Source organism: Labrys sp. 22185 (assembly GCF_052045555.1).
GTDB lineage: Bacteria > Pseudomonadota > Alphaproteobacteria > Rhizobiales > Labraceae > Labrys > Labrys neptuniae.
Genome location: NZ_JBQEPH010000005.1, coordinates 335258 through 385399, shown reverse-complemented (window position 1 = coordinate 385399; position 50142 = coordinate 335258). Strand labels below are relative to the sequence as shown.

The 50142-nt window shown below is 62.8% G+C and carries 46 protein-coding genes and 2 pseudogenes (1 of these 48 running past the window's edge); 26 read left to right on the top strand and 22 right to left on the bottom strand.

The features are described from left to right. Nucleotides 1-66 precede the first annotated feature (66 nt). On the top strand, nucleotides 67-1080 hold the full coding sequence (locus tag ACTJKX_RS13640; protein ID WP_440725573.1) for an IS110 family transposase: 1014 nt from the start codon (nucleotides 67-69) through the stop codon (nucleotides 1078-1080). A 227-nt stretch (nucleotides 1081-1307) separates the two neighbouring features. Here ACTJKX_RS13640 and ACTJKX_RS13635 read toward each other — a convergent pair. After that, nucleotides 1308-1430 (bottom strand): annotated as a pseudogene (locus ACTJKX_RS13635) (transposase); the annotation flags it as partial. Then, entirely contained in the window at nucleotides 1372-2103 is a 732-nt protein-coding gene (locus ACTJKX_RS13630; protein WP_440725572.1) for a DEAD/DEAH box helicase family protein, read from the bottom strand. The pseudogene ACTJKX_RS13635 and the gene ACTJKX_RS13630, both read right to left, overlap by 59 nt. A gap of 741 nt (nucleotides 2104-2844) precedes the next feature. Between ACTJKX_RS13630 and ACTJKX_RS13625 the strand changes: the two genes are divergently transcribed. Beyond that, nucleotides 2845-4023, top strand: a complete 1179-nt coding sequence (locus ACTJKX_RS13625) for a hypothetical protein (protein WP_440725571.1) — start codon at nucleotides 2845-2847, stop codon at nucleotides 4021-4023. Here ACTJKX_RS13625 and ACTJKX_RS13620 read toward each other — a convergent pair. From ACTJKX_RS13620 to ACTJKX_RS13590, 7 genes are all read right to left on the bottom strand, one after another. After that, nucleotides 4020-5255, bottom strand: a complete 1236-nt coding sequence (locus ACTJKX_RS13620; protein ID WP_440725570.1) for a Druantia anti-phage system protein DruA — start codon at nucleotides 5253-5255, stop codon at nucleotides 4020-4022. The genes ACTJKX_RS13625 and ACTJKX_RS13620 overlap by 4 nt on opposite strands. After that, a complete protein-coding gene (locus ACTJKX_RS13615) occupies nucleotides 5186-5632 on the bottom strand; it encodes an ASCH domain-containing protein (protein ID WP_440725569.1) in 447 nt (148 codons plus the stop codon). The genes ACTJKX_RS13620 and ACTJKX_RS13615 overlap by 70 nt, the downstream gene beginning before the upstream one ends. Before the next feature lie 254 nt (nucleotides 5633-5886). Beyond that, nucleotides 5887-6321 carry a hypothetical protein gene (locus ACTJKX_RS13610; protein WP_440725568.1) on the bottom strand — a complete coding sequence of 145 codons (435 nt, stop codon included), beginning with the start codon at nucleotides 6319-6321 and terminating at the stop codon, nucleotides 5887-5889. Between the two features lie 8 nt (nucleotides 6322-6329). Then, complete coding sequence (locus ACTJKX_RS13605) at nucleotides 6330-7694, bottom strand: hypothetical protein (RefSeq protein ID WP_440725567.1); 1365 nt, start codon at nucleotides 7692-7694, stop codon at nucleotides 6330-6332. Nucleotides 7695-7866: 172 nt separating this feature from the next. Then, nucleotides 7867-8214, bottom strand: coding sequence for a hypothetical protein (locus ACTJKX_RS13600; RefSeq protein ID WP_440725566.1), 348 nt, complete (start codon nucleotides 8212-8214; stop codon nucleotides 7867-7869). Nucleotides 8215-8231: 17 nt separating this feature from the next. Continuing rightward, complete coding sequence (locus ACTJKX_RS13595) at nucleotides 8232-8477, bottom strand: conjugal transfer protein TraD (protein ID WP_440725565.1); 246 nt, start codon at nucleotides 8475-8477, stop codon at nucleotides 8232-8234. A gap of 1 nt (nucleotide 8478) precedes the next feature. Next, the gene (locus ACTJKX_RS13590; protein WP_440725564.1) at nucleotides 8479-8805 is read right to left on the bottom strand and encodes a conjugal transfer protein TraD; all 327 of its coding nucleotides are present in this window, start codon (nucleotides 8803-8805) and stop codon (nucleotides 8479-8481) included. A 167-nt stretch (nucleotides 8806-8972) separates the two neighbouring features. Here ACTJKX_RS13590 and traA point away from each other — a divergent pair, with 167 nt between their 5' ends. Then, on the top strand, nucleotides 8973-12017 hold the full coding sequence (gene traA, locus ACTJKX_RS13585; RefSeq protein WP_440725563.1) for a Ti-type conjugative transfer relaxase TraA: 3045 nt from the start codon (nucleotides 8973-8975) through the stop codon (nucleotides 12015-12017). Nucleotides 12018-12221: 204 nt separating this feature from the next. On the opposite strand, the gene ACTJKX_RS13580 is transcribed toward traA, so the two are convergent. Then, nucleotides 12222-13163 carry an alpha/beta hydrolase gene (locus ACTJKX_RS13580; RefSeq protein ID WP_440725562.1) on the bottom strand — a complete coding sequence of 314 codons (942 nt, stop codon included), beginning with the start codon at nucleotides 13161-13163 and terminating at the stop codon, nucleotides 12222-12224. Continuing rightward, nucleotides 13153-13647 (bottom strand): MarR family winged helix-turn-helix transcriptional regulator, encoded by a 495-nt coding sequence (locus ACTJKX_RS13575; RefSeq protein ID WP_440725561.1) that lies wholly within the window; start codon nucleotides 13645-13647, stop codon nucleotides 13153-13155. The genes ACTJKX_RS13580 and ACTJKX_RS13575 overlap by 11 nt, the downstream gene beginning before the upstream one ends. Before the next feature lie 248 nt (nucleotides 13648-13895). Here ACTJKX_RS13575 and ACTJKX_RS13570 point away from each other — a divergent pair, with 248 nt between their 5' ends. After that, a complete protein-coding gene (locus ACTJKX_RS13570; RefSeq protein WP_394315595.1) occupies nucleotides 13896-14111 on the top strand; it encodes a helix-turn-helix transcriptional regulator in 216 nt (71 codons plus the stop codon). 24 nt (nucleotides 14112-14135) lie between these two features. Here the strand turns inward: ACTJKX_RS13570 and ACTJKX_RS13565 are convergent, their stop codons facing one another. Next, on the bottom strand, nucleotides 14136-14849 hold the full coding sequence (locus ACTJKX_RS13565) for a hypothetical protein (protein WP_440725560.1): 714 nt from the start codon (nucleotides 14847-14849) through the stop codon (nucleotides 14136-14138). A 134-nt stretch (nucleotides 14850-14983) separates the two neighbouring features. Here ACTJKX_RS13565 and ACTJKX_RS13560 point away from each other — a divergent pair, with 134 nt between their 5' ends. The 3 genes and pseudogenes from ACTJKX_RS13560 to ACTJKX_RS13550 all read left to right on the top strand — a co-directional run. Then, nucleotides 14984-15220: a transcriptional regulator gene (locus tag ACTJKX_RS13560; RefSeq protein ID WP_440725559.1), complete on the top strand. Its 237-nt coding sequence runs from the start codon at nucleotides 14984-14986 to the stop codon at nucleotides 15218-15220. Between the two features lie 543 nt (nucleotides 15221-15763). Further along, nucleotides 15764-15997 (top strand): hypothetical protein, encoded by a 234-nt coding sequence (locus ACTJKX_RS13555; RefSeq protein WP_440725558.1) that lies wholly within the window; start codon nucleotides 15764-15766, stop codon nucleotides 15995-15997. 11 nt (nucleotides 15998-16008) lie between these two features. Beyond that, nucleotides 16009-17139, top strand: a pseudogene (locus ACTJKX_RS13550) (recombinase family protein); the annotation flags it as partial. Nucleotides 17140-17800: 661 nt separating this feature from the next. On the opposite strand, the gene ACTJKX_RS13545 reads toward ACTJKX_RS13550, so the two are convergent. Further along, nucleotides 17801-19330 carry a UxaA family hydrolase gene (locus ACTJKX_RS13545; RefSeq protein ID WP_440725557.1) on the bottom strand — a complete coding sequence of 510 codons (1530 nt, stop codon included), beginning with the start codon at nucleotides 19328-19330 and terminating at the stop codon, nucleotides 17801-17803. Nucleotides 19331-19489: 159 nt separating this feature from the next. Between ACTJKX_RS13545 and ACTJKX_RS13540 the strand changes: the two genes are divergently transcribed. Both ACTJKX_RS13540 and ACTJKX_RS13535 read left to right on the top strand, forming a co-directional pair. Then, nucleotides 19490-20353 carry a GntR family transcriptional regulator gene (locus ACTJKX_RS13540; RefSeq protein ID WP_440725556.1) on the top strand — a complete coding sequence of 288 codons (864 nt, stop codon included), beginning with the start codon at nucleotides 19490-19492 and terminating at the stop codon, nucleotides 20351-20353. A gap of 11 nt (nucleotides 20354-20364) precedes the next feature. After that, a complete protein-coding gene (locus tag ACTJKX_RS13535; RefSeq protein ID WP_394308226.1) occupies nucleotides 20365-21417 on the top strand; it encodes an aldo/keto reductase in 1053 nt (350 codons plus the stop codon). A gap of 97 nt (nucleotides 21418-21514) precedes the next feature. Here ACTJKX_RS13535 and ACTJKX_RS13530 read toward each other — a convergent pair whose 3' ends face one another. Then, nucleotides 21515-22384 carry an EamA family transporter gene (locus ACTJKX_RS13530; RefSeq protein ID WP_440725581.1) on the bottom strand — a complete coding sequence of 290 codons (870 nt, stop codon included), beginning with the start codon at nucleotides 22382-22384 and terminating at the stop codon, nucleotides 21515-21517. 32 nt (nucleotides 22385-22416) lie between these two features. Then, nucleotides 22417-23076 carry a nitroreductase family protein gene (locus tag ACTJKX_RS13525; RefSeq protein ID WP_440725555.1) on the bottom strand — a complete coding sequence of 220 codons (660 nt, stop codon included), beginning with the start codon at nucleotides 23074-23076 and terminating at the stop codon, nucleotides 22417-22419. Nucleotides 23077-23198: 122 nt separating this feature from the next. On the opposite strand from ACTJKX_RS13525, the gene ACTJKX_RS13520 reads away from it, so the two are divergent. Together ACTJKX_RS13520 and ACTJKX_RS13515 are read left to right on the top strand one after the other, a co-directional pair. Further along, complete coding sequence (locus ACTJKX_RS13520; RefSeq protein WP_440725554.1) at nucleotides 23199-24170, top strand: LysR substrate-binding domain-containing protein; 972 nt, start codon at nucleotides 23199-23201, stop codon at nucleotides 24168-24170. Beyond that, a complete protein-coding gene (locus tag ACTJKX_RS13515; RefSeq protein WP_367623131.1) occupies nucleotides 24167-24766 on the top strand; it encodes a hypothetical protein in 600 nt (199 codons plus the stop codon). Before ACTJKX_RS13520 ends, ACTJKX_RS13515 begins: the two co-directional genes overlap by 4 nt. A gap of 40 nt (nucleotides 24767-24806) precedes the next feature. Here ACTJKX_RS13515 and ACTJKX_RS13510 read toward each other — a convergent pair whose 3' ends face one another. Beyond that, nucleotides 24807-25397: a hydrolase gene (locus ACTJKX_RS13510; protein WP_311935304.1), complete on the bottom strand. Its 591-nt coding sequence runs from the start codon at nucleotides 25395-25397 to the stop codon at nucleotides 24807-24809. A 387-nt stretch (nucleotides 25398-25784) separates the two neighbouring features. On the opposite strand from ACTJKX_RS13510, the gene ACTJKX_RS13505 reads away from it, so the two are divergent. From ACTJKX_RS13505 to ACTJKX_RS13475, 7 genes are all read left to right on the top strand, one after another. Further along, complete coding sequence (locus ACTJKX_RS13505; protein ID WP_394308219.1) at nucleotides 25785-26555, top strand: GNAT family N-acetyltransferase; 771 nt, start codon at nucleotides 25785-25787, stop codon at nucleotides 26553-26555. A gap of 171 nt (nucleotides 26556-26726) precedes the next feature. Beyond that, nucleotides 26727-27029 (top strand): DUF2849 domain-containing protein, encoded by a 303-nt coding sequence (locus ACTJKX_RS13500; RefSeq protein ID WP_068289934.1) that lies wholly within the window; start codon nucleotides 26727-26729, stop codon nucleotides 27027-27029. After that, nucleotides 27029-28696, top strand: a complete 1668-nt coding sequence (locus ACTJKX_RS13495; RefSeq protein ID WP_311935313.1) for a nitrite/sulfite reductase — start codon at nucleotides 27029-27031, stop codon at nucleotides 28694-28696. Before ACTJKX_RS13500 ends, ACTJKX_RS13495 begins: the two co-directional genes overlap by 1 nt. Next, complete coding sequence (locus ACTJKX_RS13490; RefSeq protein ID WP_440725553.1) at nucleotides 28680-29447, top strand: phosphoadenylyl-sulfate reductase; 768 nt, start codon at nucleotides 28680-28682, stop codon at nucleotides 29445-29447. The genes ACTJKX_RS13495 and ACTJKX_RS13490 overlap by 17 nt, the downstream gene beginning before the upstream one ends. A gap of 59 nt (nucleotides 29448-29506) precedes the next feature. Beyond that, nucleotides 29507-30007, top strand: a complete 501-nt coding sequence (locus ACTJKX_RS13485; protein WP_367623134.1) for a DUF934 domain-containing protein — start codon at nucleotides 29507-29509, stop codon at nucleotides 30005-30007. A gap of 112 nt (nucleotides 30008-30119) precedes the next feature. Continuing rightward, on the top strand, nucleotides 30120-30470 hold the full coding sequence (locus ACTJKX_RS13480) for a hypothetical protein (protein ID WP_311935319.1): 351 nt from the start codon (nucleotides 30120-30122) through the stop codon (nucleotides 30468-30470). 67 nt (nucleotides 30471-30537) lie between these two features. Then, nucleotides 30538-31365 carry a class I SAM-dependent methyltransferase gene (locus tag ACTJKX_RS13475; RefSeq protein WP_440725552.1) on the top strand — a complete coding sequence of 276 codons (828 nt, stop codon included), beginning with the start codon at nucleotides 30538-30540 and terminating at the stop codon, nucleotides 31363-31365. 29 nt (nucleotides 31366-31394) lie between these two features. On the opposite strand, the gene ACTJKX_RS13470 is transcribed toward ACTJKX_RS13475, so the two are convergent. After that, a complete protein-coding gene (locus tag ACTJKX_RS13470) occupies nucleotides 31395-32312 on the bottom strand; it encodes a LysR substrate-binding domain-containing protein (RefSeq protein ID WP_394308212.1) in 918 nt (305 codons plus the stop codon). Nucleotides 32313-32469: 157 nt separating this feature from the next. Between ACTJKX_RS13470 and ACTJKX_RS13465 the strand changes: the two genes are divergently transcribed. Further along, the gene (locus ACTJKX_RS13465) at nucleotides 32470-33894 is read left to right on the top strand and encodes an MFS transporter (protein ID WP_440725551.1); all 1425 of its coding nucleotides are present in this window, start codon (nucleotides 32470-32472) and stop codon (nucleotides 33892-33894) included. Between the two features lie 32 nt (nucleotides 33895-33926). Here ACTJKX_RS13465 and ACTJKX_RS13460 read toward each other — a convergent pair whose 3' ends face one another. Beyond that, nucleotides 33927-37325 (bottom strand): YhdP family protein, encoded by a 3399-nt coding sequence (locus tag ACTJKX_RS13460; RefSeq protein ID WP_440725550.1) that lies wholly within the window; start codon nucleotides 37323-37325, stop codon nucleotides 33927-33929. A 319-nt stretch (nucleotides 37326-37644) separates the two neighbouring features. On the opposite strand from ACTJKX_RS13460, the gene ACTJKX_RS13455 reads away from it, so the two are divergent. The 5 genes from ACTJKX_RS13455 (at nucleotide 37645) to ACTJKX_RS13435 (ending at nucleotide 42973) form a co-directional block, all read left to right on the top strand. After that, entirely contained in the window at nucleotides 37645-38115 is a 471-nt protein-coding gene (locus ACTJKX_RS13455; protein WP_311935333.1) for a peroxiredoxin, read from the top strand. Between the two features lie 122 nt (nucleotides 38116-38237). Next, nucleotides 38238-40340 carry a molybdopterin-containing oxidoreductase family protein gene (locus tag ACTJKX_RS13450; RefSeq protein WP_440725549.1) on the top strand — a complete coding sequence of 701 codons (2103 nt, stop codon included), beginning with the start codon at nucleotides 38238-38240 and terminating at the stop codon, nucleotides 40338-40340. Between the two features lie 4 nt (nucleotides 40341-40344). Next, nucleotides 40345-40704, top strand: a complete 360-nt coding sequence (locus ACTJKX_RS13445) for an MmcQ/YjbR family DNA-binding protein (RefSeq protein WP_367623140.1) — start codon at nucleotides 40345-40347, stop codon at nucleotides 40702-40704. Nucleotides 40705-40909: 205 nt separating this feature from the next. Beyond that, a complete protein-coding gene (gene fae / locus ACTJKX_RS13440) occupies nucleotides 40910-41449 on the top strand; it encodes a formaldehyde-activating enzyme (protein ID WP_440725548.1) in 540 nt (179 codons plus the stop codon). 243 nt (nucleotides 41450-41692) lie between these two features. Continuing rightward, a complete protein-coding gene (locus ACTJKX_RS13435; protein ID WP_440725547.1) occupies nucleotides 41693-42973 on the top strand; it encodes a cystathionine gamma-synthase family protein in 1281 nt (426 codons plus the stop codon). Nucleotides 42974-42980: 7 nt separating this feature from the next. Here the strand turns inward: ACTJKX_RS13435 and attM are convergent, their stop codons facing one another. Then, entirely contained in the window at nucleotides 42981-43772 is a 792-nt protein-coding gene (gene attM, locus ACTJKX_RS13430) for an AttM family quorum-quenching N-acyl homoserine lactonase (protein ID WP_394308202.1), read from the bottom strand. A 117-nt stretch (nucleotides 43773-43889) separates the two neighbouring features. Between attM and ACTJKX_RS13425 the strand changes: the two genes are divergently transcribed. After that, nucleotides 43890-44747, top strand: a complete 858-nt coding sequence (locus ACTJKX_RS13425) for a LysR family transcriptional regulator (protein WP_440725546.1) — start codon at nucleotides 43890-43892, stop codon at nucleotides 44745-44747. Nucleotides 44748-44825: 78 nt separating this feature from the next. Here ACTJKX_RS13425 and ACTJKX_RS13420 read toward each other — a convergent pair whose 3' ends face one another. Together ACTJKX_RS13420 and ACTJKX_RS13415 are read right to left on the bottom strand one after the other, a co-directional pair. Next, nucleotides 44826-46313 (bottom strand): hypothetical protein, encoded by a 1488-nt coding sequence (locus tag ACTJKX_RS13420; RefSeq protein WP_394308201.1) that lies wholly within the window; start codon nucleotides 46311-46313, stop codon nucleotides 44826-44828. A 211-nt stretch (nucleotides 46314-46524) separates the two neighbouring features. Continuing rightward, the gene (locus ACTJKX_RS13415) at nucleotides 46525-47883 is read right to left on the bottom strand and encodes a hypothetical protein (RefSeq protein WP_440725545.1); all 1359 of its coding nucleotides are present in this window, start codon (nucleotides 47881-47883) and stop codon (nucleotides 46525-46527) included. Nucleotides 47884-48224: 341 nt separating this feature from the next. Between ACTJKX_RS13415 and ACTJKX_RS13410 the strand changes: the two genes are divergently transcribed. Next, on the top strand, nucleotides 48225-49805 hold the full coding sequence (locus ACTJKX_RS13410) for an alkaline phosphatase D family protein (protein ID WP_440725544.1): 1581 nt from the start codon (nucleotides 48225-48227) through the stop codon (nucleotides 49803-49805). Nucleotides 49806-50009: 204 nt separating this feature from the next. Here ACTJKX_RS13410 and ACTJKX_RS13405 read toward each other — a convergent pair whose 3' ends face one another. Then, nucleotides 50010-50142, bottom strand: partial view of a malonate--CoA ligase gene (locus tag ACTJKX_RS13405; protein ID WP_440725543.1) — the 3' end only. Its footprint extends 1385 nt past the window's final position; the window shows 133 of its 1518 coding nt (coding positions 1386-1518); the start codon falls outside the window, past its right edge; the stop codon is at nucleotides 50010-50012.

Here is a 50142-nt window from a genome sequence, read left to right as displayed (position 1 = left end):
TTAATGGGATGGACGGCTCTCCCTATTCGCCCGAGGTTGTAGGCCTCAACCAGAAGGAGATGGAACATGGATGTGGCATTCGTAGGCATCGATCTGGCGAAGAACGTCTTCCAGCTGCATGGCGAAGATGCTGAAGGCAACGTAGTCCTGCAAAGACGGGTCCGGCGCGATCGGTTGATGGCTGAAGTTCAGGCGCTCTCGCCATGCACCATCGCGATTGAAGCTTGCACTGGTGCGTTCTATTGGCAGCGTCAGTTCGAGGCGGCAGGGCATCGGGTCCGGATTATTGCTCCGCAATACGTCAAGCCGTTTGCTCAGCATCAGAAGAATGATCGCAACGATGCCGCTGCAATTTGCCGTGCCGTGAGACAACCCCATATGAGGTTCGTCCCCGGCAAGACACTTGAGCAACAGGACATCCAGGCGCTTCACCGCGGCCGACAGCGACTGGTGAACCACCGAACTGCGTTGGTCGCCCAGATGCGCGGCCTGTTGCTCGACAGGGGCATCGCATTTGCCCAATCCATCACCCGCGCTCGGCGCGAGATCCGGATCTTGCTGGAGGATGGTGCGTCAGAGATCAGCGCTGTCTTCCGGTCGATGCTGGCGCAGCTCTACGCTGTCTTTCTCTCACTCGACAAGCAGATTGCCTGGTTCGATAGAGAGATCGAGAAAATCTTCCGCTCGAGCGAGACCTGTCGCCGCCTTGCAAAAATCAGAGGGGTAGGTCCAAAAACCGCGACCGCACTTGTCGCTGCCGTTGGCAACGGAGCCGAGTTTACCAATGGCAGACATCTTGCGGCGTGGATGGGGCTCGTGCCTCGGCAGCACTCAAGCGGCAACCGGCAGCGTCTCTTCGGTATCTCCAAGCGCGGAGATCGCCATTTGCGGACCCTGCTGATCCATGGCGCACGAGCTGTAGTGCGCACATCGGCAACTCGCGATGATGCCCAGAGCACCTGGATCAGGGATCTTCAGGTTCGACGCGGCGCCGCCAAAACGATCGTTGCTGTAGCGAACAAGAACGCGCGTGTGATCTTCGCGATGTTGAACAGGGGAACGGAATACCGGGCGGCCTGACGGACGTCCGGAGAGGTGTGAACGATCAGAGAAGTGTACCGGCCGACGTGATCGGTGCGTGAGGAACCTGACTTTTATAATGGCTCTTCGAAGCCGCCCAGTTGTTGAGGCTCACGCCGTGCGGATTACCCATTTGGGCGCGCCAACATCCTGGCGACGCCGGATAGATGTTGGCACCCAAGTCCGCCGGGAAACCGCTCAAATCGCTTGCACCGGGAGAGCCGTCCATAGATGTAGAACGTCGCGTCCGAGATGCCGGCCTTGCGACATACCTCCGCGACAGGCGTTCCTTCATCTGCCTGGCGCAGGATGAAGGCGATCTGTGCCTCCGAAAACTTCGACTTCTTCATGGAACTCTCCTTCTCCCGTCATCGGGATCATAAGTGGAAAATTCCAGCTCAGAACGCTCCGAAAAGCTGGAGGCACGTCACAAATCTGGAAGGCCACGATGGTCTTGCCAGTTCCCGTCGCCATAGTGAGAAGCAGGCGCTTATTTCCGGCAAGGATAGATTCGACCGTCCGGTTGATGGCGATCTGCTGATAATAGCGGGGCGGCTTACCGCGGACGGTGTTATAGGGAGCGATCAGATGCTCCACGCGCTCGAGCGTGTCGATCCCGCTGCCGGCCTGATAGCGCTGCCAAAGGTCGTCCGGTGTGGGGAAGTCGGCGACGCGCGTTTCCGTCCCCTTGAAATAGTCGATCTCGATGATTTCGGCGCCGTTGGTGGCGTGGGCGTATTTGAGATCGAGGATTTCCGCATAGTTGCAAGCCTGCTGCACGGCATCGGTCGCGGATTTGTAGCTGACCTTGGCCTCGATTACGGCAAGCGGAAGATCCCGCGTGTAGTGCAGCAGATAGTCCACCCGCTTGGGCGGTTTGCGGACAAAGTCCTTGCCCACGGGGATAACGCGGCCGTCCGTGATGGTGCGCTGTTCGGCGATGGAATGTGGATCGTTATCCCAGCCGGCGGATTGCAGTTTGAGCACGACGAATTTTCGGCATGTGTCGGCCTCGTTCGTCATGCCCTCCCGCTCCCCCCTGTTGCTCTTCTATCTTGCGTTTTATCCAGTTTGCGATTTCCTGCCGCTGGAACCACCATGAGCCGCCGACTTTGAAACCAGGAATCTTGCCTGCCGAGGCGAGCTTTTAGGCGGTCTTCTCATTGATCTTGAGAAGTTCCGCCACCTCTCGGATCGTCAGGATTTCGTCGGTCATGCGCCCGCCGTGACTCATGGTGGGAAGTGTACAGAAGATCGGAGAAAATTAGGGAAGATAGCGGTTGGCCGCCTTCCTGAGGTCGAGCAACGGTGGCAGGGACCGGAGTCGGGTCGTGCCACCCCCAATACGCCACAATGGGAGCGTCACCTAAGACGAAACAGGCGGAACTTGACGGACGCGACTGGAAACTTGTTGTGATTGCAGCGGGTTCCGGTGAATTTTTATGCGTCATTTTGGAGGGCTATACCGTAAAGGTAGTTCTCTGTTTCACCGCTTTCAGCCCGCCAGCGAAGGATAGAGGGCAGTCGACGGTAAATGATGGGCAAATGTCCAAATTATGGTGGGAAACAGGCTGGCAACTTATGGAGGCAGAGAGGTAACGAACCTCGGTCAGTCAAGCCGCTTGGCAGCTCTGCGCCCGCTTCTCGATCCTCTCTAGCTCAGAATGCTATTCTCGATGTCGTTTTGCTCTCGACGCCACAGCTACCCCATAGTGCTCTGACCGTGTATTAAGGCTCATCCTTAGCCACATTCCGAGAGTCTGTATGTCCGCGCTCGTTGTCTTTGATACCTGCACACGATCGCAATACTATGCTGATGTACATCAGCTGTTGGCGCTGCCCGCAGGTACTATCCTGCGCTATGACTATCAGCAGAAATATTTCAGCCCCGAGGCCTTCGCCTATCTACATGGATTGAAAGAGGCGGACTGCCCTGTCGACGTCATCCTGTTCTATGGGCAGTTCAACGACTATGCGAAGGGTGCGGCCGATCCCAAGGGGAGATTGCTCGACCCAGCCAACTCCGTTCTTATCCCGACACGCTATGCAAGGCTGCGGAACGTCGCCGTAGAAGAACGCGCTGGCGGCAACGATAGTTCACGGACCATCGTCTATTTCCATATGGAGCTTTCCGGGTTTCCTGACCCCGATTCCCCGGCCATTCGGCCGCTGCTGGACATGCTGGCAGAAAGGAAGGAATTGCCCTTCGAGAAGTGGGTCGCTCTGGCGCCGGAGGGGGCCGATCTTTCGGCTTTCCGGCAGGACGGTGTACAGCTCTGGGGCAAGGTCGTTGACCGGCTCGCGGCGGTGCCGTCGCAGTTTCATGGCGACGTGTTCTGGCGTATCGACCATCTGGAAAAGGAAGGTCAGTCTGGTCGAACAACGATACGGCCGCAGCCTCGTACCAGCAATCGGTTCGGCCAACAGGACTATGCCGCCGACTATCACCTTGATCCTTTGTCCAGCTATCGGGTGACGCTGTCGAGCTTCGTGCCGGAAGCCGAAGGTAAGGACCTGCCGGACGGTACGGTGGTGACGATCAAGGCGGATGACGCCGAGCATCTCGCGATCCCTGCGCCGAAGCAGGAGTTTCGACGCAATGCATCGAGCCAGTTCAAGATTGGCGTCAAGTCGGTGGCGGACATCGCACCGCGCTATATCAAAGTCTCTCTCAAAACCGAGATTCCTGACCACAAGTTGCCCTACACGCCGGGCTCCCTCGCCGAAATCAGCCTGGTGACGTCCATTGGAGGATATCGCGTCGCAGGCCTTCTGGGTCTCGCAGTCCTCGGCGTAGTACTCGGAATCTGGGCGGCGGCCTTGTTCAAAGATGGCAACATCCCATGGGGCATGCTGGTAGGCGCAGTCGGCGTGTTGCTGGTGTTTTTCAGTGTCACTCTGTTCACGGGCCGGATCAAGCTGCCGGGGGGAGGCAAGGACTAGGTCGCCATCCTCGACAGCGGGATCGCGGACACGCTACGCAGGTCGGGATTGGCGATGTGCTGCCGCCTGCGCCATTCCGCCAGGGCGTCCCCAACCGGGATGGCGCGAACCGCAGGCGGCATGTCGATGCCCGCGCTCGTGCGTAGCGCATCGGTGCAGGCGTCCGAGACCGAGCCGAAATAGTGGGCCACGCAGTTCGCGGCCGTGGCGCGGAACGGGATTCCAATCAGCCTGCAGGCTTGACGAAACGCTCGAGCCGCAACCGTCGGGTCGGTGCCGTAGCCGGCGAAGTCCCTGACGCTAACTGTGTTGTCCGCGCGGATCACGTCGATGGCGCGCTGGAATACTATGTCGGAGAACAGGTGGGTTGGAAAGTGCAGGGACGGTCTCGCGCCATGTACCCGCGTGAACAACGCTCGCTTGCCGCCTGCTGCACGGTCGGCAAGGTTGAGCCGGTCGTATTGGGTCGCGTTGCCGCCCCATCCGCCGGTCGTGGTCATGCCCAGAACCGGCTGGCCGAAGGTTCGTTCGAGATGGTCAATGATCTCTGGGGAGAAGCAGAGCGACGCGATCAGCTTGCCCATCCCGTGTGCCGTATAGGGCGGAACGAGCATGCACACGCCGATATTGTAGATCGACTTGAGCGCCTTGTTGCGCAGATCGATCGCAGCCTGGTTCTTGCGACGTTGACCGTCGACAGTATCGAAGAGTTCGGGCCAGCAGAGGTGAGCATCGCGAGCGCCGCCGAAATACATCGGCGACTTGAGGAGGATCGCTCCCATCAGACGGCTGGGCTGTGGCGTGGCGTCGAAGATGAGGATTTTGGTATTGCGGAAGTTTCTGGTGTCGACGGACATCGACTGCCCCCAGACGACGTAGTCGAAGAGCTGCGCATCCGCGCTGTTCATACACACGACGACTTCTGGTTGGGAGTGGACGAGATTCACGTCGAATGGGTCAAAGAAGCTCTGGGGAAGTTCGGCTTCAAGCTGCGTCAGGCGCGCCTTTTGCCCGTTCAAACGGTGAGCCATCGCGGCTTCGCGCAGTTCGGCCGAGCCGGCCGACGCGACGACCGGATCCCAGACAAAAACCTTGAGACCACCGACCGAGATCAGAGCGATGTCGTCGCGACCGAAGGCTTTGAGGTTGGATGCGAGGGCGTCTACAAAAGCTGCAACTGCCGAGATGCCGCTTGCATTGCCTTGTTCGTCGATGACGATGCTTCGATACACTGAATAACCCCCTGCTTGGTCAGATCAACGAAAGTGATCGCTCCCGAGGGATGGTTGTAAGCGACTGGCTGTGAATAAAGAATGGGCCTTGAAACAATCCATGCGAATGTCTTCGAGGTCACACCGTCCACGGCAACATAGGGGGCGTGCCCTTCACGTTCGATATCGTCGCGCTCATGACTAGACAACGCTCCCGTTGCAATCAATGTGTCGAAACCAACGGGACCGACGCAGTCGTCAAGCTGACATTCGCCAATGATCAGTCCCGAGCCGGAGCGGATAAGGGCGAGCCGCCCTCGAATCTTGGTGGGTGTGCCACGGAGTTCCCACGTCTTCCGTCCCATGAGGATCTGCGAGATCCACGGCTCGCGAATCATCAGGCCCCGATCCGGAAGGGTGGGGTCAGCCTGACGTCTGTGTGGTCCAACTGATTGGTGTGAGTCGTCGGTCCGTTTCATTGCTTCAGTATGACATTGTTTGTTGGCATGACCAATCTGGCCGAGGGCAGTTTCATGCGCTAACGATACTTCGGTGGGCCGGGTGCAACTCGTCGTGGGTGCGCTCTGCGATCTTCGTGGTGTTCGATGGCGTAGATGCCGCACCGGCCGGCAATCAAAGGGTCGAGGATCGTCTAGATGAACTCCAGCGACAGCGTGTTGAGGTCACGAACATCCGGCGGGCAAAAGTGCTGAATCGCATTGCGTGCTTGGCGCAGGCGCTCGTAGCACTTAGGATTGGGAATTCTTAGGCCGGTGGTCGCCCACAGGACCTGTGGCAGCTTCTCGAAGTCGTGCGTCCGCCCGCGTGTCAACAACCGCTGAAGGTCAAGCCCGTCAGCGTTCTTGTCATCGAGGGTGACAAGGTCCTTGAAGATCAACAGCGGGTGCTCGGTGGCGATTATCGCTTTGAGGAACAGCTCTCCGGCGTGGGCGGTATTGAGCACTGACATCAACGGCCAGTGCTCACTTCCGGGGTCCATGAAGACAGCGTGATGGTTGGCCTGCGTGAGGGCCGCTCGCGCTAGGCCGAGGATACGACGGGGGATGCCGCGAAGCTCTTCGTTCATGAGCTGGGCTAGGAGTTCAGGCAGAGGACGATGAGCCGCGAGGACTGATCCCAGAGGGCCGTCAGGTGACTCGGCGAAGGCGCGAAGTCGGGCGAATGGACATAGCGGTTCATCGTGTCGATCGAAAACAGGCCGTCGGCGTTATCGAGCTTGCAGATCAGGCTCGCGTACTTCCCGTCGATCTTGTTCTTGGCTTCAAGATCGGCGCCGACCTTCTTGACCTTGCTCTTCAGCGGATCGTTCGGATGGACGGCGGTGAGGTTTGTGCGGGTGATATAGTTGTCGATCGCTAGCTCGAATAAGACTCGGAACAGCACCGAGATCGCGTTGGGGTGGTCGTCCAGGCGCAACTTAAACTGCAACTCGTCCCAAATCTGGTGATGACGCTGGACGTGGGCCTGCCAGACTACCGCATGGCTGACCTGAGGAATCAGGGTTGTGCGCTTGCTCGGCTTCGGAGCCGGAGGCGGTTGCGGGACGAACGGAGGCGCGATGGGGCCGCCCGGACTAGGACTTGGCCCAGGATTGGGACCCGGGCCAGGATTGGGTTTCGGCGGGTGGCTAGGGCCGGCGCCCGGAGGGGTTAGCGGCGGCAAGGGCAATACGCCCTCGGCCTCCAGACCGTCGAGATAAGCGACCTTGCCTTCGTTATCCCAGAGATCGCCGAGGACCACCTTACGGGTTGCTAGATCTTCCGCCACACGCCGGAAGATCGGAAGGACCAAGCTTTCATCATGGGTGAGTTGGAGCTTGCTGCGCGTCACGCTGATTCCGACGCGATTGCGCAGGCCTTCGGAGGACAAAAGCCGATTGGCCGTTGACCACGGTATTTTCCTCGCCGGCAGCGCGCCCGCGGCTTGAAGCCGCTTTTCGATCTCGTCTGCGACGTTGACCCCGCCGCCCTTGCCCGTCCGCTCGACGAAGGTCGCCGTCATCCGGTCTGTCCAAGGATTGCGCCCAACGCCGCCGCGCGTGCCCGTGTGCCGGCGCAGCAGAATGTCGTCGATCCGCTCGCGGTCAGGCTCGATCTGACATTCGAGTCTCGTGGGGAAGGTGCCGGGCCAACTCTCCTTCAGGCCTTTGAAAAAGGCTTGCAATTCCACGCTCGGCGCGCGCTTCGGCTGGGCGATCAGCTTGAGGCAGGTGACGCGCCGGTTGCCGTCGAAGACGAGGTAGGCGTCGCCGCTCGGCCAAACCAATGGCGGCTCGTAAACCTCGCCGGTCACCGCGAGGTCCTTCGCCAATGCGCGCATGGCCTTTTCGTGATTAGTGAACAACCAACCGATGGCCGCTGTTTCATTCTCAAGCTCGCCGTGGCGGTCGTTGGCGCTGTTCACGGTGAGCGCGTCGAGCGCCAGCTTCTTGTACGTCATTCTATTCCCCCAGCTGTTGACCATAGCAGTCACGGTCGAGCCGGCAAATCTGCAATGCTAGGCGTTGTTGTGTTTCGGCTAGAGTTCACCGCGCGCGGTGCTGGCAGCATCCGTGCTGGCGGTTCCTCCCTTCGAGCGGACCATTTATGGCCGGAAACGGGATCTCCGGTTTTTAGTCGCATTGATAGGCGATCAATTGCCCCTGATGGAGCAGAGCTTTTTTGCTCCTTTGAGGGGAAGCGATGTCACCTGCAAAACTCTTTCGAAATCTGTTTCTCGCCGCTAAGCCCGGGGGTGCTATCCCATGGCACACCTCGTTGGAACAGATCGCTCTCGGGCCCCGGGCTCCCCCGCGCAGATCAATCAAAAAATGTCCGCCCAGTAAAATATCCCGACGTTCGCCAGAGACATTTGGCTCGTCGTGCATCGTGATCTGCGCAAAACGGCATCCGTTCGAGCCGTGATGGATTTCGTTGTCGAGCTTGTCGCGGAGTGCAGCGGGCTTTCTGCCATCGGTCACGCGCGATCCTGCCGTGGCTATACGCTGCCGTTCGGGCTTGCTGGACGATCCATCTCGAACGCCTCTCTCCCCTTTCCGGCCCATAGTTGCCGCGCCCGTTCGCCATCCTCGCTTTTGAGCTTGCCAGCCATCCAGAGCATCGCGCCGTAGATCACGGTCCGGTCGTCGCCCGTCAGGCCCACGATTCCGGCTTTAGCGACGAGGCCGCCAAGTTCAATCAGTTGCCGGGTGCGCTTGCGGCGCTCGACCTGCCATGTCCGCATGTCATTCCGCGCCTGTGCTGCCTGATGCCGGTTGCGCGCCGCCCGATTGCGCTGGAGCGTCGCTGATGCTGCGTTCAGATGCCGAAGCAGATCGGCGCGACCGTGCTTGAAAGAACGCCGCGCCGCGCTTGGCCCATGCCTCCCTCTTGGCGGCGTCGTTGGTTTCGGCTAGCGCGACCAGTGCACCCGCCAGTTCCTCGGCGCTGAGGTTGGCGGCTCCCGTGGCGATCACCAGTTCGCCGAGCTGTTGCACTTTGCAGTTCTTGAGTTCCTTCGCCTTGTCTTCGAGGGCTTTCAGTTCGGCATCGAAGTTTCGCGGCTTGCGCATTATGTCCTCCAAAGTGTTGATGCGGCGATGATAGTTGAACCCCTTGAGAATGGCTGCAGGGTCACCGAGACTGGCTGGGACCGGATAGTCGCTCCCGAGATTTTTTCGAGGGAGGGCGCGCTTATACGTCGTTCCGACGTGCGCTTGACCGTGCCATATCCTGGTCGGTGGCGATCTATCATCTTCACGTCAAGGTTATCGGCCGCAAAGCCGGCTCTAGCGCGGTGGCTTCTGCCGCCTATCGCTCCGGTTCACGCCTGCGGGACGAGCGCCTCGACCGCAACCACGACTTCTCGGCCAAGCAGGGCGTCGTGCATTCCGAAGTCATGCTGCCGGAGCATGCCCCTGAGGCCTGGAGCGACCGCGAGCGACTGTGGAACGATGTCGAAGCGTTCGAGATCCGCAAGGATGCCCAGCTCGCCCGCGAGGTTGAGTTCGCCTTGCCGCGCGAGTTGAGCCAGGCCCAGGGCGTCGAACTCGCCCGTGATTTCGTGCAGGCCGAATTCGTCGACCGCGGCATGATCGCCGATCTCAATGTGCATTGGGATGTCGGCGAAGACGGCATGCCTAAGCCCCATGCCCATGTCATGCTGACCATGCGCTCAGTGGAAGTGAATGGCGATGAGATTGGCTTCGGCCAGAAGGTGCGGGAGTGGAACCGCACGGAGATGGTCGAGCATTGGCGCGAGCGTTGGGCCGAGTTCGCCAATGAGCGTCTGGCCGAACTCGACATCGATGCCCGCATCGATCATCGTAGCCTGGAAGACCAGGGCATCGCCTTGGAGCCGCAAAGCCAGATCGGCGCGCCCGCGCAACGCATCGAGCGTGAAGGCATCGAGGAGCTTGGTGTCGAAGATCCTGGAGCCGCCGCCGATCGTGCCGAACTGCACCGCGAGATCGCACGCGGCAATGGCGAGCGCATCATTGCCGATCCGTCTTTGGCCCTGGAGGCGATCACTCGTCAGCAATCGACCTTCACACAGCGCGACATGGCGATGTTCGCCCATCGCCACAGCGATGGTCTTGACCAGTTCAATCAGGTGATGGGCGCGATGCGCAGCGCACCCGATCTCATCGAACTCGGCCAGGACGGACGCGGCGAGGATCGCTTCACCACAAGGTCGATGATCGAAGCCGAACAGCGCCTGCACCGCGCTGGCGAACTGATGGCGGAGCGGCAACGCCATGCGATCGATGACGCCGATCGCGATGGAGCCTTGGCACGAGCAGCAGAACGCGGTCTCATCCTATCCGGCGAGCAAGCCGATGCACTGGCGCATGTCACCGAAGGGCGCGATTTCTCCCTTGTCGTGGGCTATGCCGGCACCGGCAAGAGCGCCATGCTGGGCGTGGCACGGCAGGCCTGGGCGGCGGCTGGTTATGAGGTCCGAGGCGTTGCGCTGTCCGGCATCGCCGCGGAAAACCTCGAGAGCGGATCGGGCATTGCTTCACGCACCATTGCCAGCATGGAACATGGCTGGGGACAGGGCAGGGATCTGCTCACCGCGCGCGATGTCCTGGTGATCGACGAAGCCGGCATGGTCGGCACACGCCAGCTGGAACGCGTCCTCTCCCACGCGGCCGAGGCTGGCGCCAAGGTGGTGCTGGTCGGCGATCCCCAGCAATTGCAGGCCATCGAGGCGGGCGCGGCGTTCCGCTCGCTCCATGATCGTCATGGCGGCGCCGAGATCGGTGAGGTGCGGCGCCAGCGCGAAGACTGGCAGCGGGATGCCACGCGTGACCTGGCCAACGGCTGGGTCGGCGGAGCTATCCACGCTTATAATGCCCATGATAGGGTGCATGCAGCCCAGACGCGAGAACAGGCCCGCGAGGATCTGATCGAGCGCTGGGATCGCGATCGGCAGGCGGCACCGGATGCCAGTCGGATCATTCTCACCCACACCAATGCCGAGGTGCGATCGCTCAATGAGGCAGCACGCGATCGGCTGCGCGAGGCCGGTGATCTCGGCGATGACGTGCAGCTCACGGTCGAGCGCGGCGAGCGCAGCTTCGCCAGCGGCGACCGCATCATGTTCCTGCGCAATGAACGCAGCCTGGGCGTGAAGAACGGTACGCTCGGCACAATCGAGAAAGTCAGTCAGCAATCCATGTCGGTGCGCACCGATGACGGTCGATCCGTTGCCTTCGATCTCAAGGACTATGACCGTATCGACCATGGCTATGCCGCCACCATCCACAAGGCCCAAGGCATGACGGTGGACCATACCCATGTGCTGGCAACACCAGGCCTGGATGCCCATAGTAGCTATGTCGCCTTGTCGCGTCACCGTGACCGCCTGGAACTGCATTACGGTCGCGACGATTTTGCAGATCGGGACCGCTTGGTCCGAACCCTATCGCGCGATCGATCCAAGGACATGGCATCGGACTACGAGCAACGAGATCCGGCGCAGGAGTATGCCGAGCGGCGCGGCATCCGTTTCCGCGAGCGCGTCGCCGAGATCATGCGCAAGGTGGTGCCGGAAAAACTGCGCGATCGGATCGACCAGCTTCTCGATGGGTTCCGCTCGGCCCCGGATGGGGCACCCAGCAAAGAAGCAGGGCAGGGCCTGGAACGGGAAGCAGGAAGAGCCGGGACAGAGCGGCGCGAACTTGCAGCACCCGAAAAGGAAGCCGTCGAAGATCCCGAGGAGGCACTGCGCAAAGTCCGCACGCGGGCTCTGCTGCGCCATGCCCGTGTGGTGAATGCCATCTTCGCCGAGCAGCAAATCGGCGGCAAGGCCAGCCCGGAGCAGTGGCGAGAGCTGAAGGATGCGCGCGACGCCTTCGAGAAGGTGAGGCCCCATGGTTGGCGCGATGCCGAGGCGGCCTACCTCAAGGATACGGGTCTTGCCCGCGAGGCGGCCGGCGGCAAGCTCGGCCGCGCCATTCGCGCCCTCCAGCTCGAGACCGAGATCCGTACCGACCCACAACGTGCTGCTGACCGGTTCGTCGAACGCTGGCAGAAGCTCAAGCACACGAGCCAGCTCCACTATCAGGCTGGCGACTTCGCCCACTACAACGCGACGCGCTCAGCCATGGGCGACATGGCCAGGAGCCTTGAGCGCGATCCGCAATTGGAATCCCTTCTCGCCAACCGCAAGCGGGAGCTTGGCATCGATGTCGGGTTCGACTCAGGCCGCCGCCTCGGTGTGGAGCTCGCCTTCAGTCATGGCCTCGGCAGGGGGCGGGGACTGGATATCGGTATTTAATTCGACCTAATTGGCTTGGTCGGGCCGGAACTCGTTCCTGGCTCGGAGCGACACCCAAAAGCAATGTCCGTGCAAACCTTGCCGCGAAAGTCTCCTCCAAATGGAGCGCTTTGGCGACCGAGTTTTGCGCCGGGACGGGGCGAGTGATTGCAACTTGCCGTCATCCTGCCTGAAAAATCAGAAATTCCGCGACGGGCCGCTTGGTCACGCGTTGCTCAAGCTTGCTGTCGAATTTTTATGTCCTGTGCGGCCAACGTGCTGGGTCAGAAACAGCGCGGCACGGTCAAGTGCCTGGTCGGCTTCATCCAACTGGCCATTATAGCCTTGAAAGACATGCGGCACGTCGGCGGTAACATCGAGGATGACATCGACTTCCGCGTCACGCGCTCGCTCCGCGAGACGTGTCGAGTCATCAAGCAGTAACTCGTTGGTACCGACCTGCAAGAGCAAAGGTGGAAAACCTCTGAGATCACCGAAAATGGCGGGCGAAAGCAATTCTTGCTCGGGGTCTGCGCCAGACAGATACAGGCCTCCCGAGGCACGGAAGCTTTCGCGAGTAAAGAAAGGATCGATCCCGTTCTTCGTGTCCGCGCTTTTCCCTGTGCGGGTGAAATCGAGGCCCGCTGAAAACGTCACGATAGCGCCGGGCAGCGGCAGCCCCTCGGCCCGGGCCTTGAAACAGGAGGTGACGCATAGCCCTCCGCCGGCAGAGTCACCCGCGAAGGCGATCGACGTCGGCGCAACGCCCTGATCGAGAAGGCCTCTATAGGCCGCTACGCAATCTTCGATAGCGGCCGGAAAGGGATGCTCGGGCGCCAGCCGATAATCGAGCGAGAAGGACCGCATCCCGGTCCGCACGACCAGGCTCGCGGTAAGCGGCATCCCGGTCTCGGGCGATCCCATCAGGCAGGAACCCCCGTGGAAATAGAGGATCGTGCCAGGCTGCGCGCCCTGTTCGGCCTCGACCAGCAGGGCGGAACGAGTGCCCAGGGTCGTGGAACGGCTATGCGTGCCTTTCGGCACGTGCATTGTTGCCATGAAGGCGGCGAAATCGGCCCGGATCTGCTCGATGGACCGGTCCGACGACGCGGCCACGCGAGGGCGGCCGAGTTCCGCTTTGATACGCTCACGCTGTTCACGGCTCATTTGGCGTTCTCCTTTTCTGCGGCGCTGCTCGGCTTCCGGCTTCGGCAACGCTCCGGAAATCGTCACGTAATGCGATCAATCGGCTGGCAATGCCGGCCAGCGTGTCAGGTCCGAAGCGCCGGTCCATCCGCTCCGCCACCGGCTTCCATGCGGCCGTCACGGCGTCGTAGGCGCGCCACCCATCCTGGGTCATAGTGACGATCCTGGCACGCCGGTCGCCAGGGTTTTCGACCAGTTCGAAGTATCCTTCAACGACCATCTCCGTCACGATGCGCTGAACAGACTGGCGGGTGACGCCCACCTGCCGTGCGAGGGCCGATACTGTGGCGCCGTTGGTTGCTTCGATGGCGCCCATGATTTGCCATCGTGCGCTGGAAAGACCGAATGGCTTGGAGACGACATCGCCTGCAGCCACGATGGCACCATAGAGGCGAAATGTTTCGCCAATCAGTCGATCAACCGCATGGGCATTATAGCCTGTCATTGCCTTCGCCATGTTTGACAGTAAGCTGTCAAACATGGCGAAGGCAAGAGACTTGTTACTGAATATCGAAAATGTTGGCGAAAACGGCCGCTACCCACGCAGAGCGCTGTCGCATTTGACCCAACCGATCTACCGCCGTCTCTTCGCCATGGTATGATGAGGCGGAAAATGCTCTTGCGCCTCCTCAACCGCGCGTCCTGTCTGGTCCCAACAACTGCCAGAAACAGCCAGCAGGAGGCAGCCCGCCCATGCGCGAGCCAGACCGTATCATTCGCCTGAAAACCGTGCTTTCTCGGACAGGACTCTCCCGGTCCACGATCTATCGTAAGATCGCCGAGGGTACGTTCCCGCCCCAGATCAAGATCAGCATCAACGGGGCGGGATGGCATGAACCTGAGATCAGTCGCTGGATTGCCGATCCCGTTTCGTGGCGTCCCCGCGGGGATGGCGGAGAGTCCCAGTGAAGGCGATGCGCGCGCTCTGGCAGACTATGTGCCCAGAACAGGTCGGCGCGCGCGTGCGTTTTCACGATCACTGCCCGGCATGAAGAAGTCCGGTTGCAAGGTATGAGCAATGCGGATCAGGTCACGGAGAGCCGAGCGGATCTGCGGCTGGGGAAACTCGGTGTCGTCCTCCCAGATTGCGCCCTCGTGGAAGATCATATCGAGCTTGCCCGCGACGCCGGCAAGCGAGGTGGCTGGCGTGGCGGTCAAGGCCTCGATGAGCTCTTGTTCGCGCTCGCCGGCTTCCACCTCCGCCTGCTTGGTGGCCGAGTAGCCGATCTGCGCATCGACCACGTCCCAACGCGCTTGATGCGCGGCCAACTCCGTCTTGGCCTTCGCGCACAGGTCAGCCATCTCAGGGGTTGAGCCACAAACGGCCTCGATGTCTTCCGGCGAGAAGAATTCCAGTGCCTCGCTGCTCCCCGGCAGGCGAAGTGTGGTCCGGGGGAAGCCGATTTCTCGGACCAGCTTCGTCTCGAGTATCTGCTGCTTGTGGCAGAGCGCTTCGGTCCTGAGCGCTTCGGTTTTCCACGCCTGCCACGCCAGCAGTGCCGGATCGGGGCTGTTGTGGCTGCACTGCCTTTCCGTGTCCTGCGCTTTGGCTTGTAATGGCCACGCCAGCGTGGCTAAGGCCGCGCCCGCCAGCATCTTCCTGCGGGTGACGACAGGCAAAGTCGTGCTAATCTCAGAATCAGCCATGACTCGAGCTCCATACAGCTTGATTGTGGTCAGGCTGGATGCGTGTGTCCGCACGTATCCAGCCGCTTTGCGAGCGTAACCTTATACTTCGAGATTATGATGTTCAATAAGAATCACCATTTTATGGTGATTGAATGACCCCATTGCAATGCAAGATGGCCCGCACAGCACTCGGATGGGGGGTGATTGATCTGGCACGAGAAGCGCATGTTTCGACGCAGACTATTGTGCGTTTCGAACGTGGCGATCAGTTAAAGGTCCAGACCGTAGGCAATCTGCGAAGCACGATGGAGAATGCCGGTATCGAATTCATTCCCGAGAACGGAGGCGGTGTTGGCGTGCGTTTGAAGAGACCCTCCTCAACTGAATGAACGCCGAGTGGCATGTGTTTGTCGCAACATTCCAAAATGTGCGGGCATGCCCTCCGGGCCAGGCTCTATGCCGCAGTGGCTTTCGCCGCTGCTCTACGCAACCCGTTGCCGGGTTTCCGCCCCCGTGGGGTGTGACGATCCCTTCGTGCAGTCGGCCTACGGCCGGATGGTGAGCGCATTCGCGCAACATTCCTATTTCTGGTGGGGGCCGAGGACTTCGCCCTTCTCTCCCCCAAAACAGGCTTTCGCCCACCTTCCTTCACGCCCGCTTTAAGCGGGCGTTCCGTGCAGATGGTTCCCCGCAAAGCCTGTTTTCCCCTTCCAACCCACCGCTCACGCGGCCCCGGAAAGCAGGCAGAAGCCTGCTTCGCCGATCCAAGGGAAAGGGTAGGAAAGATGGGCGAGGTTCGGTTTTGGGATTGACGACCCGCCTATGTGCCGCCGATTCTGCGCCATCAGCGCACAAGAAGGATTTGCGCCTTCACCGCCCGAATTCTGTCCCGCTTCATGCCTGTTTGGGCTCAATCGAGGACGCGCAGCGGCATGGGAGACGACACCGAAGCGAGGCCAGAGCGCTTCACACTGGCCAACGATGATAACGGCTCTCACGAGGAGCCAAACGCCGAGACATGGCGCAGGATCGATAAAGTCGCCCTGACGCTGGCCGGCATCATCGGCCGCCGCATGGCGCGAGAGGATTTTGCGGCACGCACCGCCGCAAACGACAACCGGCCCATCGTGTCCGAGGAAACGGAGGACGGGGCCGATAAGGAGTGAAAGGATCGCCCATGACCGCCCGTCCCGTGACGCGTGTCGCGCTCTATGCCCGCTATTCCTCCGACAACCAGCGGGACGCCTCCATCGAAGACCAGTTGCGCCAGTGCCGCGAACGCGCCGCCCGCGAGGGCTGGACCATCGTGGAAACCTATTCCGACCGGGCCATCTCCGGAGCATCCCTCATCCGTTCCGGCATCCAGGCGCTTCTGGCCGATGCCCAGGCCGGTCGTTTCGACATGGTGCTGTCCGAGGCGTTGGACCGCCTCAGCCGCGATCAGGAGGATGTGGCCGGCATCTTCAAGCGCCTGCGCTTTGCGGGTGTCACCATCTTCACCTTGTCAGAAGGCGAGATCAACGAGCTTCATGTCGGCCTCAAGGGCACCATGAACGCCCTGTTCCTCAAGGATCTCGCCATCAAGACCCATCGCGGCATAAGGGGCCGGGTCGAGGCCGGCAAGATCGGCGGCGGCAATGCCTATGGCTATCGTATCGTCCGTCAACTCGACACCCACGGCGAGCCGATCAGGGGCGAGCGTGCCATCAATGAAGAACAGGCCGAGATCGTGCGGCGCATCTTCAGCGAATATGTCGCCGGCAAGGGACCGCAACGCATCGCAGCCGATTTGAACCGGGAGGGCATTTCCGGCCCGACTGGCAAGCGTTGGTCCGACACCACCGTCCGGGGCAACCGGGTCATCAGTTCCGGCATCCTCAATTGTGAACTCTATATCGGCATCATTCGCTGGAACCGGCAGCGTAAGCTCAAGAACCCCGATACGGGCCGCTCTGCCTGCCGGCTCAATCCGCAAAGTGAGTGGATCCGCTCTGAGGCTCCCGAGCTTCGCATCGTGCCGCAGGAGCTATGGGATGCCGCCAAGGCCCGGCAAGACGACTTGACCTTGCTCTATCGCAACCAGATCGAAGCAAGCCGAGCCGGCACGCAACGGATGTTGGCGAAGAATGGAGGCCTCAACGCCACGCATCGCCCGCGTACGCTGCTTTCCGGTCTGTTGTTCTGCGGTAAGTGTGGTGGCTCCTATGGCCGACGCGGAGGGGATCGCTATGCCTGCACAAATCACGTGCTTGGCAATGGCTGCGACAATCCCCGCAGCGTGGACCGCAAAGCCCTGGAAACGCGCGTGCTGACCGGCCTGCGCGAGCGCATGATGACGCCTGGGATCGCAGCCGAGGCCATGCGTGCATACGCCGAAGAAACCAACCGGCTCAACCGCCAGCGCCGAGACTCGGCGGAGTCGACCCACCGTGAGCTTGCTGACATCGAGAAGGCCATCCGTGAGATCGTGCGTGTCATCGAGCAAGGCGGCTGGCACAAGGCCCTGTCCGAGCGCCTGACCGAGCTCGAGAGCCGGCAGGACGCCCTGACGGCCGCTCTCACCCAAGTCCCGGCAGATACGCCTGACGTTCTTCCGAACGTCTCCGAAGCCTACCGACGTCGGATCGAGCGGCTGACCGAGGCCCTATCCCATCCCGATGATGCTCGCGAAGCAGCCGGCGCAATTCGCGAGGTCATCGACCGCATCGTCATCACGCCCGGCAAGGGGCGCGGCGAATGCCACGTGACTTTGCAGGGCGATCTTGCCACCATCCTGGAATGGATCGGACGTGCCGGCAAACCCAGCTACAAACCCGCGACCGACGCGGCCTCGTCCCGATTGTCGGCTTCAGTAAAAACCCGGGCTTGGCCCGGGTATCCAGAGGCTACCAGATGCAAGCCTGAGGCACTGGATTGCCGGGTCGAGCCCGGCAATGACAAGCCACGTGCAATCCCGCCCGATCCGGAAATCACATCGTCGCGCCGACCTGCCAAGGCACGAACTCGTTGGAGCCGTAGCCGAGTTCTTCCGACTTCGACTTTTCGCCCGAGGCGACGGCCAGGATCTTGTCGAAGATCTCCTTGCCCTTCTCCTCGATCGAGATGCCCTCCAGCACATCGCCGCAATTGATGTCCATGTCGTCCTGCATGCGGCGATAGATGTCGGAATTGGTGGCGAGCTTGATCGACGGCGTCGGCTTGCAGCCATAGGCCGAGCCGCGGCCGGTGGTGAAGCACAAGACATTGGCGCCACCCGCAACCTGCCCGGTGGCAGACACCGGATCATAGCCGGGCGTGTCCATGAAGACGAAGCCCTTCTCCTTTACCGGCTCGGCATATTCATAGACGGCCGTCAGTGTCGTCGTGCCGCCCTTGGCTGCGGCGCCAAGCGACTTTTCCAGAATGGTGGTCAGGCCGCCGGCCTTGTTGCCGGGGGACGGGTTGTTGTCCATCGAGCCGTTGTTCTTGGCCGTATACTCTTCCCACCACTTGATGCGTTCGACCAGCTTCTCGCCGACTTCGCGGCTGGCGGCGCGGCGGGTGAGCAGGTGCTCGGCGCCATAGATTTCCGGCGTTTCGGACAGGATGGCCGTGCCGCCGTGATGCACTAGGCGGTCGGCGGCAGCGCCGAGGGCGGGATTGGCGGAAATGCCAGAATAGCCGTCCGAGCCGCCGCATTGCAGCGCCAGGATCAGTTCGGAGGCCGGGATCGTCTCGCGCCTGGCCTGGTTGGCGAGCGGCAGCATCGCCTTGATGCGCTCCATGCCCTGCTCGATCGTCTTGCGGGTGCCCCCGGTGTCCTGGATCGTCATGGTCTGGAAATGATCGCCCTCGACGATGCAGTATTCGCTCTTCATGCGGCCGATCTGGAAGACTTCGCAGCCCAGGCCCACCAGCAGCACGGCAGCGATGTTGGGGTTGGAGGCATAGCCCCATTGCGTGCGCTTCATGATCTCGAAGCCCTCGCCCTTGTCGGCCATGCCGCAGCCGGTTCCGTGTACGAAGGGCACTACGCCGTCGATGTTGGGATAGTCGGCCAGGATGCCGGACTGGTTGAAGGCATCCGCCATGAAGCGTGCCACCGAGGCCGAGCAGTTCACGCTGGTGAGGATGGCGACATAATTGCGCGTGCCGGCCTTGCCGTTGGGGCGGCGATAGCCCTGGAAGGTCGCCTGCTGATCGAGCGGCAGGATCGCTTCCTGCCGGGCATCCTCGGCGAAGGCATAGTCACGTTCGAAGGCATGGAACTCGCAATTATGCGAATGGACATGGGAGCCCGGCACAATCGCCTGCGAGGCGAAGCCGATGATCTGGCCGAATTTGACGATCGGCTCGCCCTCGCCGATCGGCGCGACGGCGATCTTGTGCCCCTTGGGCACGCGCTGCAGCGCCGCGACGTTCTCCACCACGGCTCCGGGCTCGATCACATCGATGGCGACGAGCACATTGTCCTTGGCATTGAGGCGCAAGGTCCGGGCGGTTTCGGGAACGATCTGCATGACGACATCCAGTTGAAAGGAGCTGTAGCGTTTTGCGATTTGACGGAGTCACCCAGAATCGCAAAGACGCGTCGAAACAAAGAGCTAGAGAAAAAGTGCGGTTCGGAGAAACCGCGCTTTGCTCTAGGCAAAGCCAATGGGCATTGCTAACATGTTAGCATGCCAGACGTTGCCGTCAAAGCCTCTTATGCCTTCCTCGAGCCACTCGGCCTTACGGGCCGCGGCGGCACGACGGAACGCGTGCTGGCGGTTCTGCGGGAAGCCATCATCGGCTTCGAACTCGCGCCGGGGGAAGACATCGACAAGCTTGCCATCTGCGAAAGGCTTGGCGTGTCGCGTTTTCCGGTCTCCGAAGCCTTGGCCCGCCTGCAAAGCGAGGGACTGGTGGAGATCCTGCCGCAGCGCGGCACCCGAGTCTCGCGTATCCGCCTCGCCGAAGTGCGCCAGAGCATGTTCATCCGCCGCGCGCTGGAGTCGCAGGCAGTGCGTACGCTCGCGCTGGGGTATCGGGCAACGCCTGTGGGTCATGTCATCCCCGGCGAAGCCGAAGGCCTCCGGAAGGGGATCCAGGGGCCAAAAGAGATCACCTGCGCCCTTGGATCCCCTGCCCTCGCGGCCACGAGCAAAGCTCGTGCCCCGCTCGCCGGGAATGACAAAGATGCGCTGCTCCAAAGCCTCGAACGCAATCTGCGCTACCAGCAGGCGGCTGCCGAGGCCGGTGACCGCCGCGGCTTCCATCTGCTCGACCTCGAATTTCACCTCACTCTGCTCGACGCGCTCGGCTTTGCCCGCGTCAAGGCAGCCGTCGAGGCGGCCCGCGCCAATCTCGATCGCGTCCGCCGCCTGCTCTCCTCGCCCCGGCACATAGCCCTTACTTTGGTCGACCACCAGGCCATCGTCACGGCCCTGCGTGCCGGTGACGCCGATGCCGCGGCCAGCGCCATGGAGGCGCATCTCGATTCCGTCATCACGGAACTGGTGGCCTTTGCCGCTGAAAATCCCACCCTGTTCGAAGATCTGTGAAGAGAGAGGCCATGACAAGTAAATCGCCCGACAGCAAATTCGCCATCCGCAAGCATACCAGCCGTTCCGGCGCGGTGATCCCTTTCACCGAGCTGGGCTTCGGCACCGCTCCGCTCGGCAATCTCTACCGGGCCCTCGACGAGGACGTCGCCGCGCTAACCGTCAATGCCGCCTGGGATGCCGGCATCCGCTATTTCGACACCGCGCCGCTCTACGGCCTCGGCCTCGCCGAAACGCGGCTCAATCCCCTGCTGCGCCGGCGCAAGCGCGAGGACTATGTCCTCTCCACCAAGATCGGACGCCTGCTCAAGGTTGTGCCGCCGGATCAGCGCACCGGCATCGGCAAATTCTTCGACACGCCTTCGCGCCAGCAGATCTACGACTATTCCTATGATGGGGTGATGCGTTCGGTGGAATTCTCGCTCGAGCGCCTCGGCATCGACACCATCGACGTGCTGCTTGCCCACGACGTCGACATCTTCACCCACGGCTCGAAGGAAGCTTCCGACCAGCGCATCAAGGAGCTGATGGAGGGCGGCTATCGCGCGCTCGAGCAGTTGCGCAGCGAAGGTACGGTCAAGGCGATCGGCGCCGGCATCAACGAATGGCAGGTGGCCGAGACCCTGGCTCGCGCCGGCGATTTCGACGTCTTCCTGCTCGCCGGCCGCTATACCCTGCTCGAACAGGATGCCCTCACCAGCTTCCTGCCCTATTGCGTGGAGAAGAAGATCGGCATCGTGCTCGGTGGCCCCTATAATTCCGGCATCCTGGCAACGGGCCCGCGCCCGGGCGCCTTCTACAATTACGATCCGGCGCCGCCCGCGATCCTCGACCGGGTCGCCCGAATCGAGCAGGTCTGCGCTGCCCATCACGTCAAGCTGGTCGAGGCCGCGCTGAAATTCCCGCTCGGCCATCCCCAGGTGGTTTCCGTCATCCCCGGCGGCCAGTCGCCCCAGGAAGTCACCCGCAACGCCGAGATCATGGGCGCCAAGATCCCCGCGGCGCTCTGGGACGACCTCAAGAGCGAAGGCCTGCTGCGCGAGGATGCGCCCGTGCCGGCCTGATCGGCGCGTCGCGCCAACGGATCTGCAGACGGCAAATGGCGGCCACCGGCCGCCATTTCGCTACTGAATACATCCGTATACTGCAAGGGCTACTCCGTCATGTCCTCGCAGGTCCGGCCTGGACCATCTGGCTCAGCCAAACGCTGCCAACCACCACGGCCATGCCGAAAAGTTGCAGCAGGGTGAGTGACTGGCCGAGCAGGCCCCAGCCCAGCACCACGGCCGTCAGCGGGCTGAGGAAGCTCAGGGAAGCCACGGCCGAAGGTCCGAGCCGGGCGATGCCGCGAAACCAGAGCATGTAAGTCAGCGCCGCGCCGATCAGGGTGAGATAGGCAAAGCCCGCCACGTTCTGCAGGCCGAGCGCCGGCAGAGGCGGCTCGAGCCACAACGCCACCGGTATCAGCAGGATGCCTCCCGCCGTGAGCTGCCAGGCGGTGAAGGTCAGGGTCGAGACAGGCGGTTGCCAGCGCCGGCTCATCACCGTGCCCAGCGCCAGGGAGACCGCTCCGGCCAGGCCCGCAACGATGCCGATAGGATCCAGCACCACGCTCCTGGGCGCGATGAGCAGCAAGGCGACCCCGGCAAGACCGGCCAGGGCTGCCGCGATCGCTGCCAAGCGCACCGGCGTGCCCAGCACGGCGCGTGTCAGAAAAATCACGATCAGGGGCTGGATGGCGCCGATGGTCGCTGCCACACCGCCCGGCAGGCGATAGGCCGCGATGAACAGCATGGTCAGGAAGAAGGCGATATTCAGGGCACCCAGGACCACGACCCGCCACCACCAATGCCCTGCCGGCAATTGCCGGACCAGCATCATCAGCAGCAGGCCAGCGGGAAGCGCCCTCAGCATCGCCACGGTAATGGGATAGCCCTGAGGCAGAAGCTGCGTGGTGACGATATAGGTACTGCCCCACACAGTTGGCGCGATGGCCGTGAGCAGCACGTCGAAAGAACGGCCATAGCCCATGATGCCGCCCGAGGAGGCCTGGCTGAGATTGCTCACGACAGCACCATCACTTCTTCCAGGGGACGCCTCGGCTTCTGTGGCCCGTTGCCGTCAGCGGCCCGGCCGATGGCAACCAGCATCACCGGAATCTCGTCCGGCTGGAGGCCGAACGCCGCCCTGACCGCCTCGGCATCGAAACCCGTCATCGGCCCCGAGGCGAGACCGGAAGCCGAAGCGGCCAGGATCAGCATGGCCGCTGCCAGGCTGGCGGAACGGATCGCCTCGTCACGTTCGGCCTGGGCGTTGCCGGTGAACTGCTGGCGGACGGCCTCCACCCAGCCCTCCGCCATGGCAGCAGGCATCAGACCCGCCTCGACCGACGGACGCAGCCTTGCGCCGAGATCGACGCTCCCCGCCAATGTGCCGCAGACGATGAAGGTGACGGCCGCCTCGCTCACCTTGGCCTGGCCATAGGCGGCTGCGCGCAGGCGTTCCTTGGCTGGCCTCTCGCGTACCGCGATGAAGCGCCAGTTCTGCAGATTGTAGGCAGAGGGCGCCAGAGTCGCCAGCCGCACCAATTCACCGATTTCGGCGTCCGACAGGACATGCGAAGGATCGAAATGATTGGCCGAAACCCGGCTTTCGATGGTGGATTTCCAATGAGCCTCGATCAGCGAGGCCTCGGCAACGGGGATCCTGGCAAGAAAGGTCATGGCGTACCTGCATCGCGGAATGGGGATCGCATGCGGCGATCGATGCAGTGAATTTATATGCTCACCATCACGTGATAATATGCCATGAGATTACGATATTAACTACCAACAGTGTTCAATAGATGGATCAGCTGACGGCTTTCAAGGCTTTTCGCCAGGCGGTCGAGCGCGGCAGCTTTGCCGAGGCGGCTCGTGCCCTCGGCCTGTCGCCGGCAGCCATCAGCAAGAATATCGGCGAGCTCGAGGCCCAGCTTTCGGCGCGCCTGTTCAACCGCACCACCCGCCGCATGAGCCTCACCGAGGCAGGTTCGCTCTATTACGAGCGGGTGCGCCAGATTCTCGACGATATCGACGATGCCGGCGCCTCCATCGGCGCGCTCATGCTGGCACCGACCGGCCTCCTGCGTGTCAGTGCTCCCATGACCATGGCTCTTCGGCATCTCACGCCGGCCCTGCCCGCCTTCCTCGAGGCCAATCCCGGCCTGTCGCTGGATCTCAACCTGGACGACCGCCGCATCGACATCATCAGGGAAGGCTATGACGTCGCCATTCGCGGCAGCGACGTGCTGGAGGATTCCAGCCTAGTCGCCCGCAAGCTGATGGCCGTTCCCCATATCATCTGCGCGTCCCCCTCCTATTTCGCGCGAGCGGGCCTGCCGTCGGTGCCGGACGATCTGCGCCAGCACAATTGCGTGCAATTCAGCCTATCGGGCCACGTCAATCATTGGAGCTTCGCCAAGAATGAGGAAATCGTCGGCGTGCCGATCAAGGGGCGCTACAAGGTGACATCGAGCGTGGCGGTGCGCGAGGCGCTGCTGGCCGGCTTCGGCCTCAGTCTCATTCCCCGCACCTATGTGGAGGAAGACCTGCGCACCGGCCGCCTGCAGCAGGCGCTGGCGGACTGGTCCGGGGTGGAAACGGCAATCTTCGCCATCTATCCCTCCAAGCGCCATCTCGTGCCCAAGGTCCGGGTTTTCCTGGATTTTATCGTCGAGCAGTTCGGCCGCCCGTCACTTCTCGATATCGAGGGAGGCAGGACAGCCGGACCCGAGATAAAGATATCGCCTCCATCAAACGTGACAGCGGATCCATGACGACAAGACCGTCCGCCTTGCTTCTGCTCGGCACCTCGCATGTCGGCAAATCGACCTGTGCCGCTCGCATCGGCCGCGCCGCCGGCTGGCCCGTGGTCTCGACCGACCAGTTGGGACGCCATCCGGGTCGGCCCTGGACGGGTGTGCCCGAGCCGGTCACGGAGTTCTATCTCCGCCTGACGGACGATGCCATTCACTGGTTTCTCCGGGTCCACCACGAGAATATGCGGCCGATCATTCAGGGCAGGATAAAGGCGCTGTGCGAGGCAGGCAGCGGCTTCATCCTTGAAGGCGCTGCCCTCCGGCCGGAGTATGTTCCCGACTGGGGAATCGGCGAGGCCGTGGCTGTCTGTCTTCACGTCGAGCCGCAAGTTCTGCGGGAGCGCATTGCCCGAGAAAGCCACTATTCTCGACGGGACGGCCGGCTGAAAACCGCCATCGACAAATTTGCGGAGCGATCCGTCCGCGAAAACGAGGCCTTCATCGAAGCTGCGATTCGGCACGACATTCCCTTGATGGATGTCACCGATCCGGAGGCGGCCGATCGTCTGGCGGTCGAGCTGACGTCGCGCCTTGCCGGTGCGCGAGAACTTTGACCGGCCAGAGTGCGGCGCCGCAACCAGACTACCTGACCACTCAATCCTTCATGGCTTCCTTGAGGGCGTCGATGATCACCGCACTCGACCGGATGCGGGCAACGCGCGGCAGGACGTGGTCGATCGAGAAGCGATGCATCTCCGCCGTCATGCTGCTGGTGGCATCCTCGGCCACGATCGCGGCATAGTTATTGGCAAAGGCATCGCGTGCCGTCGCCTCGACGCCGAAATTGGTGGCGATACCGCTGATGATGACGGTATCGATGCCACGGCGGCGCAATTGCAGATCCAGTTCCGTGCCGTGAAAGGCGCTCCACTGGCGCTTGGTGATCACCACATCGGCCTTGGACGGGTTGATCCTCGCGTCGAAGGCAACTGCCTCGGGAGGCATCTTGTCCTCGGGGAGGATCAAGGGCGCATCCACGGGAACTTTCACCACGTCCCCATAGCCATCGGAAAAAGCCACACGCACCAGGATGACCGTGCCGCCCGCTTTGCGCAGCGCCTTGCCGATGCGCAAAGATCGCTCGATGACATCCCCGCCCGAATGCGGTGCCACCGGCCGGCCGACGATCCAATTCTGCAGATCGATCATCACGAGGGCGGTATGGCGGGGATCCAGACGCAACATGGCAAGCTCCGATAAACGTCAATGCACTGGAGCAAAGCGCGTTCGCGACTGAACGCTCATCTGCCCCAGTTCCTTGTTTCCAAGCCAATCCACCGGATTGGCCAGGGCGTCTCGCGATAATCGGCGAACCCGCCCTCTCGCAAGACACCATGGGCGCCGCGGGGCGCCATCGGCACGTGTCGTAGGGAATGGCTTTTCGACAGTCCATTACCGACGACACGTGCCAGGATAGCCAGCCTTGTAGAGGCAGCCAGCCGCAAAGCTCAAGTCGACCAACCGGTCAAGCCTGGGCTACAAAAGGATGAGTAGCCGAGCCTGAAGACAAACGCCTCGCCGGCGGTCTACATGGCGGGTTGGCAGGGCTCGGCAGACAGGTAGAGTGTAAGCATGGCAGACAACGAGGACGTTCTCGCCCGGCGCGTTGAAGAGGCGTGCCTGAACGGCTGGCCGGCCCTGAAGACGATATGGCTAGACGGCTGGCTGCTGCGCTTCTCGCATGGGCATACCAGGCGGGCCAACTCCATCAGCCTGCTCTGGCCCGGCACGCGGCAGCCAAGCGAGCAGATACGTTCGGCTGAAGCATTTTACAGTCATCACGGCCTGCCGACCATTTTTCGCCTGTCGAGTGTCTCATCGCAGGATATCGGCAGCGCCTTGGACGAGGCCGGATACGGCCCGGGCGAGGACGAGACCTGCGTGCTCTACCGCGACCTCGATGCTGCGCCGTCCCAAGGCGAGCGCGGTGCGGCCTTCGTGCGGCCCAACCTCGACGATGCCTGGTTCGGGGCTCATGCCCGCCTTCAGAAATTCTCCGCTGCGACCGCCGCCCATGCCCGCGCCCTGTTCGGCGCGGTCGCCTTGCCGACCGGATATGCCATGTCGCCGGCCAGTGACGGCAGCCCCGCGGCGCTGGCCTTCGGCGCTGTGCATGACGGTATCGTCTGTATCAACGCGGTGGCGACGGATCCCACCTTCCGGCGCCAGGGCCATGCCCACAATGCCGTCAGCGCCCTGCTCGCCTGGGCTCGCGACGATCAGGGTGCGAAAGGGGCCTGCCTGCCCGTGGTGGCCGGCAACGATGCCGGCCGATCTCTCTACCGCTCACTTGCCTTTTCTACAGAAATCAGCCGTTATTCCTATCGTCGCAAGGTTGCATGACCGCCGATCAGCGTTGCCCAGGATGCATGCCTTTTTAGCCATCACATTGATCAATATATCGAATTTTCATAACGAGTTCTAATTACATTATTTGTATGTATTGAAATCTATTTGACAAATTGCGCGCGAAAACCGATATCGTGGACGAATTCCAATCAGGGGTTTTTCGTCATGCCGCTCGCTATCACAGCCAACCGCCTTAAGGATGGGCGTGTGGTGTTCCGTACCCCCAACGGCAACTGGTCGCTCGACGTGGCCGACAGCGCCATCGAACCCGATCAGGCCACCGCCAATGCGATCCTTGCCAGCGTCACCGCCGCTGCCAATGAGCAGGACGTGGTCGAGATCTATGCCGTCGAGCTCGACGTCAGCGGCGAGAAGCCCCGTCCCGCCAAGCTGCGCGAGGCCATCCGGGCGCTGGGCCCGACCATCGCCTACCTGCCCAAGACCGAACTCGCCGAGGCTGCCGAATAATGGGTGCCCTCTACCGTTATGACGAGTTCGACCACGCCTTCGTGAATGCGCGCGTCGCCGAGTTTCGCGACCAGGTGCAGCGCCGCATCAAGGGCGACATCACCGAAGAGGAGTTCAAATCCCTTCGGCTGATGAACGGTGTCTATCTCCAGCTGCATGCCTATATGCTGCGGATTGCCGTGCCCTATGGCACGCTCTCCTCTAAGCAGTTGCGCACGCTCGCGACCATCGGCCGCCGCTGGGACCGTCATTACGGCCATTTCACCACCCGCCAGAACCTGCAGTTCAACTGGATCGCCCTCAAGGACGTGCCGGACGTGCTGCAGGCCCTGGCTGACGTCGAGATGCATGCCATCCAGACTTCCGGCAATTGCATGCGCAACGTCACGGCCGACCATTTCGCCGGCGCCGCTGCCGACGAGGTCGCCGATCCGCGCGTCTATGCCGAAATCATGCGCCAGTGGTCGACGGCCCATCCGGAGCTGTCCTATCTGCCGCGCAAGTTCAAGGTCGCCATCACCGGCGCCGAGGAAGACCGTGCCGCGGTCAAGGTCCACGACATCGGCTACCAGATCGTGCGCAACGAGGCCGGCGAGATCGGCTTCCGTGTGTTCGTCGGCGGTGGCCAGGGCCGCACCCCCATGGTCGGCAAGGCCTTGCGCGATTTCCTGCCTGAAGCAGATCTCCTCACCTACACCGAGGCGATCATGCGCGTGTACAATCTCGAGGGACGCCGCGACAACAAGTACAAGGCGCGCATCAAGATCCTGGTGCATGAGAAGGGCCTCGATCCGATCCGCGAGGAAGTGGAAGCCGAGTTCGACCGTATCCGTGACGGCGCGCTCAAGCTGACGCCGGATTCGGTGGCGGCGATGCAGCAATATTTCCTCGCAGGCCCGTTCGAGACGATCGGTGAGACGCCGGTCTTCGACAAGGCAAAGGCCGGCAATGCCGACTTCGCCCATTGGGTGTCGGTAAACGTGCATGCCCACAAGCAGCCGGGCTATGGCATCGCCACCATCTCGCTGAAGCCGATCGGCGGCATTCCAGGCGACGCCTCCTCCGACCAGATGGACCTGGTGGCCGATCTCGCCGATCGCTATTCGCTGGGCGAGATCCGCATCAGCCACCTGCAGAACCTCGTGCTGCCGCATGTGAAGCTCGATGACCTGCCGGCGCTGTTCGCGGTGCTGCAGGAAGCGGGCCTCGCCACCGCTAATGAAGGACTGATCACCGACATCATCGCCTGCCCGGGCCTGGACTACTGTTCGCTCGCCAATGCCCGCGCCATTCCGATCGCGCAGGGCCTGTCCGAGCGCTTCGGCTCGCCCGCACGCCAGGCGGAGATCGGCAGCCTGCCGATCAAGATCTCCGGCTGCATCAATGCCTGCGGTCATCATCACGTCGCGGCGATCGGCATTCTCGGCGTCGACCGCAAGGGCGTGGAAAACTACCAGATCACATTGGGCGGCTCGGCCCGCGAGGATTGTTCGATCGGTGAACTGGTCGGCCCCGGCTTCGGCAGCGAGGCCATCGTCGACGCGGTCGAGAAGGTGGTCGACACCTATCTGGGCCTGCGTCTCTCCCCACAGGAAACATTCCTGGAGGCGGTACGCCGTGTCGGCCTGCCGCCCTTCAAGGAGGCACTCTATGGACAGCGTGCTTGATTTTTCGGCCGCTCCCGTGAACGTCGGTTTGGCCAGCCCGGCTATCGATCCGGAAGCACAGGCGCTCGCTTTGGCGGCGCAGTATCACAATGCCGATGCACAGACGGTGCTGCGCGCGGCACTGTCGCTCTACAAGGGCGGCATTGCCCTGGTCTCCAGCTTCGGTGCCGAGTCGGCCGCCCTCCTCCACATGGTGGCGGAAATCGACCGTGCCACGCCGGTGATCTTCCTCGACACCGGCCGGCTGTTCAGCCAGACCCTGCTCTATCGCAACGAACTCGCCCGCCGGCTCGGCCTTACCGATCTGCGTACAGCCTCGCCGCGCCAGGTGCTGGTACAACAGGAGGACCCGGACCGGCTGCTTGCCTACAGCAATCCGGACATGTGCTGCTGGATCCGCAAGGTCGACCCGCTCGACACTGCGCTGGAGCCCTTCTCGGCCTGGATCACCGGTCGCAAGCGCCATCAGGCTTCGACCCGTACAGCCCTGCAATATTTCGAGGCCGATGCCGGGCGCATCAAGGTCAATCCGCTGGCGGACTGGACCTCCAAGGATGTGGCAGATTATCTCGAACGCCACGATTTGCCGCCGCATCCCCTGGTGGCGGACGGCTATCCCTCGATCGGCTGCATGCCTTGCACCAGCCGCGTCGCCGAGGGCGAGGATGCCCGGGCCGGCCGCTGGCGCGGCAAGTCCAAGGTCGAATGCGGCATTCATGTTTCGCCTGAAAAGGCCGGAAGTGGTATCTAAGAGACAACTTCCACACTGTTGAAAAGCCTGCGCTTTGCGCAGGGATCTAGGAGAGACCTGTGCCCCTCTGGAAGAATGGCCGTTTCGAGGCTGACATCTACAAGCTGGCCGGCGACGAGGACACGCTGCCGGACGGTGCTGTCATCGTCTCGCTGAAACGCTTCCTGGCCGAGAAGGACAGTCTCGCCGCCCGCAATGCACCGGTCGGGGTGGTGCTGCAGCCGGCCGACGATATCGAGCTGCTGGCCGACGCGCTGCCGAGCCTGCCGCTGCTGGCCCTCGCCTTCCCCAAATTCGGCGACGGCCGCGCCTTCTCGCTGGCGCGCATTGCCCGGGAACGCTACGGCTTCGCCGGTGAGCTCAGGGCCGTCGGCGACATCCTGTTCGACCGTATCGCCTATATGATCCGCTGCGGTTTCGACGCTCTCGACATCAGCAACGCGCCGACGATCGCCGCGCTGGAAGCCGGCAAGGTGCCGATCTCGCACACGCGCTATCAGCCGACCGGCGGCGACGGAACGAAGCCCGACAAGCTCAAGCCCTGGCGGCGGCTGGGATAGCACAGGCCACGCGACGAGAAGCCTCGATCGCCCTCGCGCAGCGATGGCCCGCAACCATCGTGCTTGCCCTCGGCGACATATCGGCCCAAACTGACCGGGAATCGGAGGCTGCATGCTCTCATTCCAGGTGATGTTCATTCGGGCCATGTCTTCGGCCTTCGAAACCAGCCAAGCCAGTGCCGTAACCATCGGCCATCGTATGCCCATACTGGCGACGCTGCCATTCTGGCCCCATCCAGACAATCTGATCGAAGCCAGCCGCATGGTGACCGAGAAATTCGAGGCGCTTGCGGAGGGAGCGGTTGCGGCAACCGACGAAATGGCTCAACTGGGCCTGCGTGCCGTCTTCGGCAAAGCCGATGCGCATGATCTGGCCTCCGGCCTGATCTCCGTCGCCGTCGCGGCAGCCCGGCCGGCCCAGCGGCGGGTCCGGGCCAATGCCAGACGCCTCTCGCGGCATTGATGCCATGCGCTGGTGCTCGGATAGCCCGCAAGCGGCTTTACCGGCTCTCCCATAGCGTGCGCGGGCCATGGAAAAGGTTTCTCTGAGCCAAGAGAAGGCAACCCTTCTCATCACCCTCTACGCCAAGGGCGAGGAAAGCCGTCTGCCCGACTCGCTCCTGCAGGATCGTTTCGCGGCTTCGGCGCTCGATCGGATCGACTACGATTTCTCGCGCCTCGGCATCAACCGCGATCTCATGATCGGTCTGGCAATGCGGGCCCACATCCTCGACAACTGGGCCCGCGCCTTCCTCGCTTTCCACCCCGAGGCGATCGTGCTGCATCTGGGTTGTGGCCTGGACTCCCGGGTCTTCCGTATCGACCCACCCGCCGGCGTACGCTGGTTCGATGTCGACTATCCCGAAGTCATCGAGCTCCGGCGCCGGCTCTATCCCGAGCGCGCAGGTTACCAATTGATCGGCACATCCGTCACCGATCCCGCCTGGCTCGCAACGATCATGTCCGAGGGCCGCCCGGCGCTGATCATCGCCGAAGGCATGTTCCCCTATCTGCAGGCCGATGAAGCCATCCCGCTGCTCGCCCGGCTGGCTGGACACTTCCCCAGCGGCGAAATCGCCTTCGATGCCTATAATCGTCTTGGCCTGCGCCTGATCCGCAAACAGCATTCGGTTCGCGTCACCGGTGCGCAGGTGCATTGGAGCCTTGACGACGCCCATGAGATCGAACGCCAGGTGCCGCGCCTCAAGCTGATGCAGGAACTGCTCTCCTACGGTCGGCAGGGCTATCATGCCGCCCAGATCGCCAGAATGTCCCTGTCCGCTCGCCTTGTCATTCCGTTCTTCAGGGCCATTCCCGCACTCGGCCGCATCGGGCGGCTGCTACGCTATCGTTTCTGAAACGGACATCACGCGTTCGCCGGTTTTGCTTAACCGCTGCCCTGCTGCTGCGCTTCGATCGCCGCGAGCATCCAGTCTCGAAAGGCCAGGATGGCCGGGTCTTCGCTGCGCTCGTGCGGATAGACGAGATGATAGGTCTGGTCCCCTGCCACCGGGACCTCGATGTCGAACAGGCGCACCAGTCGCCCTTCGGCGATATCATTGGCGATCATGGCAAGATCGGCCAGACCGATTGCCCCGCTATCGATCACGGCCTGTACGACATGGCTGGTATCGGCAAAGGCGACGCAGGCGCTTTCGTCGAACGTGTCGACACCGGCAGCCTGCATCCACATGCGCCAATCCGGCCAGGTCAGATCGCCCCGGCGCCAATCGCGATAGCATAAAGTATGACCGATCAGATCAGCCGGCATCGTAAAATGCTGGCCGGCCTCGAGCAATCGCGGGCTGCAGACAGCCACCATGACCGTATCGAACAGCCGCACCGAATTCAGCCCGTCAAAGTTTCCGTCGCCGAAACGGATGCCCAGATCGATATCGTCGACCTCGAAATCGCGGATCTCGTCGGTGATGTCGAAGCGCAGCTTCAGCCGAGGATGGGCCGCCTGGAAGGCTGAGAGCCTCGGCAGCATCCAGTTGGTGGCGAAACGCGCGCCGAGCGACACGCAGAGCTGCCCCAAGGCGCGCTGCGACCTGCTGGCCCGGCTGACGGCGCGCTGTAGACCATCCAGCGCCTCGCCCACCGCCTCGAACAATACGCCTCCCGCAGGTGTGAGCCGGATGCTGCGGCTGGTCCGCGCAAAGAGCACGATACCAAGCTGATCCTCGATCTCCTTGATCTGATAGCTGACGGCAGCCGGCGTCAGGCCGACCTCCTCGGCCGCACGGGTGAAGTTGAGATGCCGGCCGGCCGCCTCGAAGATCTTCAGGGCCCGGGTCCCTGGCATCGTACGCTTCATCGACTTTCAAGCCAATTTTGATGTTCTATCGAGAATTACTCGTTTTTCAATCTCTTATCAATCGAGCATGACAGTCAGACTTGACAATCAGGGAGCCTGGAGCTGGGCGACGACCCGCTTTCGTGCTCCGTTTCGGAGTGACCTCATGCCCGTCAACACCGCCCCCCGCGAGGCCAGCCCGGATGATCTCGCGCGCGCCTCCCCGTCAGGTCCAGGCACAGCGTTTCGCTGGCCGGCCCGCCTGTGGATCGTCCTCCTCGTCTGCAGCGGGGTCATCCTGCTCGATGGCCTCGACGTCTCCATGATCGTGGTGGCGATACCGCAGATCCAGCGGGAATTCGGCTTGAGCGCCGCGACAGCGCAATGGCTGGCTGGCGCCTATATCCTGGCTTTCGGCAGCTTCCTGCTCCTGGGTGGACGCTGTGCCGATCTGTTCGGCCGGCGTCGCATGCTGGTCGCCGCCATGGCCGTGTTCATCCTCGTCTCTGTGTTCGGAGCCTTCACCAGCAATCCCGTCCTGCTGATCGCGTCGCGCTTCATCAAGGGCGTGGCGGCAGCCTTCACCGCACCGGCGGCGATGTCGCTGCTGACAACCACCTTTCCCGAAGGTCCCCAGCGCAACAAGGCGTTCGGCATCTTCAACGTCTTCGAGGCCTCCGGCTATTCCTCCGGCCTGTTGATCGGCGGCCTGCTCGCCACGCTGAACTGGCGGGCCATATTCATCCTGCCGGTGCCGATCGCTCTGCTGATCCTGTGGGCAGCGCTGCGCTATGTACCCGCCGATCCGCGCTCCGACCGGCCGATACGATTCGACCTCGGCGGCACGCTGACCTTGGTCAGCGGCATGTTGACCCTGGTCTTCGCACTCGTCTTCGCCGCCGAAATCGGTTGGCTGTCGCCATGGATCGTCGGTGGCCTCGCTGTCTCGGCTCTGCTGCTGGCTGCCTTCGCCGCCATCGAGAGCCGTGTCGAGGCGCCCTTGATCCGCCTTGGCCTGTTCCGCAATCGCAGGCTGGTGGCCGCGAACGCGAGCGCCGCCCTGCTCTATGGCGGCGCCATGGGCTTCCAGTTCCTGCTCGGCCTTTACCTGCAGAACCTCCTCGGCTGGCAGCCCTGGCAGATGGCGCTGGTGCTGTTGCCGGCAGGGTTGATGGTGGTTGCGATCGGTCCCAAACTCGGCGGCTTGATGGACAGGTTCGGGGTCGCGCGCATCCTGGTCGTCGGCCTCGCCGCCTTCGTGCCCTGTTATCTGCTGGCGCTTCGCCTCGACCCCAAGCCGGACCTTTGGACCCTCTTGCTGCCGGTCTCGCTGCTCTGGGGCCTCGGCTTTGCCCTCAGCATCTCGGCCTTGATGGTGGCCGGCACCAGCGGCGTCGCCGACGAGGAACAGGGCGTCGCCGCCGGCCTCCTCAACAGCTCGCTACAGGTCGGCGGTGCCTGCGGCCTTGCCGTGGTCACGGCGGTCATCATGCCGGCAACGGAATTGGCCATGCTCTCGTCCGGCGTGGTGGTCAGCCTGGTCTTCGCCTTCCTTACCCTGCTGGTTCAGTTGCCCTTTCGGCGCGGCTGAACCCACAAGGTCAGCGTGAAGCCGGGTTCTCCTCAATTGGTCTGTTTCTGAAACTCGAAGATCTTGCGCAGGAAGCCGGGCGCGATGGCCGAGAGAGGATTGACCGTGAGCACTGGCGCGTTGACCCGTCCCGATACCTTGAAGTTGATGGCGAACAGGCCGCCATATTGGCCGCCGCTGAGCAGTCCTCCGATGAGAGGGATCTTGGAGAAGATGTTGTTCAGGGCGTAAGCGGGCACGAAGGTGCCGGTGAGGTTGACCCTGTCTGTGCCATAGTCGAGATCGCCCGAGAGGCTGACGCCGACATCCGGTCCCCAGACCACGGAATCCAGGATGCCGATCCGCGAGGCCGTTCGGGTGAAGGCGAGTTCGAGCCTGGTGAACTGGGCTGAGTCGCCGCTGCCGGGGGCGTAGGAAGACAGCTTGCCGGCGTTCTTCAGCGTGTCGCGGTATTGCCCCAGGGCCGTCTCGTTCTCCACCGAGAAGCTGCGCATCACCAGGCGGCCGCGCATATTGTCGATCACCGGCGAGAAGCGGGCACCGAGCGCCCCGCCACGCAGGCGGGTGTAGAGATCCAGGAAACGCATGACGGCGCCGGCATTGGTGGACTGCACCGTGACCAAATTGCCGCTGCGCCCCTCATTGCCCAGCGAGGCGGTGACCTGGCCGTTGGCCAGCCTGCCGCTGAGATCGAGCTTGCGGATCGTCGTACCCTTGCTGTCGAGCATCAGGCCCAGATCGGCAAGAGACTCGTCGTTGAAGCCGACCACCTGGCCGAGCCTGATATCGGCATTGATGCTGGCGCTGGCGCTGCTGCCCTTGGCGCGCTTCTGCAGCATCGACAGCAGAGGGCGGGCATCGAGCCGGTTGCCGCGCACGAAGACCTTCCAGCCACTGCCGAGCGGTTCGAAAACGCCCTGGAAATCATCGCCCGGCGACAGGCTGATCACATCCATCATCGCCTTGCGCAGCTTGTTGTCCGGGCCGAGTGTCACCGTGCCGCGCAGCGAGACCGACCCGCTCTCCACCGTCAGCTTGTCGAGCGTGCCACCGCCCTTGTCGGCGGGATCCCAACTGAAGCTGACCCGCCCCGGAACGCCGGCCGCCTTCTGCCAGCCCGGCAGCAGGTCCTTGATGCGCACGGCCGCCAGATCGATATCCACGTCGTAGCGCGGGTCGCGCGGATCGGCGACCGGATGGATGTCGGCCTGGATCGGCCCGGTCAGCGCATCGCCGAAATCGAAGCCCTTCCGCTTCCTGGTGGCGTCGTCCAGGATGACGCTGAGGGCCATCTGCGGTTCCTGGCCCTCGGCCTTGCGCAGGTCGAAATTGGCGGGCAGGCCATCGAACACGCCCTTGCCGGTGAGCAGCATCAGGCCCGGCTCGAGCGAGAGTTTCATCGTGCCGTTCTGCAAGCTGCTGCCGGCAACATGGTCGATCGACATTCCCTGTACGCCGCCCGTGATCGCATATTTGATGTCTTCGGGGCGAGGATGGTCGATCAGCGGCAGGTCGAGCTTGACCTTGAGATCGGCTGTGCCGTTAACCTCATCGGGCCTGATATCCAAGCCCTTGGCGGCATCGGCCAGCGGCGGCATGGTCATCAGCCTGGCCACGGCCTGCGCCGGGCCCTTCACCCCGAAAACCGCGGACTGGTTCGGCGGCTTCTGGGCAAAATCACTGATCGAATAGGTGCCATCCGCAAGCGCGAGGGTGCCGGCATCGCCGGTCTCGACCGACGCGCTGTCGACATTGACGCTAAGATGGCGCCCGGAGAAATCGACCCTGCCCTCGACGTCGCTGATCGGCGGCAGCGTATCGATGATCTGGACGATGCCCTTCGACATCGGCACCGAGCCCGAAAGTGCTTCGTCCGGCAGGGGCGGCGTCTTGCCATTGACCGAAGCCAACGCTCCTTGTGGAATAGCGAGCTTGAGCGTCGCTCCATCGACGACACCCGCCTTGATATGGTCTTCCAGCCAGATCTTGACCTCCGGCACCGAGAAGACCGGCCACACCCGGTTCAAGGCCACCGCCGACAGGGTCTTGGCCTTTGCGGTCAGGTCGATCGCCGGGGTCTTGCCGCCGAAGCCGACGGCACCGTTGAAATCGATGGCGACCGTCGGTCCCAGCACCTCACCCTTGTCCAGGCTGAGGCGGTTGGTGGCCGGATCATAACGTCCGGCAAGATCGATGCGGTCGAGCTTCAGCGGCGGACGTTGCTCGCGGCGGCTTGCCAGCAGCACGTTCGGTGCTTGCAGGTCGTAAGTCCACACCGGCCCCGTCGTATCGGAAGGCGGAACGACCTTTCCCTTGAAATCCAGGACGCCCTCGCCCGACCTGACCATCGCCTGGCCGATCTGGACGACACCGGCCGTCTTGTCCCAGTCCAGGCTGATCTGCGCGCCGTCGAATACGAAGGGAGGCTCCTTCGGCTCGACATTCCAGCTGCCTCCGGCACTGGCAATGTTGACCTGCGCCATCTCGACAGAACCATCGGGGTTGATGCTGGCCCGGGCCAGCACATCGAATGAGGCCTTGACCGATGGCTGCTCGACACTCGGCGCCAGTGCTGCCACGAGTTCGGTGACGCCGATATTGCTGGCCTTGATGTCGATCGAGCGCGGTTCGCCGTCGCCGCCTTCCGTGGTGGCATTGATGGAGCCTCCCGCTGCGGCGAGAGCCACCGACAGGCCACCGGCCGCGGCGGTGCGGCGAACGGTCAGGTCGATGCCACGATGGACGATGTCGTGGCCGATCGCCTGGTCGTGCACCGCCAGCGCGGCGTCACGCAGTTCGACCCTGTCAATGGAGCCGATCGAGGCGATCATGGTGTCGAAGCCGTTCAGAACCGCCGCAAGCGACAGGGCTCCCCCCGCAGGCGGGGCCGTGCTGTCGACCCCGGCCTGGAGCGTGAACCGGCCGTCGATGCTGACATTCACGGTCGCAGCTGCCCCCTCGACCACGATCGAGCGCGCCGTGACGTCGCCGAGCAGCAGCGACGCCAGATCGAACCCGGCATAGATGCGCGGCGCCGAGGCGATGACGACGTCATGATCCCTCACGGTCACACCGCGGATCATCGCAATCAGCCCTTCCGGGCGCCGCTCGATCGCGACATCGTCCAGGCTGAGGCGATAGCCCGGCGGCAATTTGGCAGCGATGGCTTGGTGCACGGTCTGGGTGATGAAGGGCAACGATAGAGGACCATTGCCGAGCCGCCAGTAGAAGATGCCGATGGCAACCCCGACCACCACCGCCGCCGTAGCAGCCACGGAGACGGCGCTACGCAGCAATACCCGGCCGCTGCCGGGCCGCCGCCGGGGCGAAGGATCCGCCGGAGGCTCTTCCGCGGGATAGTCGTACGGCAACTGGTCCGCAGCGGTCTCCAGGGACGCCTGCTCATCGGCGGCAGCCGTCGCTTCATGCATTGCGTTGTGTGCGTCCCTCGCCATCAACGATTCGCCAGCCCCTTGCGATAAATCCTTCATGCCCCACGGCAATGCCGGCGAGATGATGGCCTCACCCAGGTTGCCGTACCGTTAAGGAGACGCAGTAGGATGAAGATGCAAATTGTTGAGATAAGCCGACAATTCAAGATCGCCTTATCCGCGGATACGCTGGGCAAACACACATCGAAGCAACTCGTCGTCAAAGACGGGCGCCCGGATGCAGAACGGCCTGGACCGCGCCTGTCCCGAAACATACACGATTGTGCTGTGACGTACCATTTTGCCGAAAGGAAGGCATATGCATCCCCTGCAGGTCGGCGAGGTCGCTCCCGCCTTTTCCCTCCCCCTCGCCGATGGTGGCACGGTCCGGCTCGAGGACTTTCGCGGCCACAAACTCGTGATCTTCTTCTATCCCAAGGCAGATACCCAGGCCTGCACGCGTGAAGCCGTGGAGTTCTCGGCCGCCAAGGCGGATTTCGCCGCCGCCGGCGTACACCTGCTCGGCATCTCGCACGATCCTGTGCGCAAGCAGCAGAAATTCGTGGCAAAGCACGGATTGACCACGGCTATCGCCTCCGACGAAAGCCTCGACATGCTCAACGCCTATGGCGTCTGGGGCGAGAAGCAGATGTATGGCCGCACCTATCTCGGCATCGAACGCACCACGCTGCTGATCGACGGCAAGGGCATCGTCGCTCGCGTCTGGTCCAAGGTGCGTGTGGCCGACCACGTCGCCGAGGTGCTGGAAGCCGCCCGGACCTTGGCTTGATGATGCGCATGCGAACCGTTCCCCGCGTGAATGGATTGATCAATTCTCGCAATGCCCGCACGTAAGGCTGGTTCTTGCGCCCCCCTCGCCCTACGATGCGACGGTCAGATGACGAGATCCCGATGAACAAACCGCTTGGCCCGATCCGCAGAGCCTCTGCCTGCCCGCATGATTGCCCCTCGACCTGCGCCCTCGAAATCGAGGTGCTCGACCGCAACACCATGGGACGGGTCTATGGAGCTGCCGACAACAGCTTCACCAAGGGCGTGATCTGCGCCAAGGTCGCCCGCTATGCCGAGCGCGTGCATCACAAGGATCGTCTGCTCCATCCCCTGATGCGTACCGGGCCGAAGGGATCGGGCCAATATAAGCGCATCAGCTGGGACGAGGCACTCGACCGCACCGCCGAGGCGATGCTGGCGGCCGAGCGGGATTTCGGAGCCGAAAGCGTCTGGCCCTATTACTATGCCGGCACCATGGGCCTGGTCATGCGCGACGGTATCAACCGTCTGCGCAATGCCAAGCGCTATTCGGGCCAGTACTCCACCATCTGCACTTCGCTGTCCTGGTCGGGCTATCTCGCCGGCCATGGCCGCATGACCGGCACCGACCCGCGCGAGATGGCGCAATCCGACTGCATCGTGCTGTGGGGCACCAATGCCGTGGTGACACAGGTCAATGTGATGACCCACGCCGCCTCCGCCCGCAAGAAGCGCGGCACCAGAATCGTGGCCGTCGACGTCTATGACAACGCCACCATGCAGCAGGCGGACGTCAAGATCATCCTCAAGCCCGGCACGGACGGGGCGCTGGCCTGCGCCCTCATGCATGTGCTGTTCCGCGACGGCCATGCCGACCGGGCCTATCTCGCTAAATTCGCTGACCATCCGGCCGAATTCGAGGCCCATCTCGCCAGCCGCACGCCGCAATGGGCTTCGGATATCACCGGCGTGCCGGTGACCGATATCGAGGCCCTGGCCAGGCTGCTGGGCGAGCGGCCCCGCACCTTCTTCCGCCTCGGCTATGGCTTTGCCCGCTCGCGCAACGGCGCGGCCTCGATGCACGCGGTCAGCGCCATTCCCGTGGTGATGGGGGCCTGGCAACATGAAGGCGGCGGTGCGCTGCACTCCAATTCGGGCATGTTCGGCTGGCGCAAGACGCTGATCGAGGGCCTGGACGTGCGCGATCCCAAGGTGCGCGAGCTCGACCAGTCCCGCATCGGTCCCATCCTGACCGGCGATGCCGAAGCGCTGTGCGGCGGCGGCCCGGTGAAGATGCTGCTGATCCAGAACACCAATCCGATGTCGGTCGCGCCCGACCAGGACAAGGTGAAGCAGGGCTTTGCCCGCGAGGACCTGTTCACCGTGGTGCATGAGCAGGTGATGACGGATACAGCGCGCATGGCCGACATCATCCTGCCGGCGACCATGTTCGTCGAACATGACGATGTCTACCAGGGCGGCGGGCAGCAGCACATCCTGCTCGGCCCCAAGCTGATCGAGCCGCCGGGCGAATGCCGCAACAATCACGAGGTGATCAGCGCCATCGCTGCCCGCGTCGGCGCCGAACATCCCGCCTTCGCCATGGATCCGCGCGAGTTGATCGACCGCACCCTCCAGGCCTCCAATCGCGGCACGCTGGCGGAGCTCGAGGAAAAGCGCTGGCTCGACGTGCAGCAGCCCTTCGAGGATGCCCATTTCCTGAAAGGCTTCGGCTGGCCGGACGGCAAGTTCCGTTTCAAGGCGGACTGGCCGAAGAACCCCTATGCGGCGCCCGCCAAATTCGGGCCCGTGCATGACATGCCCGCCTTCCCCGACCATTGGACGGCGATCGAGCTGGCCGACGATGCCTTCCCCTTCCGCCTGACCACCAGCCCGGCGCGCAACTTTCTCAATTCGAGCTTCACGGAAACCCCGACCTCGCTCGCCAAGGAGGAACGGCCGGATGTGCTGATTCATCCCGACGATGCCGCCACCCATGGCATCGAGGACGGCGACAAGGTCGAACTCGAAAGTCTGCGCGGCAAGGTCCGGCTGCATGCCAAGCTCTTCGAGGGCCTGCGCCGCGGCGTCCTGGTGGCCGAGTCTATCTGGCCGAACAGCGCCTATGAAGACGGCAAGGGCATCAACACCCTGACGGGAGCCGACGCGCCCGCGCCGGTCGGCGGCGGCGCCTTCCACGACAACAAGGTGGCGATCCGCAAGCTGCCGGCGGCCGCCGCCTAGAGACATGACACACGAAGAGTACAACGCCTTCTGCGGCGCGCTGCCCGCCACCAGCCATGTGGTGCAATGGGGCGGAGCCCATGTCTGGAAGGTCGGCGGCAAGGTTTTCGCCATCGGCGGCCAGCAGGACGGTGTGCCGCGCTACACCTTCAAGGTGAGCGAGATCTCCTATGAGGTACTCAAGGAGCAACCTGGCCTGCGTCCTGCCCCCTATCTCGCTTCGCGCGGCATGAAGTGGATCCAGCACTACGCCGAGCCCGGCCTGAGCGACGAGGAACTGCGCGACTATCTGCGCCAGTCGCATTTCATCGTCTCGCGCGGCTTGTCGAAAAAGGTACGGGCGGAGCTCGGCCTTCCAGCCTGAGGCGCTTTTGGGGTCGGTGGAACCACCAATCCTGGCGAGGGCTCAGTGAAACGCAGGTCTGAGGCAAACTTGCGACTCCCCCCGGTCAACTATGCGTCCTTTTTTCACAAGCCCCGAGGCTTGCGATTTTGAGGACCGCCGGCCCATCATCCGCTGCCGCAGAAAGGGTTCATCGTGCCGATGGGCTTGGAACAGGAGCAGTGACTTGACCGACATCATCTTTCGCACCGGCGAAGCCACCGTGCTCGCCAAGGAAGGCCAATACACGGACGCCATGCCGGAGGTGCTGATCGGCTCCGTCGACGGGCCTGTCGGCCACGGCTTCGCCGCCATGCTCGGCCAGACGGTCGGCCATACCCGCATGTTTGTGGTGCGCGACCTCAACCAGCTCGTCCGCCCGGCCACGATGATGACGACAAAGGTGACGATCCACAATGCCGCCTATGTCGAGCTTCTCGGCGGCGTCGTTCAGGGAGCGACCGGCGACGCGATCGTCGACTGCGTCATCGAGGGCGTGCTGCCGAAGGACCAGACAGACAAGATCTGCATCGTCATCACGATCTGGCTCGATCCGCGCTGTCCGGCAGATCCCAATCTCGACAAGGCCGACCTCTATCGCACCAACTATGAGGCGACCAAGCTCGCCATTCGCCGTGCCATGACCGGCGAGCCCACCATCGACGAATTGATCGCCAACCGGAAGACCATCAAACATTATGCGCTCGACGGCGTCGTCGAATATTGAGCCGGCATGAGGCGCCCCCGCCGCACTTCGGAAAGAGCGGTTAGCTGATCATCAGGCTGTCATTCCCGGCCGAGCGCAGCGAGGGGAAGGGGATGACAATATTTCGGTTCATTTATGCTTCATGGGTTCCGAAGGAGCCGGCCGGTCGAGCGACCGACTCCTTCCCTTTGACAGACGTCATGGCCGACCGCACCATACGCGCCACACCACCGCTTCCGAGGTTGCACGTGAAAGGAGCCGGTCATGGCCGTCGATCGCAGCCACAAGCACACGCTGGGCAATCATCCCCTCCATCCTGAAACCTTGATGCTGGGCTATGGCTACGATCCGGCCCTCTCGGAGGGCTCGGTGAAACCGCCGGTATTCCTCACCTCTACCTTCGTGTTCCAATCGGCGGAGGACGGGCGCGACTTCTTCGACTACACCTCGGGCCGGCGCACGCCACCCGCCGGCAGCGCGGCGGGGCTGGTCTATTCGCGCTTCAACCACCCCAACACCGAGATCGTCGAGGATCGCCTCGCCATTTATGAAGGCGGCGAAGCGGCTCTGCTGTTCTCCTCGGGCATGGCCGCCATCTCCATGGCCGTGCTGACCTATGCCCGCCCCGGCGACGTCGTGCTGCACAGCCAGCCGCTCTATGGCGGCACCGAGACGCTGCTCGCCCGCACCCTCGCCGATTTCGGCATCGGGCATGCGGGCTTCATGGACGGCCTTCATGCCGCCTCGATCAACCAGGCTGCCGACAAGGCGATGGCGGCAGGCCGGGTCAGCACCATCCTGATCGAGACGCCCTCCAATCCGGTCAACACGCTGGTCGACTTCTCCCTCATCGGCGCAGCCGCCGATCGCATTGCCGACATGCAGGGTGCACGACCGGTGATCATCTGCGACAACACGCTGCTGGGGCCGCTCTTCCAGCGGCCTCTCGGCCATGGCGTCGATATCGTGGTCTATTCGGCCACCAAATATATCGGCGGCCACAGCGACCTCATCGCCGGCGCGGCGATCGGCAGCAAAACGGTGTTGAAACCGGTGCGGGCGCTGCGCAGCGCCGTCGGCACCCAGCTCGATCCCCACACCTGCTGGATGCTCGGCCGATCGCTCGAAACCTTGTCGCTGCGCATGCAGGCAGCCGCGCGCAATGCCGTGGCCGTCGCCGACTTCCTGGCCGCCCATGCCGGTGTCACCGCCGTGCATGCCCTGCATGCTCTACCGGAGGACAGCCCGGCGCGCCGGGTGTTCGAGCGGCAATGCACCGGCGCGGGCTCGACCTTCTCCATCGAGATCAAGGGCGGCCAGGCCGAGGCCTTCCGGCTGCTCAATGCCCTGAAAGTGTTCAAGCTCGCTGTCAGCCTCGGCGGCACCGAGTCCCTCGCCAGCCATCCCGCCTCGACCACCCATTCGGGCGTGCCGGCCGAGCTGAGGGCCCAGCTCGGCGTGACCGATGCCACCATCCGGCTGAGTGTCGGCATCGAGAATGCCGAGGATCTGATCGCCGATCTCACCCAGGCGCTGGAGGCCTGAGCGGCGGTTAATCGTAGAAATGGGGCGCCTGCCTGAAGCCGGCCCAGGCTTCGGGATCATGGCCCGGCACCACGGTCGCGCTCACCCGATCGGCGAGGAAACGCAGCTTGCGCACCGAGCGGGCCACATCGCTGGCCGAACTCATCAGGCCCGGCAGCGCCTTCTCGTTCCAGTGGTCCCAGGTATAGGCGGCATCGATCGCCAGCAGGAACGGACCGCTGTTCGGAAGATCGACCATGACGGATTGATGGCCGGGCGAATGGCCCGGCGTGAACAGGATCCGGATGGTGCCATCGCCATAGAGATCGAAGCCATCCGTCGCCTCGCCGTCCAAGAACTGCCAGACAAGACCCGGCCGGTCGAAATCCCGGCGGACATAGGCCGCCGCCGTGAACCAGTCCGGCGTGAAGGCATATTCATATTCCCGGCGTTGCACGATGTGAGTGGCATTGGGAAAGCGCCCGATGGCGCCGGTATGGTCCGAATGCAGGTGCGAGAGCAGCACGAAGCGGATATCGCCGGGCCGGATGCCGAGCGCTTCAAGCTGGGTGAGGCAGCCTTGTTCGGGTGCCATCACCGGGCGGAAGACCTCGACGCTGCCGCCCCAATAGGCCTTGGGATCGGCAAGGCCCTCCGCCGCCAGGCCACCGTCGATCAGCACTGCACCTTTCGGATGCATCACCAGGAACCAGGGTACCGGGATCTCGCAATCCTCCCCCTCGCCCTGATTCATCTTGATGTGGTGCAGCTTGCAGCGCTGGGTGCCGGACTGGAACATATACAATCGTAGACTAGACATTTGAAACTCCGACGGCCCGTCGGCTCCTTCAACGCGGATCGCAATTGTATAAGGGCGCGCTTCCAATCGGAAAATCGGGAATATATGATATCATCCATCAGGAAAGCAGATGGATAAATGCGCCCCTTCGACCTCGATCTCCTGCAGACCCTCGTCGCCATTGCGGAGACAGGCAGCCTGTCGGCAGCAGCGCCACGGGTTCATCGCTCGCAATCGGCCGTCAGCGAACAGATGCGCAAGCTCGAGCAGCATTGCGGCGTGACCTTGCTGGTGCGCGGCAAGCTCGGCGCCAGCCTCACATCCGCCGGCGAACGCCTGGTCGTGCACGCACGCCGGCTGCTGGCGCTCAGCGAGGAAGCTTTTCGCGATGTCCTGGGTATGCCGCTCGCCGGCGATCTGCGCCTGGCCATAACCGACTATTTCCGCCCGGCGACGATCACGCTCCTGCTCAAGCACCTGCGCGAGCGCTATCCGCAGCTCAAGCTGCATGTCGCGACCCGCCAGAGCCTGATGATCGAAAACCGCCGCGACTTCGACATCGGCCTGTCCATGCGCCTTCTCGACGACGACAGTGCGTCCGACGAGGACGGCCGCATCCGGCTCGGCCGCGAGCCCTTGTCCTGGATCGCCTCGCCCGCCCTTGCCCTTGATGCGGCCCGGCGGCTGCCGCTGGTCGTGCTTCCCGAGGCCTGTTCCCTTCAGCGCCTGATCATCCGCACGCTCAACCAAAGCGATATCGACTACGAGATCGCCCATTCGGCCGCCGGGGTCGCCGGCCTGCATTTGGCGCTCGCCGCCGGCCTGGGCTTGGCCTGCCTCAACCGTTCCGCCATACCGGCCGGCATGGCCACTCTCGATGGCGATTTCGGCCTGCCGGCCATGCCGGACATCGAATTCTCCATCCTGCCGCCCCAGGCCGGCGAATCCGCCCTTGTGGCGGAAGTCCGCCATTTGCTGGCCAAGGAGCTTGCCTGATCGAGTTGCTCCAGACGCGAAGAGGGCAGCCTTTCGGTAAAGCCGCCCTCGGAATCCTGCCCGCCGTTTGGGAGCGCTCTATTTCTGCGCGCCCGGCCCGAAGGACTGACCGTTCACCGTGACTTTGCGGGCAAGACTGTCGAAGTCGATGTCCCAGGTCAGCCGGCCGTCCGGCCCGGTCTTGGCCAGCCCCTTGAGGAAGGCGATACCCATGGCCGCACGCTGCGGCCCCGGATCGGAGGCACCGGCCTTGCCGAGAGCGGCGGCGATCTCATCCAGGTTGGAGGCCGAAACCGTCGCCTTGCCCTGCTGCGCCGGCAGCAGCGACGTCTCCCCCTGCCCCTTCACGTCGAAGGCGGGCGCCGTCAGGCTCTGGCCGAAAGCGAGCTTGGGCTGGCCCGCCAGAAGCAATGGCATCAGCGCCGCCTTGAGCGCATCCGGTTGAGCCGGTTTGGTGTCGGTGCCAACCTCGATCATCTTGCCGGCGATCGTCTCGAGATCGAGCCCGGTCAGGTTGAAATCGAGCGTCGCCTTTTCCGGCACCAGAGACTTGGCCCAGTCGGGCAGCATGCCATCCGGCAGGGCAAGGCCGCTCATGGCCAGATTCAGGCCGACATTGCCCGTCTTCACCAGGCCGTTCGAAGCGAGGTTGGTATCCACCGTGGCAATCCTGATGATGCCCTTGGGCGTCCCCACCGTCATGTTGTCATAGCGGATCTGCGCGGACAGTGTTTTCCACAGCGGCAGCACGGCCTTCAGCTTGGCCCGCGCCTGCTCTTGGGCCGCCTTGCCATTGTCCCCCACCTTGCGGGCCGCGAAATAGGCCAGGGCCTGCATGAATTGCGCGCCACTGGAGCCATTGGCCACGAAAGTCTCGTGCACGCGATCCGCACGCAGCACCATCGGCGGCGCCGGATTGGCGGGATCCTTGACGGTAACCGTCTCGACGAGGTCCAGCAGGTCGCCCGTCACGTTCAGATCCGTCGTGCCGGCCTCCCCCGTTTTGCCGGTGATGGTGAAATCGATCTTGCCGACGGTGGCGTCGATGTCCTCGAGCGGCGAACGCATCGTCAGGGCAGCGGACTCGCAACGCATGGCCTGTTCGGTGAATTGCTCGGCCTTGGGGTCATAGACGCCCTTTCCGGTACAATTCTTCAAGCGCTGGACCAGTTCGCTCTGCGGTCCGGCCTTGCCCGATTTGTAGACCATATCGAGCGCAGGACTGTTCTGCTCAAAAGCATATTTACCGTCCCCCTGGGGGATCAGGCGGGCGGTAAACGGGCCGAAGCTGAATTGGGCGCCATCTGCGGGCAGGCCGAGCTTGCTGCTGCTGACATCATAGGTGAGATCATAGCTCTCGCCATTGGGTTTGACCGTGACGATACCCTTCTCGAACACTTTCGGGCCGAGATAGCGGGCGATCTCGTCGCGGATCGCCTTGGCGCCTTGCTCGGTGGCGGGTTCAGCCAGGGCCTGTGAGGAGGCCTGCGCGACAAGCGCCACGCTGGCCAGAATGACCCGGCGCCGAACACCGTATTTACGCTCAGATTTCTTCAGGAAAATCATAAAATACCCGGTCTGCCATTTGAAAGATTTCGTCCCCTGGAGCAAAGCCATTTGGACGGAAACTCTACTTTGCTCCAGCTCTCTGGTTCGGCGTGTCTTTGCGATTCTTGACGTTTCCGCCAAATCTCCCAACGCTTTGTGCCACAGGTGAAAGCGTGCTGCCTGTGAAATTTTGCTGCAAGCTATGTGTCTGAATCACCAGACAGCGTTGCTACTGGCGCGTTCCGGGCCCAAAGGACTGGCCGTTCACCGTGATCTTGCTCATCTGCCTCTCGAACTCGACATTCCAGATCAACCGGCCATCGGACCCCGTCTTTGCCAGGCCCTTGAGGAAGGCGACCCCCAATGCAGCGCGCCGGGACATGGGATCGGAAACAGCCGCCTTGGCGAGAACTGCGTCTATGGCATCGACACCCGCGGCCGAAATGATAGCCTTGCCTCCTTGCGAGGGGAACATCGACGTCATCCCCTGCCCCTTGATGTCGTAGCCGGAGGCCGTTGCCGTCGCATCAAATGCGAGTGTCGCCCGATTATTGCTGAAGACACGCAACAAAAGAGCATGCATTTCCCCTGGCACCGGCGAGCCGCCCCTGGTAGCCACCTCGATCGCGCCATCGACAAGGCTTTCCAGATCGAGATCTTTCAACCTGGTATCGAGCGTGATCTTCTCCGGCACCAAGATGGCGGCCCAACTGGGTAGCACGGTTCCGGGTACCTGCATGCCGGAAACATTTAAGGTCCCATCCAGGTCGGTATGCTCGACCAGGCCCTCATTCTTCATGGCTGCGTCGATGACGGCGAACTTGATCGGCCCACGAGGCGTGCCCCAACGCAGATTCTCATAGTGCGACTTCAGCGAGGCATTGCTCCAAAGCGGCATGACGCCCTTGGCGAGCGCCTCAATCTCCGCGCGCGTTGCAGTGCCAGGCCCGCGGAGAAACCGATCGGATAGAAAAGCAAAGGCTGTCGTCAATCCAGCCTTCCTCAGGCCCGAAACGGAAAAATCGTGACGAATTCCGTCGACTTTGGTGGTCATCTCCGGTTTCGGCAGCGACGTCGGCAAGGCATCGCCAATCCTGGCGCCGAAGGTTTCGACAAAACTCGATACCTCATAGGATATCCGGCCATCGATGTTTCCGTCCGCCAACGCCGTGCCGGCCAACTTGAGACTGATGAGCCCTGTCTTGCCCTCCCCTCCAAAGACACCGACGGAGTTGGAGGCGGTGCTGCTTTCGCATTGAAGATTGCCCTCCGAAACCAGGAAGGCATCCAGATCGAGCAGGCCTTCGCCGAAACAGTTCACCAAGCGACGCGATCCTTCTTCGCTGAAAAACAAGGCTGGGTTCCTGTAAGTCAGCTCGAGTGTGGATTTGGGAAGTTCGAAGGCAAAGCGTCGCTCTCCCTTCGGCGTGAGCCGGAGGGTGAAAGGCTTCAGGCTGAATGTCATCCCATCGCCGGGCAGGCCGAGCTTGGCACTACCGATGTCGAGTGCGAGATCGTAGCCCTCGCCATCGGGCTTCACGCTGATGACGCCCTTGTCGATCCAGACCTTGCCGAGATTGCGGCCCAAGGCGTCGGTGATCTCCCTGGCGCCGCCATCTGTCGCAGGCCCGGCGACGGCCGGCTTCCCCGGCAAACCGATGGCCAGCATCATACCGGCTAGCAGGGTCGCTCTAACGGTCTTGTGCCAAACGCCGAAACAGCTCGAAGCAACCATCGATTCCCCGATTCACTGGACGAATGCCGACCTTTCCTATGCCACATCACCGGCCGCCTGACTCATGAATCCGTCTGGTGAAAGCGTGGGAACGTTCGATGCCGACAACCCTCTTTATAATTCCTCCAACCATTTGACATGCCACTGTCATGTCGATGGCCAAGAAGGAGCGCATTTCAAGCTGGAGAGTCGCCATGCGCTTCATCGAAAGACCTCTGTCCCGCCGCCGCTTCCTTACCGCAACAGCCGCAACCGGCCTGCTCGGGGCCACGGGCACGTTCGCCATGCCGGGCCTGTCCCGCGCCGCCGACCGCCCCGAAGTTACGGCCGGCCTGCAGTCGGGTGACGTCGCCGGCGACAGGGCGGTGCTGTGGTCGCGCACGGACCGCCCGGCCAATGCGATCTTCGAATGGTCGACGACCGAGAGCTTCAAGACGGTGAACCGGCTGCCGACGGTGACCGCCTCGCCCGAGACCGACTACACCGTGAAGGTCCTGGCCGAAGGCTTACCGGCCGATCAGGAGATCTTCTACCGCGTGCGCTTCCAGGATCTCGCCCATACCAGCGTCGAGAGCGAAGTGGTCACTGGGCACCTGCGTTCGGCCCCGGCAGGACTGCGTGACGTCTCCTTCGTCTGGTCCGGCGACACGGCCGGCCAGGGCTGGGGCATCGATGCCGACCGCGGCGGCATGAAGATCTATTCGGCCATGCTCAAGCACAATCCGGATTTCTTCATCCATTCGGGCGACAACATCTATGCTGACGGCGTGATCAAGCCCGAGGTGAAGCTGCCGGACGGCACCATCTGGAAGAACATCGTCACGCCGGAAAAGTCCAAGGTCGCCGAGACCCTCGACGAATATCGCGGACAGTACAAATACAACCTCGTGGACAAGAACTTCCGCGCTCTCTACCAGCAGGTTCCGGTCATCACCCAGTGGGACGACCATGAGGTGACCAACAACTGGTCGTCCTCCAAGGACCTGCTCAGCGACGATCGCTACAAGGAAAAGTCGATTGCGGCCCTGGCGGCGCGCGCCGCACAGGCCTTCCACGAATATATGCCGATCGCCACCACGCTGGCCGAACCGCGCCGGGTCTATCGCAAGATCCCATACGGCCCGCTGCTCGACGTCTTCATGCTCGACATGCGTACCTATCGCGGCCCGAACGGCGCCAATCTGCAGACCACCGAAGGCGGGGAAGAGGCCTTCCTCGGCGCCGAGCAGCTTGCCTGGCTCAAGCGTGAGCTCGCCAATTCCAAGGCGACCTGGAAGGTGATCGCCGCCGACATGCCGCTGGCTCTGGTGGTGTGGGACAAGGCCGACCAGAAGAAGGGCTTCGAGGCCGTCTCGAACAACGACAATGGCAAGCCGCTCGGCCGCGAGCTCGAATTCGCCGATCTCCTGCGCTTCATCAGGGCGGCCGGCGTCAAGAACACGGTATGGCTGACGGCGGACGTCCACTACACCGCCGCCCATTACTACAACCCGGACAAGGCGGCCTTCCAGGATTTCGACCCCTTCTGGGAATTCGTCTCCGGTCCGCTCCACTCGGGCACGTTCGGCCCCAACGACCTCGACATGACCTTCGGGCCCGAGCTCAAATATGTGAAGGCACCGGAAGGCGGCCAGCAGAACCTGTCGCCCGCGGCCGGCCTGCAATTCTTCGGCCATGTCGCCATCGCCGCCGACACGCGGGTGATGACCGTCACCCTGCGCGACGCCGCCGATGCGGCATTGTGGTCGACGCAGCTCGAGCCGAAGCTGGGTTGAGGCCGAAAACCTTCTCCCCTTGCGGGAGAAGGTGCCGTAGCGTGGTCCCATAAGGACCACGCGTTCAAGTAAAGAACGTGGGGGCGGATGAGGGGTGTTGGCGCATGTCTTGGAAGGTCATGCTTCTCCCCTCATTCCCCTGCCGGGACCTCTAGTCAACTCAAGAGAGTTGACGATACCCGCAGGGGGAGAAGGCCACCATACTCATCCCCGCACGTAAAGATCCTTGTAGGTCGTCTGCAGCACGTTCTTCTGGACCTTGCCCATGGTGTTACGCGGCAACTCGTCGACGAAGAGCACGCGCTTGGGCTGCTTGAACTTGGCAAGGCGCCCCTCC

Bases quoted from the DNA above. Each gene is read 5' to 3' on its own strand.
- ACTJKX_RS13475 (WP_440725552.1), top strand. From the start codon at position 30,538: ATGGAAAAGGTTTCTCTGAGCCAAGAGAAGGCAACCCTTCTCATCACC.
- ACTJKX_RS13505 (WP_394308219.1), top strand. From the start codon at position 25,785: ATGGCAGACAACGAGGACGTTCTCGCCCGGCGCGTTGAAGAGGCGTGC.
- ACTJKX_RS13450 (WP_440725549.1), top strand. From the start codon at position 38,238: ATGAACAAACCGCTTGGCCCGATCCGCAGAGCCTCTGCCTGCCCGCAT.
- ACTJKX_RS13615 (WP_440725569.1), bottom strand. From the start codon at position 5,632: ATGATTCGCGAGCCGTGGATCTCGCAGATCCTCATGGGACGGAAGACG.
- ACTJKX_RS13470 (WP_394308212.1), bottom strand. From the start codon at position 32,312: ATGCCAGGGACCCGGGCCCTGAAGATCTTCGAGGCGGCCGGCCGGCAT.
- ACTJKX_RS13630 (WP_440725572.1), bottom strand. From the start codon at position 2,103: ATGACGAACGAGGCCGACACATGCCGAAAATTCGTCGTGCTCAAACTG.
- ACTJKX_RS13480 (WP_311935319.1), top strand. From the start codon at position 30,120: ATGCTCTCATTCCAGGTGATGTTCATTCGGGCCATGTCTTCGGCCTTC.
- ACTJKX_RS13610 (WP_440725568.1), bottom strand. From the start codon at position 6,321: ATGAACGAAGAGCTTCGCGGCATCCCCCGTCGTATCCTCGGCCTAGCG.
- ACTJKX_RS13605 (WP_440725567.1), bottom strand. From the start codon at position 7,694: ATGACGTACAAGAAGCTGGCGCTCGACGCGCTCACCGTGAACAGCGCC.
- ACTJKX_RS13515 (WP_367623131.1), top strand. From the start codon at position 24,167: ATGACGACAAGACCGTCCGCCTTGCTTCTGCTCGGCACCTCGCATGTC.
- attM (WP_394308202.1), bottom strand. From the start codon at position 43,772: ATGTCTAGTCTACGATTGTATATGTTCCAGTCCGGCACCCAGCGCTGC.
- ACTJKX_RS13525 (WP_440725555.1), bottom strand. From the start codon at position 23,076: ATGACCTTTCTTGCCAGGATCCCCGTTGCCGAGGCCTCGCTGATCGAG.
- ACTJKX_RS13465 (WP_440725551.1), top strand. From the start codon at position 32,470: ATGCCCGTCAACACCGCCCCCCGCGAGGCCAGCCCGGATGATCTCGCG.
- ACTJKX_RS13570 (WP_394315595.1), top strand. From the start codon at position 13,896: ATGCGCGAGCCAGACCGTATCATTCGCCTGAAAACCGTGCTTTCTCGG.
- ACTJKX_RS13575 (WP_440725561.1), bottom strand. From the start codon at position 13,647: ATGACAGGCTATAATGCCCATGCGGTTGATCGACTGATTGGCGAAACA.
- ACTJKX_RS13535 (WP_394308226.1), top strand. From the start codon at position 20,365: ATGACAAGTAAATCGCCCGACAGCAAATTCGCCATCCGCAAGCATACC.
- ACTJKX_RS13555 (WP_440725558.1), top strand. From the start codon at position 15,764: ATGGGAGACGACACCGAAGCGAGGCCAGAGCGCTTCACACTGGCCAAC.
- ACTJKX_RS13545 (WP_440725557.1), bottom strand. From the start codon at position 19,330: ATGCAGATCGTTCCCGAAACCGCCCGGACCTTGCGCCTCAATGCCAAG.
- ACTJKX_RS13500 (WP_068289934.1), top strand. From the start codon at position 26,727: ATGCCGCTCGCTATCACAGCCAACCGCCTTAAGGATGGGCGTGTGGTG.
- ACTJKX_RS13565 (WP_440725560.1), bottom strand. From the start codon at position 14,849: ATGGCTGATTCTGAGATTAGCACGACTTTGCCTGTCGTCACCCGCAGG.
- ACTJKX_RS13530 (WP_440725581.1), bottom strand. From the start codon at position 22,384: ATGGGCTATGGCCGTTCTTTCGACGTGCTGCTCACGGCCATCGCGCCA.
- ACTJKX_RS13495 (WP_311935313.1), top strand. From the start codon at position 27,029: ATGGGTGCCCTCTACCGTTATGACGAGTTCGACCACGCCTTCGTGAAT.
- ACTJKX_RS13490 (WP_440725553.1), top strand. From the start codon at position 28,680: ATGGACAGCGTGCTTGATTTTTCGGCCGCTCCCGTGAACGTCGGTTTG.
- ACTJKX_RS13520 (WP_440725554.1), top strand. From the start codon at position 23,199: ATGGATCAGCTGACGGCTTTCAAGGCTTTTCGCCAGGCGGTCGAGCGC.
- ACTJKX_RS13460 (WP_440725550.1), bottom strand. From the start codon at position 37,325: ATGCATGAAGCGACGGCTGCCGCCGATGAGCAGGCGTCCCTGGAGACC.
- ACTJKX_RS13590 (WP_440725564.1), bottom strand. From the start codon at position 8,805: ATGCGCAAGCCGCGAAACTTCGATGCCGAACTGAAAGCCCTCGAAGAC.
- ACTJKX_RS13425 (WP_440725546.1), top strand. From the start codon at position 43,890: ATGCGCCCCTTCGACCTCGATCTCCTGCAGACCCTCGTCGCCATTGCG.
- ACTJKX_RS13595 (WP_440725565.1), bottom strand. From the start codon at position 8,477: ATGCGGACATGGCAGGTCGAGCGCCGCAAGCGCACCCGGCAACTGATT.
- ACTJKX_RS13640 (WP_440725573.1), top strand. From the start codon at position 67: ATGGATGTGGCATTCGTAGGCATCGATCTGGCGAAGAACGTCTTCCAG.
- ACTJKX_RS13435 (WP_440725547.1), top strand. From the start codon at position 41,693: ATGGCCGTCGATCGCAGCCACAAGCACACGCTGGGCAATCATCCCCTC.
- ACTJKX_RS13420 (WP_394308201.1), bottom strand. From the start codon at position 46,313: ATGATTTTCCTGAAGAAATCTGAGCGTAAATACGGTGTTCGGCGCCGG.
- ACTJKX_RS13580 (WP_440725562.1), bottom strand. From the start codon at position 13,163: ATGAGCCGTGAACAGCGTGAGCGTATCAAAGCGGAACTCGGCCGCCCT.
- ACTJKX_RS13445 (WP_367623140.1), top strand. From the start codon at position 40,345: ATGACACACGAAGAGTACAACGCCTTCTGCGGCGCGCTGCCCGCCACC.
- ACTJKX_RS13625 (WP_440725571.1), top strand. From the start codon at position 2,845: ATGTCCGCGCTCGTTGTCTTTGATACCTGCACACGATCGCAATACTAT.
- ACTJKX_RS13410 (WP_440725544.1), top strand. From the start codon at position 48,225: ATGCGCTTCATCGAAAGACCTCTGTCCCGCCGCCGCTTCCTTACCGCA.
- ACTJKX_RS13540 (WP_440725556.1), top strand. From the start codon at position 19,490: ATGCCAGACGTTGCCGTCAAAGCCTCTTATGCCTTCCTCGAGCCACTC.
- ACTJKX_RS13455 (WP_311935333.1), top strand. From the start codon at position 37,645: ATGCATCCCCTGCAGGTCGGCGAGGTCGCTCCCGCCTTTTCCCTCCCC.
- ACTJKX_RS13510 (WP_311935304.1), bottom strand. From the start codon at position 25,397: ATGTTGCGTCTGGATCCCCGCCATACCGCCCTCGTGATGATCGATCTG.
- ACTJKX_RS13560 (WP_440725559.1), top strand. From the start codon at position 14,984: ATGACCCCATTGCAATGCAAGATGGCCCGCACAGCACTCGGATGGGGG.